This is a genomic window from Mesorhizobium sp. BR1-1-2 (assembly GCF_020165435.1).
Lineage (GTDB): Bacteria > Pseudomonadota > Alphaproteobacteria > Rhizobiales > Rhizobiaceae > Mesorhizobium.
Window position 1 is genome coordinate 284,403 of record NZ_JAIUID010000006.1, and the last position, 56,805, is coordinate 341,207.

The following is a 56,805-nucleotide window of genomic DNA, read 5'->3' on the forward strand; positions in this document are numbered from 1 at the left end:
AACAGGGGAGCCGCGACCCTGGCGTTGCTGGACGAACTCGACCGCATCGCCATCGGAGCCGGCGGAGCGGTCAACCCCTACAAGGATGCGCGCATGAGCGCCGCAACCTTCGCCGCGTCCTTTCCGGAGTGGTCACGGCTGGAGGCGCAGCGCGATCCCGCCTTCATGTCCGATTTCTGGGCGCGCACCGCGAAAAACATCGACCTGCGAAGACGGGGTGCCGAGGCCGCCGAATAGATAAAATTGAAATGGATCTTGGTTAGCGAGTGGTTAACGAGGAGATTTACTCAAAATATCCTTGTGAGTTCACGAAATCTTTTCGGGTTTGTAATAGAAGGCCTCACGGGTGGGTGAGCTGACATGAAATATATCGTCTTCATTCTCTTTACGGTCATGACCAATGCGGCCGCGCAGCTGATGCTGAAGCAAGGCATGATGTCGCTTGGGCCGATCTCGTTCGAAGGCGCCAACCCGCTTGTCAAGCTTTTGCAGATCGTCTTCAGCCCCTGGGTGTTCCTCGGCCTGTGCACCTTCGTCATTTCCATGGCCTCGCATCTCTACGTGCTGTCGAAGGTCGAGCTTTCCTTTGCCTATCCGTTCCTTAGCCTCGCCTATGTCGCCGTCGCGGTCTTCGCCTATTTCGTCTTCCGCGAGGACCTCAATGGCTGGCGCGTCGCGGGTATTGCCTGCATCTGCGTGGGCACAGTGCTGATCGCCCAAAGCGGGCGAGACTTGGGTGCCCGCGGACATGACGAGCAGACCGTTTCCATCACTCCCGACAAGATCGGCACCAGCGAGATCGTTCGATGAGACATGTGATTTTCGGCGGCGACGGCTTTGTCGGTCGCCACCTTGCCCCGAAGCTCGTGGCGGATGGCGAAGAGGTTGTCGTTGCCGACATCGTCAAGAGCGACCTGGCGCATTACCGCAACGTAGGCTTCATCCATTGCGACGTAACCGATCCAGCATCGGTGGTGGCGGTTGGGCTGAAGGCCGACGACATGGTCTATAATCTGTCGGCAAAGATGCTGTCGCCGATCCAGGTGCGCGCCAAGCGTCACGATTTCTTCTTTCCGGTCAACTTCCATGGCACCGAGCATATCATGCAGGCGATGGACAAGGCCGGCGCGCCCAGGCTCGTGCATTACACGACCGACATGATCTACGGCCACACGGTCACCCAGCCGATGACCGAAGAGCATCCGGTCGCGCCGCTCGGCGAATATGGCTGGTCGAAACAGAAGACCGAGGAACTGGCTGCCGAATGGCGCAAGCGTGGCATGTCGATCTCGCTGTTTCGTCCGCGCCTGATCATCGGTCCCGGCCGCCTCGGCATCCTTGAAAAGCTGTTCAAGCTGATCGACTGGAACCTTCCCGTGCCGATGATCGGCTCGGGCCGGAATCCATACCAGTTCATTTCTGTTTTCGATTGTGCGGAAGCTGCCCGCGCGGCCTGGAAGGCCGGCGTGCCGAATGAGGCCTATAATCTGGGTTCGCTCAACCCGCCGCCGGTCAGGAAATTGCTCGGCGACCTGATCAGGCATGCCGGTTCGAAATCGATCCTGATTCCGACGCCGGGCTGGGCGGTGAAGCGCACGCTCGACCTGCTCGACCTCATGAACCTGCCGATCATGGATCCGGAGCAATATCTGATCGCCGACGAGGAATGCGTGCTCGACGTCTCCAAAGCGGGACGCCAGCTCGGCTGGGTGCCGCAACATCGCGACGAGGACATGTTGATCGCCGCCTACAGCGAATACCGCGCCAGGAAGGCCGGCCACGCCGTCGCCACCAAACATGTGCCCGCCGAATAGCAGCCCGCCAACAGTTTCATCTGCGCACGATCCCCGATCCTGCGCGCGGACAGGAGATTGAAAATGACCGTCATGGCCAAGCCCGATCAGGCGAGCGCGCGCACCATGGTCAGCGCGCCGGCACTGTCGCCAGCCACCATCGCCAAGCCTGACCTGATCAGCGTCGAGCAGGCCAAGGCGATGGACGTCGCTGCGATGACCGACCTGTTCAAGGCACATCTCAACCCGGGCCAGCTGCATTTCATGAAGCTGCTCGGCTTCCACAAGATCAAGGTCGAGCGCGCCGAGGGCATGTTCTATATCGACCAGAACGGCCGCAAGATCCTGGATTTCTTCGGCGGCTTCGGTTCGCTGGCCTTCGGCCACAATCATCCGCGCATCCTCGAAGCGCGCAAGAAATTCCAGGAGGAGAAGCGCCAGGAGATCGCCATTGCCTTCATGTCGCAATATGCGGCCGCGTTGGCGCACAACATCGCCAAATGTTCGCCGGGCGATCTCGACATGGTGTTTCTGGGCTCGTCCGGCTCGGAAGCGATGGAAGCGGCGGTAAAACTCGCCGAGCGTGCCGCCGGTCCGAAGCGGCCCAAAATCGTCTATGCCGAGAATTCCTTCCACGGCAAGACCAAAGGCGTTCTGGCGATCACCGACGGCCAGCTCTACCGCGCCGATTTCAAGGTGGCCGACAATGCGGTCCGCATTCCGTTCGCCGACATCGAAGCGGTCGAGCGCGCATTCCGCGCCGATCCCGAGATCGGCGTCATCGTGCTGGAAACCATCCAGGGCGGCGGCGGCATCATCCAGGCGCCCGCGGAATATTGGCAGAAGCTGCGCGCATTGTGCGATCAGTACGGTGTGCTGTGGGTGGCTGATGAAGTGCAGTGCGGCTATGGCCGCTCCGGCCGCTTCTATGCTTTCGAACATTATGGCGTCGTTCCCGACGTGACGGCGCTCGCCAAGTCGCTCGGCGGCGGCAAGGCGGCGGTCGGCGCGATGGTCGCCCGGCGCGAGATCTATATGAAGGCCTACGGCACGCCGAAGACGGCGATGATCCATGCCATGGCGACTTTCGGCGGCATGGGCGAGGCTTGCGTCACCTCGATCGAAGCGCTCAACGTTCTCTATGACGAGGGCCTGATCGACAATGCCGCCGCCACCGGCGAGTACCTTTTGCAGCGCCTGCGGGCGCTGAAGGACAGATACCCCAAGATCATCAAGGACGTGCGCGGCAAGGGGCTCATGATCGGGCTCGAGTTCCATGATTTTTCGCAGACCTTGCCGACGGTGTTGCGGCCGGTGGTCAGCGTGCTTGATGACAAGCTGAAGGGCTCGCTTTCGGGCTTCATCGGAGCGCTGCTGCTGCGTGACCACGACGTGTTGGTCGCCTTCACCGAGTACAACCGCAACGTCATCCGGCTCGAGCCGCCGCTGATCTGCCGGCGCGAGCATGTCGACCGGTTCGTCGACGCTTTCGACAGCCTCTTGTCGCGCGGCATTGTGGGAATCGTGAAGGATTTCGTCAAAAGCCAGGTTCGTTGAGCACCACGACGATGCTGACCAAGTCGCCCGCTCAGCAAAACCCGCTCGACCGGCTCACCGCGGCCGGCCTGGCGTGGGGTGAGGGGACCTATGCGCGGCTGGCGGCACCCATCGGCGCGGCGGCTTTCGCGCTCTACATCCTTTTGACGGCGCTGACGGCCTGGGTGATGCCCGATGCCAATTGGGACATGCTGCCCTATCTCGCCATATCAGAGGAAGGCACGTATCCCGATGCGCAGGCACTGCATGACTATGCCTACAACACCGTCAAGGCCGGAGTATCGGCAGGTGACTACAAGACGCTGACCGATGATGGCGGCGGCTTCCGCAGCCACATGGCGCAGAATGCCGCCGACTTCCATTCGCTGCTCGGCATGTACCGGATCAAGTTCCTCTACGCCGAAATCCTGTCGACGCTGAGCGCGGTCATGTCGCCGGTCGAAGCGATGCGCCTGGTGCAGGTGGCCTCGGTGCTGCTGTTCGGCGCGACCACGCTGCTGTGGCTGCGCTCGGAAAAGGCATTGGCCTTGGCGCCGGTAATCGGCGCGGTGCTGATCATGGCCGATTTCGGCGATGCGGCGCGCGCCTCGACGCCGGATCTGCTGACTTCGGCCCTGCTACTCGCAGGACTCTATGCCTATGTCCGCGGCCGCGAGGCGGCGACGGCGATCCTGCTCTTCCTCGCCTTTATGGTGCGGCCGGACAATATTGTCTTTCTTGCCGTTTTCGCCGTTCTGCTCACCGCCTTCCGGCAGCAGGCATGGGGCGCGCTGGCCGGTTTTGCGGCGTCCTTCGTCGCCTATTTCGCCATCTCGCACTGGGCGCATCATCCTGGCTGGTGGCCGCATCTGTGGTTCTCCAGCGTCGCGCAGCACTACAATATGGAGGGGTTCGAGCCGCCCTTCTCGGTCCTTGCCTATCTCAAGGCGTTTGCCGCATCGCTGCTGCGCGCCGTCAGCCTGAACAGCTGGATCGGCGTCTCGGTGCTGGCGCTGGCCGGCTGGTACGCGGCCGGCCGGGCCGGCTTCCGGCTCGACCGACGCGCCGGCATTCTGTTTGCCGCGCTCGTGCTCGGCGCGCTGGCGAAATTCACCGTCTTCCCGATCCACGACACGCGCATCTATTTCCCGCATCTGGTCCCGTCATTCCTGCTGCTGGCCACCCCTTTCATGGCGCTGTGGGCGACGATCGCCCGCGGCCAGCACCGCGCCGGCTTGCATGCCATTCCCGGAGACACGCCATGAGTTCGCTATCAAGCCTGACGCGCATCGCGCTGTCGCTTGGCCTTCCGGCCGGTTTGCTCGACCGCGGTCCGTCGCTGCGCGGCACGAAATTCCTGGCCGGGGCGGCACTGAAGGCACGCCTTGGCGGGACAAGGCGGCCTTTCCAGATGGTCAATATCGGTGCCTGCGACGGCGCGCTGTTCGACGACGTCACGCCGTGGCTGCATCGCATACCCGGCGCCCGTGCCCTGCTGGTCGAGCCGATCCCCTATAACCAGAAGCGTCTGCGCGCCAATTATCCCGATACCAGCCGCTTTATCATCGAGCCGGTTGCCGTCACGAAAACAAGGGGGACGATCACCGTCCACACCTTCGATGCCGCAGCCCTCGAGGCCGGCACGCTGCCGATCGAGTTTATCGGCTGCTCCTCGGTCACCGACACCAACCTGATGTCGGGCAAGAATGCCTGGGGCGAGGATGACGTGAATTTCAATAAGTTCGCGCCCTATCTCAGGGACATCGAAGTGCCGTCCGAGACCTTGCAGACATTGCTCGACCGCAACGGCATCAACCATATCGACGCCTTCCTCGTCGATTGCGAGGGCGCAGACTGGATGGTCTTCGAGCAACTCGATCTGCAACGCTACCGTCCGGGCATGATCAAGGTCGAGGTCGGCGCACTGCCCGCCGCGGAAATCGGCCAAGTCGTGGTCAAGCTCAAGAGCGCCGGCTACCAGGTCGGTTTCCAGGCCGAGGACATCTGGGCCTTCGCCTGACGGCAGCGATTTTCCTGATCCAAATCGGGTCGCGGCGCATCCGCGGCGTGTCGCAAACAGGCGGTAGCGCGCTCACCGTCCTCTGCATATTGTGCGCCGATCAAACGGGCGCCGACGCCGCCCGCAACAGCACCTGGAGTCGCGGGCAATGGCAGAGTTTCCGAAAAAGGCGAAGGTCGTCATCATCGGCCTGGGTGGCATTGTCGGCGCGTCGATCGCCCATCACCTGATCGAACGCGGCTGGGACGACATTGTCGGTATCGACAAATCAGGCATCCCGACCGACATCGGCTCGACGGCGCACGCTTCCGACTTCTGCTACACCACCAGCCACGATTTCCTGTCCTGCTGGACGACGCTCTACTCCATCGATTTCTACGAGAAGATGGGCCATTACGCACGCATCGGCGGTCTCGAAGTCGCGCGCGTCGGCGATGACGGCCGCATGGACGAAATCAAGCGCAAGATCGCTTCCGCCAAGGCTTTTGGCACGCGCGCGCGCCTGATCGAACCGGCCGAGATCAAGGAGAAATTCCCGCTCGTCGAAGAAGGAATGGTGCAGGGCGGCCTGTGGGATCCCGACGCCGGCCTGGTCATCCCACGCTCGCAGACGGTCGCCGGCAAGCTCGTCGACCAGGCGGAAGCCTCCGGCAAGCTCAAATCCTTCGCCAACACGCCGGCCCGGTCGCTCGTCGTCAAGGACGGCCGCATCAGCGCCGTGGTGACCGACCGCGGCACCATCGAGGCCGACTACGTCATCGTCTGCGCCGGCATCTGGGGCCGGCTGATCGCCGAGATGGTGGGCGAGGACCTGCCCGTGATGCCGATCGACCATCCGCTCACCTTCTTCGGGCCCTACAACGAGTTCGCCGGCACCGGCAAGGAAATCGGCTGGCCACTGCTGCGCGACCAGGGCAATTCGGCCTATATGCGCGACACCGGCGACCCCAAGACCGCCGAGGGCGGGCAGATCGAGTGGGGTTATTACGAAGAGACCAATCCGCGCCTTTGCCATCCGCGCGACCTGCTCGAGAAGGACCAGGCTCGGCTTTCGCCGTCGCAACGCGACCTCGACATGGAGCAGATCCTGGCGCCGCTGGAGCGCGCCATGGAACTGACGCCGATCCTGGGCGAACTCGGCTATAACGAAAGCCATTCCTTCAACGGTTTGCTTCAGGTGACGGCGGATGGCGGCCCGTCGATGGGTGAGAGCCAGAAGGTGAGGGGTCTCTGGTATGCCGTCGCCATCTGGGTCAAGGACGGCCCGGGCATGGGCAAGCTCATCGCCGACTGGATGACCGACGGCCGCACTGCGATAGACCATCATGCCATCGACTATGCGCGCTTCTATCCGCACCAGACCAAGGAGCAGTTCATCTGGGATCGCTGCACCGAGACGGCGATGAAGGTCTACAATCCCGCCGTGCATCCGCGCGAGCCCTTCTCCAAGGGCCGCAACATAAGGCGCTCGCCATTCTGGGAGCGCGAGAAGGAACTCGGCGGCTATTTCATGGAGCTGGGCGGCTGGGAGCGCGCGCACGGCTATGCCGCCAACGAGCATCTTCTGGAGAAATACGCCAACCGGGTACCGGTGCGCGAGAACGAATGGGACAACCGCCATTTCTGGCGCGTCTCCAATGCCGAGCATCTGGCGATGAGCGAAGACTGCGGCATCGTCAACCTGTCGCACTTCTCGATGTATGACGTCGAGGGACCCGACCACGTCGCGCTGCTGGAGTGGCTGTGCGCGGCCAAGATCGGCGGCGACAACAATATCGGCAAGGGCATCTACACCCACTTCCTCGACGAGGAAGGCATGGTGCGCGCCGACTTCACCGTTATCCGCATGGCCGACCGCTGCCGTTTGATCGACGGCGCGGACGCCGGCCCGCGCGACTTCCAGTACATGCGCCGCACCGCGCAGGATAAAGGTTTCGATGTCACCATCACCGATGTGACGGAAAAATACGTCACCATCGGCATCTGGGGTCCGAACGCGCGAGCAACCCTGCAGAAGGTGGTCGAGAATCCCGAGGGCCTTGCGCTTGAGAATTTCCCGTTCGCCGCGATCAAGCCGATCCGGATCGGCGGCAAGGATGTCACCGCATTCCGCATCTCCTATGTCGGCGAACAGGGCTGGGAACTGCACATGCGCTACGAGGACGGGCTGGCCGTCTGGGACGCGCTGCGCTCGACCGGCGTGATGCCGTTCGGCGTCGAGACCTATGCCAACACACGGCGCATGGAAAAGAGCCTGCGTTTGCAGAATGCCGACCTGCTCACCGAGTACAACCTGCTCGAGGCCGATCTTGCCCGCCCGAAAGTCAAGGAGAACGACTTCTGCGGCAAGGCCAAGCACCTGGAATACCGCGCCCGCGAGCACCAGCCGGCGATGCTGTGCACGCTGGTGATGACCGAAAACACCGATTCCAAGGGCGTGGCGCGTTATCCGGTGGGCACGATGCCGGTACTGGACCCCGAGACCGGCGAGACGCTGGTCGATGAACTCGGCCGCCGTTCCTTCACCACGTCGGTCGCCTACGGCCCGACCATCGGCAAGAACATCGCGCTCGCCTATCTGCCCTGGGCCTATGCCCAAGAGGGCCGTAAGCTGAAGGTGGAGTATTTCGGCGAGACCTATCCGGTCGAGGTCGCCGGGGTCGGCTACAAGCCGCTCTACGACCCGGAGAATCTGAAGCCGAGAAGCTAGGCAACCGCCCAGCAGGGCTCCTGAGCAAATTTTGGATAAGCCCGGCGGCCGTGGTCGGGCTTTTCTCTTTTTCGGCTGGCGATTCTGGCTTACCCTGCGGCATGTCTGCTTTTGCTCGCGCAAGACATCTGCTTTCAGGCGCCGCCGCCCTGGCGCTGATGCTGTGGCTGGCGCCGATGTCGCTCGCGGACGAGCCGGTCGACGTCGAGCTGGTGCTGGCGGTCGACGTCTCGCTGTCGATGTCGGCTGACGAGCTCGAGATCCAGCGTCGCGGCTACGCGGCTGCATTGACGCACGATCATGTGCTGCAAGCCATCGCCGCCGGCGCTTATGGCAGGATCGCCGTCACTTATGTCGAATGGGCCGGCACCAACTCGCAGCACGTCATCGTGCCGTGGACGGTGATCGCCACTCGCGCCGACGCCGAGCGGGTGGTGGCGCGGCTGTCCGCCCAGCCGCCCAACAGCGCGCGGCGCACGTCGATCTCCGGCGCGCTGGAATTCGGCGCGGACCTTTTCGCCGAAAGTGGCTTTCAAGGGACGAAGCGGGTCATCGATATTTCCGGCGATGGCCCCAACAACCAGGGCGCGCCGGTCGACATCATCCGCGACGAGGTGGTCAAGCAAGGCATCGTCATCAACGGCTTGCCGCTGATGACTCGCGGCGGTTTCACCAGCGCCTATGACGTCAACGATCTCGACCGCTATTACAGCGACTGCGTCATCGGCGGTCCCGGAGCCTTCATGGTTCCGGTCAACGACTGGACGCAGTTCCCTGAAGCCATCCGCCGCAAGCTTGTGCTGGAGCTCGCCGGCTCGGCCTCGCCGCGCTCGGGTGAAGAGGCCGATCGTCCGCCGGTGGTGCTGGTGCAGGCCGAACGAGCCAGCGATTGCCTTGTCGGCGAAAAGATGTGGCGCAACCGCAACTGGATGCTCGATAGCCGCTGAGAAATTCCAGAAAAAGCGCATAGCGCTTTGCCGGTACGCGCGTAACGCTTTCCCTTTGGAATTGATTGAAAAAAATAGTTAAAGCGGTTCGGCGGTTCCGTGAAATGCCGAACCGCTCCAGGCTTGCCAGTCCGGCAGAAGCAGTGGCAAACTGAACTTGCCGCGCCATCCGGCGGGCGGGGTGACGCGGTCAAACCGAGGAAACACCAGATGAGACGTCTAGCTATCCTGACTGCGGTCGCGTCCATGCTTTACGCCGACGGCGCCAGCGCCCAATACGATGATCAGGCCGCCTGCATCATGTTCGAAAATGCGAATTTTCGCGGGCGGTCGATCGCGCTCGGGGCCGACGATTCAGTCAATTTTCGCGGCCGCGAGTTCTGGAACGACCGCGTGTCGTCGGTGATCGTTCGCCGGGGCTGCACTCTCGTTGCCTATGAGGATTCGCGCAGGGGAGGCCGTTCGATCGAGATCAGGCGCAGGGTCCGCGATTTCGGCGGCAGCGACTGGAACGACCGCATCTCGTCCGCGGAGTGCTACTGCGACCAGTATTGACGACAAAGCCCTCGGTCTGCCGTCTTATGGCGTCAAGGCGAACCTTCGTGGCCGATGATGCGAGCGAACACGGCCCTGTTCATTGACAGCCGGGCGGGGTCCGTGAACATTCCCCCGGAGAAAACAAAGGGGAACTGACATGAACAGGACCATTATCCTTACGCTGGCACTTGCCGCCGGCCTGTCCGCGCCGGCGATGGCCGCCACATCGGTCACTATCGGCATCAGCGGCTGGACCGGCTTCGCGCCGCTGACGCTCGCCAAACAGGCCGGTCTCTTCGAGAAGCACGGCCTCGACGTGACCTTGAAGAAAGTGCCGCAGGCCAGCCGGCCGCTCGCCATCGCCAGCGGCGATCTGCAATGCGCCGCCACCACGGTCGAGACGTGGCAGGTGTGGAACGCCAGCGGCGTCACCACCAAGCAGATCTTCCAGCTCGACAAGTCCTACGGTGCCGACGGCATCGTCGTGCGCAACGACATCAAGACCGTCGCCGACCTCAAGGGCAAGACTGTCGCGTCCTCGGCGCCGGGGACCTCGCCCTATTTCCTGCTGGCCTGGGTGCTGAACAAGAACGGCATGTCGACCAAGGATGTCACGGTCGTCAACCTGGAACCGGATGCGGCGGCGCAAGCCTTCCTTGCCGGCCAGAACGATGCCGCCGTCACCTATGAACCGTTCATCTCGGCGGTGCGCGACAAGGCCGACCAGGGCCACATTCTGGCGACCACGCTCGACTACCCGATGGTTCTCGACACGGTCGGCTGCACGCCCGAATTCCTCAAAGCCAATCCGGACGCCGCCAAGGCGCTTGCCGACAGCTATTTCGACGCGCTCGACCTGATCAAGAAGGACCCGCAGAAATCCTACGGCATCATGGGCGCGGACGTAAAACAGTCGGCCAAGGAGTTCGAGGATTCGGCGAAGTACCTGAAATGGGCCGACCGGGCGGAGAACAAGCAGTTCTTCACCAAGGAGTTCCAGGATTTCTCCAAGACCGCCGGCGAGCTTCTGCTGCAGATGGGGCTGATCAAGGAAGCGCCTGACGTCTCCACGCTGGCCGACACCAGCGCCGTGGCGAACTGACCGGCCGCTGTCTCGCGGCGGCGCCCCGCGCCGCCGTTTCGCTTCCACAAGGACCGTTGTGAATGCCGCGCCCCCTGCATCCGATCTCGCCGGGCACGCGAACCGTGCTCGGCATTTCCTTCTTCGTGCTGTTCGTCGTCTTCTGGGCGTGGATCACGCTTGGCGGTCACGTCAACCGCATCTTTCTCGCCGATCCGCTGTCGATGCTGCGGGATGGCTGGCGGCTGCTGGTCGAGGACCGGTTCTGGCTCGACATACTGATCACCATCTGGCGCGTCTTCGGCGGCTTCGTGCTGGCATCAGCCGTCGCCGTGCCGCTGGGCATTGCGATGGGCGCGTGGAAACCAGTCGAGGCGTTCCTGGAGCCGTTCGTCTCCTTCGCCCGCTACCTGCCGGCCTCGGCCTTCATTCCGCTGCTCATCCTTTGGGCCGGCATAGGCGAATTGGAGAAGCTGCTGGTCATCTTCGTCGGCTCCGTGTTCCAGATCATCCTGATCATCGCCGTAAAGGTCGGCTCCACGCGCCGCGATCTCGTCGAGGCGGCCTACACGCTCGGCTCTACGGACAACGGCATCGTCAAGCGTGTGATCATGCCCGCCAATGCGCCCGAGATCGCCGAGACGCTGCGGCTGGTGCTCGGCTGGGCTTGGACCTATGTCATCGTGGCCGAGCTGATCGGCTCGTCGTCTGGCATCGGCTACATGATCATCAACAGCCAATCGCGACTGGCAACCGGCCAGATCATCTTCGGCATCATCGTCATCGGGCTGATCGGCCTGTTGTCCGACCTTGCCTTCAAGGCGCTTAATCGCTGGCTCTTCCCATGGAGCCTGGCATGAGCAAGCTTCTCATCGAGGGCGTCTCGCGCACGTTCGCCGGCGTGCGCGGCGGCTCACCGGTCCAGGCGCTGATGCCTGTCGACCTGGCGGTCGCGGCCAATGATTTCATCACCATCCTGGGACCTTCGGGATGCGGAAAGTCGACCCTCTTGCGCATCGTCGCCGGGCTTGAGGCGCCGAGCGAAGGGCGCGTGCTGCTCGACGGCAAGGCGGTGACCCGGCCGGGGCCGGATCGCGGCATGGTCTTCCAGTCCTATACGCTGTTTCCGTGGCTGACGGTCGCCGAAAACATCGCTTTCGGCCTGCGCGAACGCGGCATGGCCGAGCGGGAGAGGGGCGAAATCGTCGCTTCCTATATCGACCTCGTCGGGCTGAAGGGCTTCGAGAACCACTGGCCGAAGCAACTCTCGGGCGGCATGCAGCAGCGCACGGCGATCGCCAGGGCGCTGGCCAACGACCCCGCGATCCTATTGCTGGACGAGCCGTTCGGCGCGCTCGACAACCAGACGCGCGGGCTGATGCAGGAACTGCTGCTTGGCATATGGGAACGGCGCAAGAAGACGGTGCTGTTCGTCACCCACGACATCGAAGAGGCGATCTTCATGGCGTCGCGCGTGGTGGTGATGACGGCCAGGCCCGGCCGGATCAAGTCAGACGTTGCCATCGACCTGCCGCACCCGCGCCACTACACGCTGAAGACCAGTCCGGAATTCTCCGTTTTGAAGGCGCGGCTGACCGAGGACATCCGCGTCGAGGCGATGCGAACGGCAGAAGTGCTCTGAGGCGCGCCTCTACGCCGCCAGCAGCTGCTTGCGGTCGACGCGTTCCTGCTGCGGCGAGCGGGCGTAGAGCTCGCGGTAGCATTTCGAGAAATGCGAGGCCGAGACGAAGCCGCAGGCGACCGCCACCTCGACCACCGGCATCGAGGACTGGATCAAGAGATGCCTTGCACGGTCGAGGCGGATTTCGAGATAGTAGCGGGCCGGCGAGCGTCCCATCTCGGTGCGGAACAGCCGCTCGATCTGGCGACGCGACAGGTCGACATGGTCGGCGATCTCGATCAGCGACAGCGGCTCCGACAGATTGCCTTCCATCAGTTCGATGATGGTCAGCACTTTCGAGTTCTGTACGCCGAGCCGGGCGCGCAGCGGCAGGCGCTGGCGGTCGGTCGGGCTGCGCACACGGTCGGTCAGCACCTGTTCGCAGACGCGGTTGACGAGATTCTCGTCGAAATCGTCGCCGATAAGCTTCAGCATCATGTCGAGCGCGGCGGTGCCGCCGGCGCAGGTGTAGATGTTCTGGTCGATCTCGAACAGGTCGGCAAAGACATTGGCTTTCGGGAATGCCTCGGAGAAGCCCGGCAGGTTCTCCCAATGGATGGCGCAGCGCTTGTTGGACAACAGGCCGGCAGCGGCCAGGACATGCGCTCCGGTGCACAGGCCGCCGACGGAGACGCCGCGATTGTATTCCTCGCGCAGCCAGGCAAAGGCGGACTTGTTCTGGTAGCGCTCGACATTGGTGCCGCTACAGACGATGGCCATGTTGGGGCGATCCGGCCCCCCCATCTTCCTGCGTTCCTCCTCCAGCGAGGTGTTGACCGCGCATTCGACACCGTTCGAAGCGCGCACCGGCTTGCCGTCGATGCTGGCGAGGCGCCATCGATAGGCCTCGTAGCCGAGCATGCGATTGGCCGAGCGCAGCGGGTCGAGGGCCGTCGCAAAGGCGATCATGGTGAAGTCGGGGATGAGGAAAAATACAAACGATCGCTTGATCGGATGCTTAACGGCGTTCACGGGAACCTCACGCAGCCATGGCGCGAACAGAATGTCGCGAATAGCATAGCGACAACAGGAAAAACCATCCTTGTCAATCGGCTAAGGAGCTTTAGCAAGATTTAATTTGCGACATGGGTCGCAAATGGGCAATCCGCCGCCGCGCCGCACCGCCGTCATGGCGCAAGCGCTGGCAAAGGAGTGTACAAACAAAACGCCGCCCCGGCGGAACCGGGCGGCGTCATCCATTCAGACAGTGCGAGGGAGCGCTGCCTGCGGGATCGGTTCAGGCGACGAAACCGAGGCGCGCGGCAGCCATGGCGCCGGTCTGGCCAGGCATGGTGTTGGCAAGGCGCTGGCGCTCGAGGGCCGTGGTCAGGTTCATTTCGCGGCGAGGGAAAAGGCGGGCAAAAAGCTTCATGTTCATCTCCAATCGGTTGCTCAGACGGGTCGCCTTCGCTTGATGGAGTGGGGCAGCTCGTTTGCTGGCGTGGATATAGGCTTGTGCAAGTAAAAACTAAATCGCAAAAGCGAAGCACTTGATATGAAAAGCGACACGCAAGGCGGGAGACTTTGCAAGCACTCCCGGATTTTTCGATAATTTACAGATGGTTAGCTCAAAACCAAGCCGCTATGCGGCTTGTTCATATGCGCCATGCAGCGGCAGCATGGCTCCGAAATTCATGTGAACGCAAATAAAACGGCAAAAACAGGTCGGTAAAACAAGAAGACCTGCCGGGCGGTTTGCGCGGCAGGCCTTCAATGCATGATACACACGGTTTACTTTGCTCCAGCCCAGGATCCGACGCCGGTACGCGTGCCGGCCTTCGTGTCGGCCGCTTCAGGCCAGCCAATATCCTTCTGCAGCTCGATCGGCAGGGAGCGGATGGCGCGTTCGGTCTGGTAGCGGGCGCGGGCCGCGCTGAATTCGGTCGCAAGCCGACCGATGGATGACAGGATAGACATTTCGATCTCCTCATGTCGGGGCGGAAGTGCCCGGCAATGCCTTACGTCAGGTCTGTTTCAGCTTCATTTCATGTCGAAGGCAGGTCTGTGTCGTGATCGTTCGTGGCTGCCTTGGCAGCTTCCTGCTTCGATGGAGTTGACTATGCGCCCGAATTGATGTTCAATCAAACGAAATGGAATGATAGTTTGCATCAGAAAAATTGAAGGTCGATCGTCATGAACGCCCCACTCAATCATCCGCTGCCGCTGCTGGACCTCGACGTGCTGCGCACGTTCGTGGCGATTGCCGAAACCGGCAGCTTCACCACCGCGGCCAATGCCGTCTTCCGCACGCCGTCGGCGGTCTCCATGCAGATCAAGAAGCTGGAGGATATTCTGGGCCGCTCGGTGTTCGCGCGCGATGCGCGCTCGGTGACGCTGACCACAGATGGGGAAATGCTGCTGGGCTATGCCCGCCGTCTGCTGTCTATCAATCGCGAGGTGGTGTCCAAGTTCATCGTTCCCGACATTGTCGGCGTTGTGCGGCTGGGCTCCCCGGATGATTATGGCGAGCGCGTGCTGCCACATGTGCTGAAGCGTTTTGCGCAGTCGCATCCGTCGATCGCCGTCGACGTCACCATCGACCAGAGCAGCAATCTGCGCCGGCGCATGGATGACCGGGCGCTCGACATCACGCTGCTCACCAATTCCTACAAGACCAGCGCGCTCGGCGCCGAAGTGCTGTTGACGGAGCCGATCGTCTGGGCCGGCGCCAAGGGCGGCTGCGCGCATCTGCGCGAACCCTTGCCGGTGTCGCTGTGGGAAGAGGGCTGCGCCTGGCGGGCAGGGGCGCTCGAAGCGCTGAGCCGCGAGGGCCGCAACTACCGCATCGCCTATATGAGCGCGCATACGGCCGGCCAGCGCGCCGCCATCATGTCCGATCTGGCAGTGGCGCCGCTGCCGAAGTCTTTCCTCGGCAACGACATGGTCGAGCTCTGCCCCAAGGACGGCATGCCCGATATCGGCACCTATAACCTCGCCATGGTGGTAGCGCCGGATGCCAGCGCGCCGGTCAAGGCGGTGGCCGACCACATTCGCGCGACGTTCGAAGTCTTCCGGGAAACCGGCAAGTTCTGATCAGCTAGGGTGCTCCGACTGGAGGCTCAGCCCCGAAGCCTCGGCGGACGGCGCTTCGAAGCTTGCGCCGGCGCCTTCAACAAGGGGCGAGGGGTTCTCGGTCAGAAACGCCACGATCCGTTCGCGCGCGCGGCGTGATTCCGGCATGTCGATCAGCGGCCAGACGTGGAACATGCCTTCCTCGTGGACGAGCTCTACCTCGACGCCGGCGGCCCGCGCCTTTTGTGCGAAGATCAGATTGTCGGGCGTGAGAAGATCGCGAGAGCCCGTCAGGAGCAATGTCCTGGGCAGCACCGAGAGGTCGCCATAGACGGGGCTGATATGCCAGTCCGTCGGATGTATTCCGGCACTGTAGAGCCGGATTGCCTCCCGTCCGCCCGCGATGCCGAGCCAGGGATCGTTCCGCTCCGCCTCGAACACCTCGGGGTTTGCAAGCGAGACGTCGAGCCCGGGTGAGATCAGCACATGGCGCGACGGCAAGGGCAGGCCTTCTTCGGCAGCCATCATGGTCAGCACCACGGCCATGTTGCCGCCGGCGGAATCGCCCATGAAGATGATGTCTTCCGCCTCCGTCTCGCCGAGCATCCGGCGATAGACGTCGCCGACCATGCCGAACATGGCGTGGAAGTCATGCTCGGGCGCGATGGGATAGATGGGCACCGTAAAGGCATAGCCCAGCCGGTCGGCCATGTCGGCGATCAGGTGCCAATGATAGGGTGTGATTTCAAAGACATAGGCGCCGCCGTGCAGATAGAGAATCCGCTTCCGCTCGCCGGCCTTTGGGGCGATCTCGTAGACGGGAAAGCCGTCGACGGTGCGTGTCTCGATGTTGAAGCGCTGCTGCACTGACGCCGGAGGGTGATGGTCCTCCGTCCGGCGCGCCGCAGCGATCCAGCGCTGCAGGTTTTCCGGGCTGGAAAACGCCTTCTTGCGACTGTGCCTGAGCACGAAGGACACGACGTGGCTTTTCAAACTTGGCATGCGGATACACGGGTTTCGGCGGCAGCCGACTAAGAGAAGTCCCCTTCATATTTGAAGATCGTGCCCTGGTCGAAGATGTCAAGATTTGCGCTGTGTGCACACGTCGCTGTGATCGGCCCCGCATTTCTCGCGGGAGGGATCAGCGCTGCGGCAGAAGGGCTGCGCGCAGGCGGTTGCTGGTGACAGCCGGAGCCCCGCGCGGGCTCCGGCGCGTGCCGAGCAGTTTGCACTTTTCGGCGAAGGTCATCAGCGCGCAAAGCCCAAAAGCAGGGCGGAAAGCGCCGCCTGCGGGTCGCTGGGCGGCGAGGCCGGCCAGCCGATGTCCTTCTGGACGTGCGCCGGCAGGCTGTTCAGGGCGCGGACGGCCTTGTTCCTGGCATGGGCCTGCCTGATGGTCGCACCGTAGCGGCCGAGATTTTCAAACATCGACATTTTCATCTCCCTTGAAGAACGGCGGCGGCCGAGGATTATCTTCGGCCGCCGTTCGATGCCGGGTAAATGCGCCTGCCATGTATCGGTCGGATTTCGCGAAAACGGTGATTTGGTTTCCAGATCAGTCAATCCGGAAACATTTGCATACAAATGAAATAGGCGTTCGATGCCGGTGGAAGATGGGCGTCAGATAGTGCCTGTCATTCTGCTCGCATGCCCATGCTATTCCCGGCCACGTCGCGCAGCGTGGCCTTCGCGCGAGCGCCGGCGCGGGGTGGCGTCGCCGGCGATGCCGTCTTCGCTCACTGTCTTGCGCGGCGGCAGTTTCACCGCCGCCGACAGTTTCGGGAACGGATCGACCTTGTTCGGCAGCGCCATCGCATAGACGAAGTGCTCCTGGAATTTGGGCTCCAGTGCGGTCTCGATCTTCTCGATCTGGCTGACCGTCTCCTCGATCTCGCGACGATAGCCGCGATTGAGCAGCGCCATGCGCGCACCCGCGCCGGCGGCGTTGCCGACGGCCGAGACCTTGTCGAGGTCGCAATCGGGGATCAGGCCCAGCACCATGGCGTATTTCGGATCGATGAAGGAGCCGAAGGCGCCGGCGAAGTGGATGCGGTCGACATGCTCGGTGTTCTGCTTTTCCATCAACAGCTTGGTGCCGGCATAAAGCGCTGCCTTGGCGAGCTGGATGGCGCGCACGTCGGTCTGGGTGATGGTGATCTTCGGCTCGCCTTCCTTCAGCACGTAGGAGAAGGTGCGGCCGTTGGCGACGATACGCGGCGAGCGCATGCTGAGCGATCCGTCGACGACGCCGTCTTCGGAAATGATGCCGGCCAGATACATCTCCGCTACGATCTCGATGATGCCGGAGCCGCAAATGCCGGTGACGCCGGTCGCCTGCACGCTGTCGAGGAAGCCCTGCTCGTCGGACCACAGTTCAGAGCCGATGACGCGGTATTTCGGCTCCAGCGTGTCGGGATCGATGCGCACGCGCTCAATGGCGCCGGGCGCGGCGCGCTGGCCGCCGGAAATTTCCGCGCCTTCGAAGGCCGGACCGGTGGGCGAGGAAGCGGCCACGACCCGCGCACGATTGCCGAGCACGATCTCGGCATTGGTGCCGACGTCGACGATCAGCATCATCTCGTCCTGGCGATGCGGGCCCTCCGACAGCGTCACCGCCGCGGCGTCGGCGCCGACATGGCCGGCGATGCAGGGCAGCATGTAGAGGCGTGCGCCCGGGTTGAGCTTGAGGCCGATATCCGAGGCCTTGATGCGCACCGCGCCGGAGACGGCGAGCGCGAAGGGGGCGCCGCCGAGTTCGGTCGGATCGATGCCGAGGAACAGATGGTGCATGATCGGATTGCCGACGAAGACGGAATCCAGGATGTCGTTGCGCTGGACATTGCCTTCGGCGCAGACCTTGTCGACAAGGCCGGAGATCGCCTCGCGCACGGCGACCGTCATGCCCTCACGGCCATCCGGGTTCATCATCACATAGGAGACGCGGCTCATCAGATCCTCGCCGAAGCGGATCTGCGGGTTCGATGTGCCGGAGGAAGCGGCGACGCGGCCTGAAAGCAGCGACACCAGATGCATGGCGATGGTGGTCGAACCGATATCGCAGGCCAGCCCATAGGCCTCGTTCTTGAGGCCAGGCCACAAAGCGATGACGCGCGCGATGTCGCTGTCGGCATCCTTGTGGATGGCGGCGGTCGCGGTCCAGTTGCCCTTGCGCAAGATGCCCTGCACCTGCGGCAGCAAATAGAAATCGAATTCGAGGTTCTTGACGTTCCAGTCCTTCATCAGCGCGATCTTGAGCCGGTCGAGGTCGCCTGACGGATTGTGCATGTCGGGTTCTTCGATCTCGACATAGCACATGCGGATCGCCGTATCGCGCGCGATCACCCTGGTGTCGGCATCCTTGCGGATGGTCTGTGCGTTGATGACCGTGTCCTGCGGCACATCGATGACGAGGTCGCCGAGGATCTGCGCCGAGCAGGAGAGGCGGCGCCGTTCCGGCAGGCCGCGCACGCGCTCATAGCGCTCTTCCTTCGGGCCCTTGGGCGAGATGTGGTCGTTGGAGGAGACGATCTTGTGCTTGGCGAAATTGCCTTCCTGCACCTCGATCTGGCAGCGCCCGCAAGTGGCGCGCCCGCCGCACACGCTTTCGACATAGACGCCGAGCTGGCGCGCGGCGTCGAGCACCGGCGTGCCGACCGGAAACCGCCCGCGCTTGCCCGACGGCATGAACAGCACGAGCGGATCGGTGATGTTGGTATGCGAATTCACGATTGCGCGCTTATCCCCTTGCCATGCGGGCTTCACGGCCGCCACGACGGCGACCGCCATTGCCGCCGCCTTGGCCCGGTGCATTGACCGCCGTCGGTGCGGCGACCGCCTGGCCGCCTTCGGCCGGCTTGTAATCCTTATAGGTGCGAATCCAGTTGGTGCAATTCTCGTCGGTGCCGTTCAGAACGTTGGCGCCGCGCACGGCCTCCATTTCCTGCGGGCGCACCGGGTTCATGATGGCCGATGTCATGCCGGCGCCGATCACCATCGGGATGAAGGCGGCGTTGATGCCGTGGCGGTGCGGCAGGCCGAAGGAGATGTTGGACAGGCCGCATGTGGTGTTGACCTTCAGTTCCTCGCGCAGGCGCCGCAGCAGGGCGAACACCTGGCGGCCGGCATCTCCCAGCGCGCCGATCGGCATGACCAGCGGATCGACGACGACGTCATGGGCGGGAATGCCGAAATCGGCGCAGCGCTGCACGATTTTCTTGGCGACGGCGAAACGAACGTCCGGATCCATCGAAATGCCGGTCTCGTCATTGGAGATGGCCACGACCGGGACGTTGTATTTCTTGATCAGCGGCAGGATGGCTTCGAGTTTTTCCTCCTCGCCGGTGACGGAGTTGACCAGCGGGCGGCCCTTGGCGACCTTGAGTGCCGCCTCGATAGCGGCGGTGACCGAGGAGTCGATCGACAGCGGCAGGTCGACCAGGCCCTGGACGATCTCCAGCGTCTGCACCAGCAATGCCGGCTCGGTCGCGTTGGGGTCGACGGCGGTGACGCCGGCATTGACGTCGAGCATGGTGGCGCCGCAAGCGGCCTGTTCCAGCGCGTCCTTGATGACGGTTTCGAAATTACCGGCGACCATCTCGGCGGCGAGTTTCTTGCGGCCGGTCGGGTTGATGCGCTCGCCAATCACGCAGAAGGGCTGGTCGAAGCCGATGATGATTTCTCGTGTCGCCGAGGCAACGATGGTCCGGGTCATGAAATCTCTCCGTCGTGATATAAAGAGTTCTTTATATCGTTATCTCTTGTGGATCAAGCGAATGGTGGTTCTCCGCGCAAGTCAATGCGCGGTCTTCACCATGTCCACCTGGGTTTCGGTAACATCGTCGTGCAGGATATGGTCGAGCCGGTCGGCGACCATCTGGTCGTCGCGGCGGATCTCGCGTTTCCAGGGCTGGCGGCCCTTCAGCACGCCCGATTCATCGACGATCTCGGCGACATACTCCTCCTGGCGGTAGGCCATCACATGGATGCCCGAAACGCCCGGGATTTCCTTCACCTCATTGATGATGTCGATGCAGAGCTGCTTGCCTTCCTTCTTCTGGTCCTGGGCGCCTTCCAGCCGCTTGATGACGGTATCCGGAATATGGATTCCCGGCACGTTGGAGCGGATCCATTTGGCGGTCTTGGCCGAGGCGAGCGGTCCGACACCGCACAGGACGAACACTTTCTCCGTGTGGCCGAGATCGCGTGCCTTTTGCATGAAGGTCCTGAACATCGGCACGTCGAAACAATACTGCGTTTGAACGAACTGAGCACCGGCGGCGATCTTCTTGCCGAGATGGATCGGGCGGAAGTCGAAAGGCGGTGCGAACGGATTGACGGCCGCGCCGAGGAACAACTGCGGCGGCGTGGTGAGCTTGCGGCCGGACAGGAACTTGCCGTTGTCGCGCATGATGCGGATGGTTTCGAGCAGCGACATGGAATCGAGGTCGAACACCGGCTTGGCGCCGGGCTGGTCGCCGGCTTGCACGCCATCGCCTGTCAGGCACAGCATGTTGGCGACGCCCATGGCAGCCCCGCCCAGCACGTCGCCCTGGATGGCGATGCGGTTCTTGTCCCGGCAGGCGATCTGCATGATCGGGGCATAGCCCATGCGGGTCAGGAGCGCGCAGATGCCGACCGACGACATGTGGCAATTGGCGCCGGACGCATCGACGGCGTTGATGGCGTCGACCCAGCCGTCGAATATCTTCGCCCTGTTGTAGACGTCTTCGGGATCGGCGCTGTCGGGCGGGTTGAGCTCGGTGGTGACCGCGAATTCACCGCGTCGCAGGACGCGTTCGAGCCGGCCGCGCGAGGTGTGGCCGGGCAAGGGGTCGAGCGGCAGATGGATGCCGGCCGGGTTCTCGTCACGCTGGCGGGCGATCATGCGGTCGCTCCGGTCTTCGCATCGGCCGCGGCTTCACGGGCCGCTGCCGCCTGCGCGGTGACGCGCAGCCAGGCGGACGTTTCGCGCAGCGACTGGTCGACCGGCTTCTGCACGGTAAGAATCCTGTCGCCGTGCTCCATGTTGCGCGAGCCTTCCCAGGCCTTGACCCAGACGCAAGGCATGTCAGGCTCGACCTCGCAATTGCCGTTGGCGCGCACGCCGCCGCAGGGGCCGTTGCGCAGCTGTTTTGGGCAGTTCATGGGGCACGACATGCCGGTCGAGGACAGGATGCACTGGCCGCACATGCGGCAGTCGAACATGAAGCCCTTGACGCGCTTTTCGACAAATTTCACCGGGGCCTCGACACGGCTGTAGCCGATGCCTTTCCACAAGGGATGCAGCAGAAGGAACGTGTCGGCGAAGCGGGCATAGAACCATTCGAGCAGGCGCGAGTGCCGGACCGACCATAATCTCACCGCGAAGGAGCGCTGCACGCGGCGCTGCGGCGACACGTCGGCCGGCTTGTAGTCGGATTTCGGTGCTGCCTTCTTGACCAGTGTGGCCTGGGTGACCGGCTGGAGGGCCGCCGGGCTCTCCTTGGCGGGAATGGTTTCAGACATTTTCTTTGCCGCCCGCCTTCACCAGAGCGACCAGCCGCTCGCGGTCATATTTCGCGTCGATGTCCTGGAATGCCTTCTCGACCTCGGCTTCGAGGTCGTCGCCGACCGGAACCGGGTCGGCCTTGCGCCATTCGGCCAGATAGTCGTCCGTGCCGCCGGCGCCGGTCCGCATGGCGCACATGTCGATCGCCTCGGTGAAGCGCAACGGGAGTTCGCGCTTGGCGTTCTGGCGGCCTTTCCTGACGATGACCTGGGCAGGGATATCGCGCCAGTAGACGACGATCAGATCGGCCATGAATTCTCACTCCTCGGACTGCGAGCATTGCCGCATGCGCAATTGGGCCGCTTGTTATGGGACGACGCGCGCGCATTCAAAAGCGACGCATTTGGATGTCGTAAAATGAAAGGCGCGTTTATTCGTTCCGGCTTTGCACGTCGGCAGGCTCGAGACGTTGGGATAGCCCTGCCTTCGGCACGCGGCGCCGGACGAGGAATGCGCTACCAGATGCCGGTTCTGAACCCCGTCCAGAGGTAATACCAGATCGTCGGATGGTACCATTGCTTCGACGGCAGACCTGGATCGAACGTCGTGAGTTTTCCGGCAAGCGCATCGCTGACCGCCTCGACGCAGATGTCGCGCGAAAACGCCGTCTGGCGCAGCGCATAGCTTGAGATCGTGTCGCCTGGTTTCGGCTGACCGTAAGCCTGTTTCAGCACGCCGCCCGTGTCCACGCCGGCATCGACCAGATGCACAGTGGTGCCGAAATTCGCGGCATCTCCCGATGCCCGCGCCCAATAGCCGCCATTCATGCCGCGATATTTCGGCGTGATGCCGGCGTGGTAGTTGAGCACCGGGCATGGCATCCTGGCCAACATGTCCTTTGACAACAGCCGGCAGCCGTTAAGCAGGACAACACCGGGCTGGATCTTCCGGATCGCCGCGAGGCACTCCGGGCCGTTGGCCGAGGCAACATGGATGATCTCCTGGCCCGGCCGCGGCTCGGTCTCGAGCTTCTCCTGCGCAATCAACCGGGCGGCATGGCTGGCGTAGAGCCGCTTGCCCAGCCTGCTCAGCACCATCGTGCCGAGCTGGCCGATGGCCTGCAACCAGCCCTGGCGGCGGGCACGGCCAAGCAGCAATCGCTTTTTCGATTCAGGGACTTCCAGGATGACGCTGACAGGGCCGACACGGTCGGCGATGGCGTTGACCATTGCCCATACATGCGCGCCACCCCCGGTGACGACCACGATCGGTCTCGGATTGGTTTCCGGTATTGCCATTGATCTTGCCACCCCTGGGACCAACTGCCACGGCCGGACCTTAGGCGAGGCGGGTTAATCCTTGGTATGCCGGAGCCGGCAGGAAGGCTCCGCTCAGCGCTTGAACTCCATGATGTCGAGCTTCGACTCGTAATAGGGAGCGGGGAACTCGATGCGCCATTCCTCGGCGCTATTGCGGAAGGCGTAGCCGACCTGGTCTGTCCGAGGACCGCTGCCATAGGGTTTTGCCTGGTCGTTGTTGACGGAACCGGAACCGAGATAGATCGCGCGCTTTTCGCCGTCGTCGAAGAAGCGGCCCTTGGTGCGCTGCGAGCCGGTGAGCTTTTCCAGCCGCCAGCCGGAGCCGTCGTCGCTCACCCTGCATTTGAACCAGCCATAGATAACGAGCGGGCTCAGCCCGCCCACCTTGATGGTGCGGCATTGCCATTTGCCGGTGAGGTCCTTGTCGGAGAAAGCAACCAGCGGCTTGGCCAGCAAGGCATCGAGCTGCCTGACCTCGCCAGGATTGCCCGCCTTAGCCTCGGCAAGAGCCGCCTTGCGCGTCTCGCCATATTTGTCCAGCCGCGCCTTGTCGGCGGCGGTGATCAGCTTCTGCACCTCCCCGTCGGCAAGCGCGGGCAAGGTGCAGCAGAGAAAGCCGGCAACGGCAAGCATCGGGCGAAGGGTCATCGGCATTCCTCGTCGGTGTCCGGCAGCCGACCGCTGGACGGCGCCTTTAGATGGCTGGCGCGCAATTTACCCATTCGCGGCAGGCTGTCATCAGTGCTTAGCAATGTCCGAGGTCAAAAACCATGGTGCGGCGAAATGCGGATCTTGCTTGCAGGATCGTCGGGCTGGCTGGGTCGAAAGTGAGCCTGCCATGGCGATAGACGGCGACAGCCTTCCACGGGGACTGTCCGGAAAGATGTTTCGGACCGCAGCTGAGAGCACCACGGGGGTCGTGGTGCTCGGCGGTTCCAGCGGTCGCGTGGACGTGTCGCGAGCCAGACTTTTTGCTAACGAGGGAACGACGGCGGTTGCGCTCCGCTGGTTCGGGGGCGAGGGCCAAGCCGCCGGCATCTGCGAGGTGCCGCTGGAGACCTTCTTTGCCGCGGTGGACTGCTTGGTGGAACTCGGCTGCAAGCGGATCGTCTTTGTCGGCACGTCGAAAGGCGTCGAAGCCGCGTTGCTCGCGGCAGTGCACGATTCGCGCATCAGCGCGGTCGTCGCGTTCAGTCCTTCGTCAGTCGTATGGGGAAATATCGGAGCTGGCCTCGATGACATCAGCTGGCCGGAGCGCTCGTCCTGGACACTGCGGGGCAGGCCACTTCCCTTTGTGCCCACGGACCCTGAATGGAGGCCAGAATATAGGGACGGGCTTGTCGCCTACAGGAGCTTGTTCGACCATTGCCTGAAGAGGCACGAGACCAAGATCGAGGCGGCGACCATCCCCTTGGAGAAGTCCAACGCCCGGATCCTGCTCGTCGCTGGACGCGATGATGCCCTTTGGCCCTCGGACAAATTTGCGACCTCAATTGTGGAACGGCGAGCGCATGCCGGTTTGCCGACCCAACTTGTCCTGGCGGAGGACGCGGGTCATCGCGTACTGCTGCCGGGCGAAACGACGCCGCGATCATCCTTGCATGCGCATGGTGGAAATGATGAGGCTGACGCCAGATTGGGGCAATTGGCCTGGGAACAGATCAAGGCCATTCTCCAGTAGGAGGCGGCGATCCGTCCTGTCTTCGCCTTCGGAAAGGGCGATAATCGCCAATCGCCGCGCAGGAGGGCCGCAGCCCAGCCAGCGTCAGATGTCAGCCGCGGCCTTGGCCAGCCCGGCCGTCAGGTCTCCATAGCCTGTTGCGCGCCGCTCATAGACGAGGCCAAGCAGTTTCGCGGCCTTTTCCGCGACCTTGTCGAGCTCTGGATCGTCGGTCTGGGCCAGGTAGATCAGCTTCTCGTAATTGCCGAAATAGTCCTTGATCAGCTCCGGATGCCTGTCGAGGCCGAGCGGCTTCATGAAGAAGGCGTCGAACTGGCGGCAGAGGAAATCGGTCATGTAGAAGGACATCATGTCGTCGTCGGCGACCTTCGCATAGGCATCCATGCCCTGGTAGAAGGCGAAGCAATGCGGACCGGCCATGCGTTCGACGCCATGCTTCTCGCAGACCCGATCGAGCAGGCCGCCGGTGCCGCAATCGGCGTAACCGACGAAGATGTTGCTGTAGCCTTCCGCCTTGGCCTTTTCGATGGCCTTGTCCATCGCCGGCGCGATGCGGTCCGGATAGAAATGAAACTCGGCCGGAAGGCACGTCAATTCGAGGTGATGAAGCCCGAGCTGTTCCTTGACGGCCAACACCTCGCGCGCAATCATCCCGCAGGCGATGATGAGCAGCTTGTCCGCTTGATTCTGCTGGGGCCTGGGCATCTTCATGAAACCAGCCGAGCCGGCTTTCGTTGCTGTGGGGCGATCTACCGAGAGAGGGATAAACCGTCGATGAAACTGTTACGCATTGCGCCAATCGCAATCCTGGCTTGTGCCCTGGCCCTTTCGGCCTGTGCCAACACCGTTCGCGGCGTCGGCAGGGATATCAAGTCTACCGCCAAGGCCGTTGACGATACCGTCAAGAAACCCTGACCGCCGCTGCTCCCAACATCTGGGAACAAAAAAGCCGCGCTGCAAGGCGCGGCTCTTCCTTTGTCGAGCGTCTGCCTTGCCTTGGTATCAGGCGGAAGCGCGCACATTGTGTTTGCGCTTCATGTAGTCCTTGGCCGTTTCGACCGCCACAGCGGCATCGCGGCAATAGGCGTCGGCGCCGACCGCCTTGCCGAATTCCTCGTTCAGCGGCGCGCCTCCGACCAGGACGACGTAGTCGTCGCGGATGCCCTTTTCCTTCATCGTGTCGATGACGACCTTCATGTAGGGCATGGTCGTGGTCAGCAGCGCCGACATGCCGATAATGTCCGGCTGGTGCTGCTCGATGGCATCGAGATATTTCTCGACCGCATTGTTGATGCCAAGGTCGATGACGTCGAAGCCGGCGCCTTCCATCATCATGCCGACGAGGTTCTTGCCGATGTCGTGGATGTCGCCCTTGACGGTGCCGATCACCATTTTGCCCTGCTTGGGCGCGCCCGTGGCGGCGAGCAGCGGGCGCAGGATGGCCATGCCGGCCTTCATCGCATTGGCCGACAACAACACTTCGGGAACGAACAGGATGCCGTCGCGAAAATCCTCGCCGACGATGCGCATGCCCTCCACCAGCGCCTCGGTCAGCACCTTGTAAGGCGCCCAGCCGCGCTCGAGAAGGATGTTGGTGCCTTCCTCGATCTCTTCTTTCAGACCGTCATAGAGATCGTCGTGCATCTGCTGCACCAACTCGTCGTCGGAAAGCTCGGAGAGGATGATCTCGTCGTCGGACATTGTTTCTCAGGCTCCTTGCTGCCGGGAACGACCATGGCAGCTTAAAATCAACGCGCCAATACCTAACCCGCGAGGGGTGCGTATCCATAGCTGATTTGCGACTTCCCGCAAAAGGAAAGCGACTGAAAAATCTATCGGTTTTCTTGTCGATTTTGCGACAGGCGTTGGCGCGGACGGGCCGTTTCGAATAGGGTGCATGGCTACGATCCGCCGGAAGCCGCGATAGGCGGCCACAACGGTTCCGGGCCGGACGCTAATCAAGCCGGTCCAAATTCAGGGAAGAACGATCATGAGCGAACACGCGGCAGTGGACCAGGAAGCGTCAAACGCGCGACGTGGACGCGGCGCCAGCGGCGGGGCGGCGGCAAGGCGGGCGGCGCGTTCGGGCGGCGGTCCCGGCACCCAGCTCACCTACATCAAGCGCAAGATCAACGTCTATGAAGTGCTCGACGAGGAAGGCCTGGCGCTGATCGAGAAGAACACCGACACGGTGCTCGAAGAAATCGGCATCATCTTCCGCGACGATGCGGAGGCGTTGCAGCTGTGGAAAGAGGCGGGCGCCGACGTCAAGGGCGAGCGCGTGCATTTTCCGAAGGGGCTCTGCCGGTCGCTCTTGAAGACCGCGCCCTCCATCTACACCCAGCATGCCCGCAATTCCGAACGCTCGGTGCAGATCGGCGGCAATGCTACCGTCTTCGCCCCGGTCTACGGACCGCCCTTCGTGCGCGACCTCGACGGCGTCAGGCGTTACGCGACGATCGAGGATTTCCAGAATTTCGTGAAGCTCGCCTATATGGCGCCTTCGATCCACCATTCGGGCGGCACCGTGTGCGAGCCGGTCGACGTGCCGGTCAACAAGCGCCATCTCGACATGATCTACGCGCACATCAAATATTCCGACAAGCCGTTCATGGGTTCGGTCACCGCGCCGGAACGTGCTGAGGACACGGTCGCCATGGCCAAGCTGGTGTTCGGCGACGACTTCGTCGAAAACAACACGGTCCTGACCAGCCTGATCAACGCCAACTCGCCGATGGTGTTCGACGAGACCATGCTTGGCGCGCTGAAGGTCTATGCGCGCCACAACCAGGCATGCATCGTCACGCCGTTCATCCTCGCCGGCGCGATGAGCCCGGTGACGGTCGCCGGCACGCTGACCCAGGTGCTGGCCGAGGTGCTTGCCGGCGCTTCGTTCACGCAGCTGATCCGGCCGGGCGCGCCGGTGCTGTTCGGCACGTTCGCCTCGTCGATCTCGATGCAGTCGGGCGCGCCGACCTTCGGCACGCCGGAGCCGTCGCTGGTATCCTACGGCGCCGCACAGCTCGCACGGCGCCTCGGCCTGCCATTCCGCACCGGCGGTTCGCTCTGCGCCTCGAAAATCCCCGACGCACAGGCAGCCTATGAAAGTGCCAACACGCTGAACTCGACCATTCTTGCCGGTACCAATTTCGTCCTCCACTCGGCCGGCTGGCTCGAGGGCGGACTGGCGTCCTGCTACGAAAAATTCATGATGGATATCGACCAGCTCGGCATGACGCAGAAGTTCTCCGAAGGCGTCGACCTGTCGGAAAACGGCCAGGCGATGGACGCCATCCGCCAGGTTGGGCCGGGCAGCCATTATCTCGGCTGCGACCACACGCAGGCGAATTTCCAGACCGCCTTCTACCGTTCCAACATCGCCGACAATAATTCCTACGAGCAGTGGCTGGCCGAAGGCGAGAAGACCGCGCCGCAACGTGCCAACGAACTCGCCCGCCGCTGGCTGGAATCTTATGAGGCGCCGCATCTCGATCCGGCGATCGATGAAGCGCTGAAGGACTTCATCGCCAAGAAGAAGGGGTCGATGCCCGACGCCTTCACGTGAAAGGAGCCCGAGTCAGGCGGGGCTAAAGTCGCCAACATCATCCACAAGGAAGTCTGGCGGAGCGCCTTCTCCGATCCGGTCAAGAAGGGATGATTCTTTCGCGCGGCAGGATGGAGGAGATTGCGGCCGCGCTTGGCGCCAACGGCCTCATCCTGCGTGGCGGCTTCACCTTTGCGGATGGCGAGGCGGCGCCTTGTGGCCGCTCCGGTGCACCGGCCAGGTCGGCGCTCCTGATAGGGCAGGCGGGGGCGGCACCCTGGCCGCATTTCCTGCGCTGGCGCGACAGTCAATCACAGGCCATCGCCGATCCCCTCGATACCTGGTCCCGGCAGGTCATTGGCGCGGTCGCGGAAGAATTCGGCGCACGCGCCGTATCGCCTTCCGACAAGCCCTATCTGCCGTTCCAGCAATGGGCGATGCGGGCCGAGGGCCTGAAGCCGTCGCCGCTCGGTATCCTCATGCATCCGCAATACGGGCTTTGGCATGCCTATCGCGGCGCGCTGCTGTTCGCGGACGAGATCGCGCTTCCGGAGACTCGCGAGGCGATCCATCTCTGCGACGCCTGCGTCGATAAACCCTGCCTGAAAGCCTGCCCGGTCGACGCCTATTCCGCAGAGGGGTTCGCCCATCAAGCCTGCCTGGCGCATGTGCGCGGGCCGAGTGGCGACCCCTGCCGTGACGGCGGCTGCCTCGACCGCAACGCCTGTCCCTATGGCGTGGCCTATCGCTACCCCCCGAACGTGCAGGCCTTTCACATGGCGGCGTTCGCAGGCCTGTAAGCTCGTCGCGCTGCCGCACGAAATGTTGACTGCCAAAATCAGGCAACAGCTTGCCCTGCCGGCCTGCCCGGATATGTATCGCCCAGCAACCGAACGGAGCTGGCGATGGCGAAACAGGACCTTCAGATCAAGACCAGGGACGGTAAAGCGAGGGCGAGGCTGTTCCGCCCGGTCAACGCTTCCCCGGCCAAGGCCGGCGTCATCCTCTACATGGATGCTTTCGGCCCGCGCCCCGCGCTCGACGGCATGGCCGAGCGGCTGGCGGAGGAGGGCTACGCGGTTCTGGTGCCCGATCTCTTCTATCGCAACGCGCCCTACGGTCCGTTCGATGCCAAGACCGCCTTCGTCGAGGAAAAAACCAAAGTGCCGCTGATGGCGCTGATCAGCGGCACGACGCAGGAAATGACGATTGCCGACAGCGGCGCCTTCCTCGACGCACTCGCTGCCGAAGGCGTCACCGGGCCGATCGGCGTTGTCGGCTATTGCATGGGCGGCGCGCGGGCGCTGAACGCAGCCGCCTTCTATCCGGATCGTATCAGGGCGGCGGCCAGTTTCCATGGCGGCAATCTCGCCAGCGACGCGGCCGACAGTCCGCACCGCAAGGCGGGGTCGGTCAAGGCACGCGTCCATGTCGGCATGGCCGGCGTCGACAGGAGTTTTCCGCCCGAACAGTCGGCGCGGCTGGCCGAGGCCTTCAGGGTGGCGGAAGTCGATTACGTGCTGGAGAATTATGTCGGCATGGCGCATGGCTGGTGCGTGCCGGACCACAGCGTCTACAATGAAGTTGGCGCCGAGCGGCATTGGAACCGGTTGATCACCCTGTTTTCCGAGACACTCGGGTAGGTCCTTCGGCCCCAACGCAAACCCAGCCCAATTTGCTGGACGCAGTGGGCCCAAACTTTCATGAGCTCGCGCCGCCCGTCCTTGGGCACCTTCATCCCGTAAACGGGGTGAAGGAGAACTGCTTTCCAAAAAAATCTTTCCCTCACCCCAAGGATTAGCCATTAGCCTTCGTCCAACAGGCAAATGATGGCGATGATGCTGGATGAGAGCGAAGCCTCCGACGCCGAGCTGATCGGGCGGGCGAAGGGCGGAGACAAGGGGGCTTTCGGCGCGTTGCTCGAAAGGCACTACGACTTCGTCTATCGCGCCGCCTACCGCTGGTGCGGCCGGAAGGCGGATGCCGAAGACATCGCCCAGGAAGTCTGCGTCCGGCTCGGCAAGGCGATCCGCGACTATCGCGGCGGCAGCGCCTTCACCACCTGGCTTTATGCCATGACGCTGAACGCCGCGCGCGACATGATGCGCAAGAGCGCCCGCGAGACGGTCAAGACCGAAGCCTATGGCGTCCATGCGCTGATTTCGGGCGAGAATTGCGAAGAGCCGGAAGATCCTGCCGAGGCGCTGTGGGCCGCGGTGCGGCGACTGCCGGACAAGCAGCGCGACGCCGTGCTGCTGGTCTATGGCGAGGGCTTGAGCCACGCCGCCGCCGCCGAGGCGATGGCGATCTCGGAGGCGACGGTTTCCTGGCACATCCATGAAGCGAAGAAACGGCTGAAGACGTTGATGCGCTCGGCCGGGGAAGTGTGACCATGGTCGACGACAAGGACCTTAGAAGGCTGCGCGACATCGCAGCACCAGCACCCGGCGAGAGCGCGAAGGCGCGCGCCTTCGAGGCCGCCATGCGCGCCTATGATGAGGAAAATATTTCCGCCGTCACCCAAGGATCGGTCGGCGGTCTTCGTCTCACAGAGCGAGCACGAAAGCTCTGGAGCGAAATCATGCAAAAGAAACTCATTGCCACGCCGGCCATTGCCGGGCTCGTCGCCCTGCCGATCGCCGCATACGCCACTTTCCATATGCTGAGGGAGCAGCCGTCGACTTTCGGTGGTGGCGAGAAGATCACCGAGACGCTAGCCGACAAGCCCGCCACGGTGAAGCCGCTGGCCAAACAGGCGACGGGCGATCAGGCGATCAACGAACCGCTCGCAACGAGCGCGCCTGAGAAAGACAAGAAGGCCGACGCGGAAAGCCGCGACGCAAAAGACGCCTTGGCGGCGCCGAGCAAATCCGAATCGGCCGTTGCCGGAGGCTTGGCACCGCAGAATGCGCAGGAACAGGTTGCGCCGGCGGAACCTGCACCACCTGCGCCAACGGGCGAGTTCGCCCTGGATAGCACTGCCGCGCCCAGCACGTCGCGAGCCGCACGCATGTCCAAAACGATGGTACCGCAGCAGCCCGCCATGGCGCCGGCGGACCAGATCGCACCACCGGAGGAAAACCGCGATCGCGTCCAGGATTTCAAGACCAATCCGGTGCATTCGGCACTCGAGGACCCGGTTTCGACCTTTTCGATCGATGTCGACACCGCTTCCTATTCCTTCGTGCGCCGTTCGCTGAAGGAGGGCTTCCTGCCGCAGGCCGACACGGTGCGGGTCGAGGAGATGATCAACTACTTCCCCTATGACTGGAAGGGGCCGGATGCGGCGTCGACGCCGTTCAATTCGACCGTCAGCGTCATGCCGACGCCGTGGAACGCACACAGCAAGCTGATGCATGTCGCCATCAAGGGTTTCGACGTCAAGCCGGCCGAGCAGCCCAAGGCCAATCTGGTGTTTTTGATCGACGTCTCGGGCTCGATGGACGAACCGGATAAGTTGCCGCTGCTCAAGTCGGCATTCCGGCTTCTGGTCAGCAAGCTGAAGACCGACGATACCATCTCGATCGTTACCTATGCGGGCGATGCCGGCACCGTGCTGATGCCGACGAAGGTTGCAGAGAAGGACAAGATCCTCAACGCCATCGACAAGTTGCAGCCCGGCGGCTCGACCGCCGGGCAGGCGGGCATCAAGGAGGCCTACAAATTGGCCGAGCAGTCCTTCATCAAGGACGGCGTCAACCGCGTGATGCTCGCCACCGACGGCGACTTCAATGTCGGCCAGAGCGACGACGACGATCTCAAGCGCCTGATCGAACAGGAGCGCAAGAGCGGCGTCTTCCTTTCGGTGTTCGGTTTCGGCCGCGGCAATCTGAACGACCAGATGATGCAGACCATCGCGCAGAACGGCAATGGCACCGCCGCCTATATCGACACCCTGGCCGAGGCCGAGAAGGTGCTGGTCGAGGATTCCTCCTCGACGCTGTTCCCCATTGCCAAGGACGTGAAGATCCAGGTCGAGTTCAATCCCGCCAAGGTCTCGGAATATAGGCTGATCGGCTATGAGACCCGCGCCTTGAACCGCGAGGATTTCAACAATGACCGCGTCGATGCCGGCGAGATCGGCTCGGGCCACTCGGTCACCGCGATCTTCGAGATCACGCCCAAGGGCAGCGGGGGGGAGCAGGTCGATCCGCTGCGCTATGGCCAGGCCGCGGTGAACAATGGCGGCGTCGCCAATGCGGACGAATACGCCTTCGTCAAGATCCGCTACAAGCTGCCCAAGGAGGACGTGTCGAAGCTGATCACCACGCCGGTGACGTCGGCCAACGAGGTGGCGTCCTTCGACCAGGCCAGCGCCGACCAGCGTTTCTCCATCGCCGTCGCGGCGTTCGGCCAGAAGCTGCGCGACGAGGATGCGACGGCGAAGTTCGGCTATGACAAGATCATGGAGATCGCCACAGCCGCCCGGGGAGCCGACCCGTTTGGGTACAGGTCCGAGTTCCTGTCGCTTGTGCGCCTTGCCTCGGCGCTGGGCGGCAATCGGTAGTGATGACGGCCGGTTTCTTCAGATGAGATCGTTCCGACGGAGAAACCGACCCACGGGCGGGTGAGGCAGGCCGGCGAGGGATTTCACCCTTGCCGGCCTTTTTTCGGAATCTGCGATCGTTAAATTGCGCGGCATTTCCGGTACCGGATCGCAATTTCCTGTTGCTACGCCGGATAGGTATAGGGGCTTGAGGGAGCCGGGATTGCAGATCAGGACTACCGCTAACTCGACACCGCCGGCACGGGACGCTTCGGCAGCCGCCCAATCAGCCGAATCCAGGCGCATCGGCGACGATGTCGCGCAGGCGCGCCACACCGCCATGTCGGCTCTGACCAACGATCGTTTCCGCATCATGCTGGAGCAGATCACCGATCCGGTTTCATCCGGAGCGCTGATGACGATGCGCGGCGACAATGTCGTCGATCTCAAATCGGCGCAGTCGAGCTACGCCGACAACAGCGAGTGATCTAACCCGACCAAGTCAGGCCCGGCTGCGGCGACGCTCGCGGCGGGCCTCGCCGGTCTCGGCGGTGTTCGCCGTGGCCACCTTGTTGCGCATCGGACCGATGCGCTCGACGATCGTCTCGACGGTCGGACGATCCGCCTTGGTGTGGGCGTCGAGCGCCTTGCGCATGGCGGCCAGATGCTGGAACGAGGTGCCGCAGCAGCCGCCGATGATTTTCGCGCCGCCGTCGACGGCAAGGCGCACATAGTCGGCCATCAATTCGGGCGTGCCGGAGTAGTGGATTTCGGTGCCGCGGAATTCGGGAATGCCGCAATTGCCCTTGACGATCACAGTCGCCTCCGGCTTCGCCTGCGTCATGTCGAGCAGCGAGGCGAGGATGTCGGAAGCGCCGACGCCGCAATTGGCGCCGACGCCGAGCGGTGCTTGCGACAAGCCGTCGGCGACGCCGTGTATGTCCTTCGGCAGCAGGCCCATCATGGTGCGGCCGGCGGTGTCGAAGGAACCGGTATAGGTGTAGGGCAGGCCGACGCGGATCGCCGCCTGGGCGGCGGCACGGATCTCGTCGGGCGCCGACATGGTCTCGATCCAGGCGACCTCGGCGCCGCCTTCCTTGAGGCCTTCGATCTGCTCGGCGAAGGCGTCTACCGCCTCGTCATAGGTCATGGCGCCAAGCGGCACCAGCAACTCACCAGTGGGGCCAACGGAGCCGGCGACGATCACCTTGCGGCCGGCCTTGTCGGCAACCGCGCGGGCGATCTCGGCGGCGCGCTTGTTCAGCGCGTGCACGCGATCCTGCGCATGATGCAGCTTCAGCCGGTGACGGGTGCCGCCGAACGAATTGGTCAGGATGATGTCGGCGCCGGCGTCGACGAAATTCTGGTGCAGGCTGGTGATGGTGTCCGGGGCGGTCTCATTCAGCAGCTCAGGCGCCTCGCCGGCCTCCAGACCCATTGCGAACAAATTGGTGCCGGTGGCGCCGTCAGCCAAAAGCACGCCTTTTTGCGCCAGCAGCGCGTCGATCGGGTTGGTCGTCGTCATCGGATTGGCTTTCATATTCTGAATTCGGATAAGGATATAAAGAAGTCTTTATGTCTAGTCAATGAAATAGCGACGGCAGCGTCGCAGCCAAAGGCGCCGTAACGGTCGCCAGTGGTCATGCGGAACCAGCGGAAAACGACATGTCGGCCAGATTGCGCGCGAACGCGGCCGCCTCGTGCGGATTGACGTCGGCGGCACGGATCAGATTGTCGAAATGCCGGGTCAATGCCTGGACCGGCTGGGTGGCGTTCAGCACGACATACATGTCGCCGACATAGATGGCGGCGCGGTAGGGCCCGAAGATGGTGAGCGGGATCGAATAGCGCATACGGCCGTCGTAGAGAAACAGGCGGAAAGTCGGGTAGAGATCGTCAAGCAACGTCGCCATATGGGCGAGTTGCTGCCGACGGTCGGCCTCCGGGAAGCGGTCCCAGACGCCGAGGCCGCGCGCAAAAATCTCCAGCGTGTGTCGCGGCATGCAGACTTCCATGTCGGTTTCCGGGCGCCGGTTGTATTCGATGCGGTATTGCGTCTCATTTGCCTGCGCGAGCCGGCTCCTGTTGGTGATGTTTGCCTCATAGTCGACCAGCGCGTGCGTCCGCAGAAGATCGGGAATGCCGGCCGGCACATAGCGGATCTTGGTGCCGGCGGCCTCGGCGAACCATCTGGCCAGAAGCGTGCGGTCAAAACCGTCGGGGGCTTCCTCGATCTCCAGGCTTTCGCGGATTTCACCGGTGACGCCCTCGTCCTGGCTGAGGCCGAGCAGCCAGTCCAGCGACACTTTGAACTCGGCCGCGATGTTGAGCAGCGTCTCGGCCCGCGGCAGGCGCGTCGACGCGCCCGACATCAGCTGCGACAGCGCCGACCGATCGATGCCGACGGCGGTGGCGAAGGCGGACTGGTTGAGGTCGGACCTTGTCAGGAGCAGCTTGAGACGCTCCCGAAAGATTGCTGACAGATCTCGTTTGTCCATCTCCCAACTCCCGGATCATGAGGAAAAATTTTCGCCGGAACCTCCCCACGAGGCGCTTCTGGCGCAAATGAATCTCTAGGTATGTTTACAATCTGTAACAGGTGCGGTTGAAAATGCGCAATCGCAACATTTTGTACACTTTGTCTCGTTGAGTCGAATCGTTTCTCCTGACACTATCCTGTCAGGAGCCACTGGGGTTCCGGCGACTGAGGGGCGGTGGTCGATAGCATGACTGGCAAGAGCATAAGGCGACGCAACACACCGGCCATCGAGTGGCCGACCGTAGCCCTCGCTTTCTTCTGTTACGGAGCATGGCTCGCCACCGGTCTGCTGCTCTGGCCGTCCTACCCGATCCCCGCACTCGCTCTCCTCGGTTTCATCCTGGCACTCCAGTCGTCGATCATGCACGAAGTGCTGCACGGCCATCCGACGCGCAATGCGCTGATCAACGAGGCTTTCGTCTTCCTGCCGATCGGTCTGGTCTGGCCGTTCCGCCGTTTCAAGACGCTTCACCTGCGCCACCATGCCGACGAGCGCCTGACCGATCCGCTCGACGATCCGGAGAGCTACTACCAGGCGCTGTGGCAGCATGACGACCTGCCGCGGGCAATGAAATTCCTGCTCAAGATCAACAACACCATGGCCGGCCGGTTCTTCCTCGGCCCCTGGCTGTCCTGCATCGGCTTCTTCATCGACGACGCCAAGCATATGATGGCTGGCGACAAGGCCATCCGCAAAGCCTGGCTGGTGCATGCGATCGGCCTCGCCGTCGTGGCGCCGATCGTGCAGTTCGGCTTCGGCATTCCGCTTTGGCTCTATATTCTGCCTGTGTGGCTCGGCCAGTCGCTGATCGCGATCCGCACCTTTGCCGAGCATCAATGGTCCGAGCATCCGGAAGGCCGCACGGTGATCATCGAGCGCTCGCCGCTGTCGTTCCTGTTCCTCAACAACAATTTGCACTTCGTCCACCACAAGACCCCGACGGTGGCCTGGTACCGGCTGCCTCAGCTGTTTCGCGAGCGTCGCGAGGAATGGCTGCGGATGAACAATGGCTATGCCTATCCCAACTATTTCGCGCTGATCAGGTCCTATGCTTTCAAGGCCAAGGAGCCGATCGTGCATCCGGTGTTGCGGCGTCAGCCGGAACCGGGCAGGGCATTCAAGCCGCGCATCAGGGCGCGCAGCATCAGTGGGCTCGGCACGGCGCCGGTCCCGGCCGAGCCGCCCAAGGAATGAATCCCGCGACACGACCGACGGTGTCGGCTATCTCAAATCCGGCGCCGCGTTTTTGCGAACCTCTCTCCAGATTTGATGGTCAAATCCCGGCATGAGCGAATTCGTTGCAGCGCTGCCGATGTATGACTGGCCTGAGGCGCGCCGCGAGGTCGACGCCCAATGGGCACTGCTGCGCGATGCCTTCCGGCAAGGGGGGATAATCGATGCACCGGAGTCCGTCGTTCGCCGCAACGGCGATCTGCCGCCGGTGCCGGGCGGCATCCTTGACGACGCCGGCGTCCTGATCGCGCCCGATCCAGCGACACTGCCGCCGGACGCGCTCGATTTTCACCAGCTCTGGCTGCATCCCGCACTACTGTTCGCGCAGACTTGCTGGGGGCCGATGGAGCTTGGCCTGGCCAGCCATGTGCAGCTTGTCGGCCAGCCGAGCTATGACCTCTACGAAGGCGGCCAGGGCGAGCTTTATTCGAGCGCGCTGGTGATGCGGGCGGACGGCAAGGCGTCCGTGCCTGCGCCTGCCAATGGCAGGCCCGTCATCCCGCTCGATCTGATCCGCGGCAAACGCTTCACCTTCAACAGCCTCGATTCCATGTCCGGTATCATCGCGCCGACGCGCGATCTCGAGGCGCTGGGCGAAAGTCTCGACGTGTTTTCCTCGCGCAGCGAAAGCGGCGGACATCGCGCTTCGATCGTCGCCGTGGCCGAGGGCAGGGCCGATGTCGCGGCGATCGACTGCGAGAGCTGGGCGCTGGCGCAGCGCTTCGAGCCGGCGGCCCGGCAAGTGAAGGTCGTCGGCTGGACGGGCCTTCGCAAGGGCCTGCCCATCATCACCGCGAAAGCGACGCCGGAAAAAGCGGTTGCCGCGATGCGCGAGGCCCTTGCCGGCTTAGCCGAGCAGCCTCGCATCCAGCGGATAGGTTGAAAGCTTTTCGTTGCCGGTGCCGGTGATCAGGATCTGTTCCTCGATCTTGACGCCCTCGCGCCCGCCGAGCCTGCCGATATAGCTTTCCACGCACAGCACCATGCCTGGCTCGATCACACCGTCCGGCGTGTCCGATGTCCAGTCGTCGGCATGCGGCAAGGTCGGGTATTCGTCGGCCAGCCCGACGCCATGGTAGAGCACGCCATAGCGGGCCGGGAAACAGTCGCCGGGCGGCACCGCCGAGCGCTCGGCAAGATCGCGGAAAGAGATGCCCGGCCGCATCAGTTGCGTGTTGTGGGCGATCTGGTCGGCGGCGATGCGGAAAAGATCGCGTTGTTCGTCGGTTGGCTTCACATCCCCGCACAGCCAGGTACGCGAGAGATCGGCACAGAAGCCATAGGGGCCGATCAAATCGGTATCGAAGGCGACGAGGTCGCCTGCCTCGACGACGCGCGAGGAGCATTCCTGGAACCACGGATTGGTGCGCGGGCCGGATGCCAGCAGCCGCGTTTCGATCCATTCGCCGCCGCGCGCAATGTTGCCGCGATGCAGTTCGGCCCATAATTCATTCTCGGAGATGCCGGGCTTCAGCGCCTGTTCCATCTCGCCCATTGCCGCCTCGCAGGCGACGATGGCGCGGCGCATGGCGAGGATCTCGTCCGGGGATTTGACCAGCCGCGCATTCTCCATCACCGCTTCGCCATTGCCGATGGAGATGCCAAGCCGGGCAAGTTCCTCGACGCCTTCCGGGTTGATGTGGTCGACCGCAATGCGGCCGTTGCCGCCGCCATGTTCCCGCACCAGATCGGCGATCCCGGCCGCCCAGCGGCGGACTTTCTGCTTAGTGAGCTCGCCACTGTAGAGATACATCCACGAGACGGCGGGGCGAACCTCGTCGACGACGCCGGAATGGTCCGACAGATGCTCGCAGGAGAAATAGTCGAACAGCACCACCGGCCCCTCGGTGGCAACGAAACAATGCCGTGTCGGGTTGTGCGCCACCCAAAGCTGCATGTTCGTGGAATCGGTGGCATAGCGGATGTTGACGGGATCGTAGAGCAGCGCGCCGGCGTAGCCGCGGCGCCTCAGCTCGGCGCGGATGCGCCCCAGCCGGTATTGGCGCATTTCGGCCAAGTCGGGGGCGGCAATGCCCGCCGCCGCCCATTCCGCTTCGGCTATCGCGCCGTAGCCCAGAACATGCTGGTTGAGATCGGCCGCCTTCCGGCGGGAGGCGTCGCGCAGCGCCTCGATCGAGCCTGATACAAACGGCATGATCTTGCGATGGCGGCCGAAGCTCCCCTTTGGCGCCGCGCTGTCCATGGCGAAACCTCAGCTCCGCATCTTCTCGCCGCTCGGGTCGAATGGCGGCTCGACATTGATGCGGGCCGGACGGCGATGGCCGAGAATCTCGATCTCGAACAGGCCGGCGCTTTCATCCTCGGCCAGCGCCGCCGGCACATAGCCCTGCGCCATCGATTTCTGGACGTAGTGTGCATAGCCGCCGGAGGTCACCCAACCGACCACGCGCCAGTCGCCGTCGACGATGCCGCGCACGGCGGACGCGCCTTGCGCCGCCTTGGAACCACGCAGTTCCTTGCCCGCTGCATCGAAGCGCGGCGCGCCAAAGCCATGCGGCTTTTCCACCGTACCGTAGTCCTTGCCGACCTTGGCCCAGATCGGCTCGTCACCCATCACATCGGCGTCGGCCGCCTCGACGATGAAGGACACGCGGCGCAGCTTCGGTCCTTCGGCCCGCTCCCTGGCGGCCGCGTCGCGGCCGATGAAGTCGTTCTTCTCCAGCTTGATGAAGCGGTCCATCGAGCCTTCGAACGGTCCATAGATCGGCCTGAGTTCGCGGAACCAGGTCGGGAAGTTCTTTTCCAGGCGCATCGACAGCAGGGCGCGCATGCCGAAATCGACCAGGCCGAATTCTTCGCCTGCGTCCTTGATCGCCTTGTAAACCAAGCGCTGATAGGCCGGCGCCATCCAGATCTCGTAGCCGAGGTCGCCGGTATAGGTGATGCGGTTGACCATGCAGGGTGCGCCACCGACCGCCATTTCGCGGAAATCCATGAAGCGGAAGGCTTTGGTCGAGATGTCGACATCGACCAGCTTCTGCAGGAGGTCCCGCGACTTCGGTCCGGCAATCGACAGGCCGACCAGCGTCTGGTCGAAGCGGTGAATCCGCACCGAACCATCCTTCGGCAGATGCTTTTCGAACCAGCGCATGTGATATTTCTGCGCGGCCGAAGAGCCCCAGATCATGAAGCGTTCTTCCGCGGCCTTGGCGATGGTGAAGTCGCCGATCAGCTTGCCGAATTCGTTGATCATCGGGGTCAGCACGATGCGGCCCGCCTTCGGCATGCGGTTGGTCATCAGCCGGTTGAGGAAATCCTCCGCCCCCGGTCCGGAGACCTCGTATTTGGCGAAGTTGGCGATTTCGGTGACGCCGACGCGCTCGCGCGTGGCGCGCACTTCCTCGCCGATCGGCCCAAAATCGTTGGAACGGTGGAAGGAGACGATATCCTTGGGCTCCTTGCCCTTCGGCGCGAACCATAGCGGGGTCTCAAGGCCCCAGGAGTCGCCCATGACGGCGTTGTTGGCGAGCATGGTGTCGTAGAGCGGCGTCGTCTGCGCCGGGCGCGCTGCCGGCAGTTCCTCATTGGGGAATCGGATCGAGAACCGGCGGGAATAATTCTCGCGCACCTTGGCATTGGTGTAGCGCAGGCTGGCCCATTCGCCGAAGCGGGCGACGTCCATGCCCCAGACGTCGAAGCCGGGATCGTCATGCACCATCCAGTTGGACAGCGCCAGGCCGACACCGCCGCCTTGGCTGAAGCCGGCCATGACGGCACAGGCGCACCAGAAGTTGGTCAGGCCCTGTACCGGGCCGACCAGCGGATTGCCGTCCAATGCGAAAGTGAAGGGACCGTTGATGATCTGCTTGATGCCGGCTTTCTCGATGCCGGGGAAATGCTTGAAGCCGACCTCCAGCGACGGCGCGATGCGGTCGAGGTCGGGCTGCAACAGCTCGTGGCCGAAATCCCAGGGCGTGTTGACCGGCGACCACGGCTTGCACGCCTTTTCGTAAGTGCCGAGCAGGATGCCGTTGCGCTCCTGGCGGGTGTAAATCTCGCCCTTGAAATCCATCACGCCGATCATCTCGCGGCCGGTCGATTTGTTGAATTCCTCGACCTCCGGCATGGGTTCTGTCAGGAGATACATATGCTCCATGGCGAGCACCGGCAGTTCGAGGCCGACCATGCGGCCAATCTCGCGCGCCCACAGGCCGCCGCAGTTGACGACATGCTCGGCGTGAACCGTGCCTTGTTCGGTGATGACGTTCCAGGTGCCGTCGACCTGCTGCGTCAGTTCGACGACGCGGTTTCGCAGCACGATCTCGGCGCCGAGCTTTTTCGCCGCTTTTGAGTACGCAATCGTGGTGCCGGATGGATCGAGATGACCTTCGACCGGATCCCACATGGCGCCGACGAAATTCGTCTCGTCCATCAGCGGGAACATCGCCTTGGCCTCGGATGGCGTGATCAGCTCGGTATCCATGCCGAGATAGCGGCCCTTGGCATGGGCAAGCCGCAGGAAGTCCATGCGCTCGGGGGAGTCGGCCATCATCACGCCGCCGGTCAGGTGCAGCGAACAGGACTGGCCGGAAAGCTCCTCGATCTCCTTGTAGAGCTGCACGGTGTAGGCCTGCAGCTTGGCGACGTTGGGATCGCCGTTGAGCGTATGAAAGCCGCCCGCCGCGTGCCAGGACGAGCCGGAGGTGAGCTCCGAGCGCTCGATCAGCATGATGTCGGTCCAGCCGGCCTTGGCCAGGTGATAGAGCACCGAGCAGCCGACGACGCCGCCGCCGATGACAACCGCTTTTACATGGGATTTCATGAAGGTAGGTCCGTTTTTAGAGAAATTGAATCGGGTGAGCGGGGCGCGAAGACAAAGCGGAGGTCGGAGGCAGCGATGTCTTCGGCCAGCCTGCCATCAAGCGCGGCATGGATGGTTTCGCAGACGGGATATCACAAGCCTGCGTCATCCTCGGGCTTGTCCCGAGGATCTGCCGTCCCTCGCCAGTGTAGTGCGATCGGAATTGACCAGTGTAGTGCGATCGGAATTGAGAAGTGGTTAGATCCTCGGGACAAGCCCGAGGATGACGGCGCGGATGAGTTCGCTCCAAAGCCGCCCAATCCTGGCCACTGCGCGTTTCGCCAGCGCCATCCCCCACTCCGTCGCTGGCTCGCAGCGCCACCTCTCTCCCCTCCGGAGGGCAAGGAAGGAAGCCTCCCGGCATAAGCTCGCGCCCTTCCTCTCCCCCGTCGATCGGGGGAGAGGTGTCGAGCGCAGCTCGACGGAGTGAGAGTCGACTGTTCATGAAGCCAATACAGATCAAAAATCGGTCGGCGCGCCGCCTTCGGCGCGACGCTTCTGGACGAAGGCGTTGAGCTCTTCGCGGATCGCCGGGTCCATATAGGGCTCGTCATAGGAGGCCAGCCGCTCCTTCCACACCTTGTTGGCCTTTTCGAGCGCGGTCGGCGAGCCTGCTTCCGCCCAGGTCTCGAAATTGCGCCAGTCAGACAGGATCGGCGAGTAGAAGGCGGTCTTGTAGCGATCCTGCGTGTGTTGGGTGCCGAAGAAGTGGCCACCGGGGCCGACCGACTGGATGGCGTCGAAGCCAAGCGCCTGTTCGGACAGGTCGAGCGGGGTCAAGAATTCCGCCACCATCTGCAACAGGTCGATGTCGAGGATGGTCTTCTCGTAGGAGCAGCGCAGGCCGCCTTCGAGCCAGCCTGCGGCGTGCATCATCAGATTGCCGCCGCCCTGGATGGCGCCCCACAGCGAGAACACGCTTTCATAGGCGGCCTGTGCGTCGACCGTGTTGGCCGCGCAAGTGTTCGAGGTGCGGTAGGGGATGTTGTAGCGGCGGGCGAGCTGGCCGCCGACGAGCTGCGCCTTCATGTATTCGGGCGTGCCGAAGGCGGGCGCGCCGGACTTCATGTCCACGTTTGAGGTGAAGCCGCCATAACCGACCGGCGCGCCCTTCCGGACCATCTGGGCAAACGCGATGCCGGACAAGGCCTCGGCGTTCTGCTGCACCAGCGCACCGGCAATGGTCACCGGCGCCATGGCCCCTGACAGGGTGAACGGCGTGACGATGACGACCTGGCCCTTGCTCGACATCTGGATGATGCCTTCCATCATCGGCACGTCGAGTTTGAGCGGCGAATTGGTGTTGATGATGGTGAAGACGGACGGTTCTTCGAGCAGCTGCTCGTGGCTGATGCCGCGCGCGATGCGGGTGATTTCGATGCCGTCGACGTTTCGTTCCTTGCCGAGCGAATAGATGTGGAACACCTTGTCGGTCAGCGTGGCGAGATCGCGGATGCATTCGAGGTGGCGGACGGAGGGATGGATGTCGATCGGCTCGACCGGATAGCCGCCCGTGCAGTTCAGTATGTTGTGCATCTGCGCCAGGCGCAGGAAATTGCGATAGTCCTGCTGGTTGCCGGGCCGGCGGCCACGATCGATGTCCGAGCAATTGGGCGCCGAGGCCATCATCGAGATGATCAGATTATCGCCGCCGAAGCGCACATTATGCGCGGGGTTGCGGGCATGGATGGTGAATTCAGACGGGCAATGCGACACCAGATCGAGGATCATGTCGCTGTCGAAGCGCACGCGCTCGCTGCCTTCGCGCACGTCGGCGCCATGTTCCTTCATGATGCGGCGGGCTTCGTCATGCAGGACGTCGACACCGATCTCCTTCAGCACCCGCAGCGAGGCCAGATGGATCGATTCCAGCTCGTCGTCGGAAACCAGCTTGGTCGGCTGGAGCGGGATTTTCAGCTGGCGGAACGGCGGCTGCTCGAACGCGGCCGAGCCGCCTGCGCGTTTTCCGGCGCGGCCGCCGCGGCGGGCACGATCGGTTGCCAATGCCGGTTCGGCGGGTTGAAGGGCGGCGGTCATGAGGGGCCTCGTACGATGCGAAAGTGGGCGGCATAATGGACCGGCGGCTGCCCGGCCATTGCGGAGGCGGCGACCACTAGAGCGAGGGAAGCGACATGCCGGGACGGGAGCTGCGTGGTCCCTAAGCAGGCCGGCGGATGGGGGCCATGCGTTGCAGCATCGTCTTTTGCTTCTGATAAGCTTGTGCGTCCAATATCTCTGGAGGGAGAGCCATGCCTGACGTCGTCAAAGTGCGTGCCGCCACCAACAACGAAGTCGCGTTCCTCTCCTGGGATCTCGACGGGATGATCCCGGGCTGCCTGGGCTTCGAGATCGTCCGCCTCTATCCCGACACCGGCGAGGAGCGTTGCCTGGCGTCCTGGGTGCCGTTCAAGGGGCAGCGCAACAAGGATTGGATTCCTCAGGACACCGGCGTCTGGCCGGTGCAGAAGACATTCTGGCGCGATCTTACTGTCCGGCGACGCCGCGACAGCCTCGATGTCAGGCCGGACGGCGAAATGATCGCCTACCGGGTGCGTCCGGTCGGCGACATGAAGGCGGGGCTCGAGCCCGTGCCGGTGCGTCCCGAAAAGACCTATACGGGGCCGGCGCGCCCTCTCGGCTATCTCGGCCGGGGCGCGGTCAGTCCGCCGATCTTCCTCGGCCAGATGTTCGGCAAGGCGCGCGTCGCCTTCACCAATGGCGTGCTGTCGACGCAATGGATGTCGCGCGCGCTGGCCGAGGCCGGCATCAAGGTCGGGCAACGCGACAAGATCAGGGCTGTGCTGCAGGACCCGACCAGCAAGATACGCGCCTACCTGCATGGCGACGTGCCCGACGTGCTGACCAGCCTCTTGAAACGGGCCAAGGCCGAAGGCGGCACGGTCAGGCTTGCGCTCTACGAGCTTGGCGACGACGAACTGTGCGACGCAATCATCGCCGCCAAGGATGTCGTCGAGGTCATTCTTTCCAATTCGGGCAGGGACGACCAGACGAAGGCCTGGGACGCGGCCAACGCACCTTACCGGAAGCGGCTGCACGACGCGGGCGTCGCGGTGACGGATCGCCTGTTCAACAACAACCATATCGGCCACAACAAGTTCGCCGTCTATCGCGATGCGCAGGGCAAGCCGCAATCGGTGATGACGGGCAGCACCAACTGGACCTCGACCGGCATTTGCGGGCAATCCAACAACGCCTTCATCCGCGACGACCCGGCGATGGCGGAGATCTTCGACGCCTACTGGCAGCGCATGAAGGCCGACGTGTTCCCACCGCCGGCCACGGAAAGTGCTGCCGGTCACGTCGCGCAGACGCAAGGCGTGCCGTTCCGCAGGGAGAACCACAGGCCAAATCCGCTCAATGGCGCCACGGCGGCGCTGGACGGCATGACGGTGTGGTTCTCGCCCAATGATCCCGAGCGTAACAAGAAGGACATCTCGGTGCGGCCGGTCGATCTCGAAGATCTCTTCGCCCGCATCAAGGCGGCCAAGCGCGCCGTGCTGTTCCTGGTGTTCAATCCTTCGCGGCTCGGCGACAATTCGATCGTCGACCAGGCGGTGGCGGCGGCAAAAGCCGATCCGAAGCTGATCGTGCAAGGGGCGATCAGCGATGAGACCGCTATGCCCAACTATGTCGCGTCGACCAAGGATCCGGTCACCCATAAGTCGAACAGGGACGGCAAGTCGCCCTTCGTCTATCCGGAGAGGGTCTGGGAGGCACCGAACGTTTCCATCGTGCGGGCGGCGAACCTGACCGGCGCCACGATCGCCCGGGATTTCCAGGCGGAGGTGCTGACCGTCGGCCATGCGATCGTGCACGACAAGATCGTCATCATCGATCCGATGGAGGACAACGCGACGGTCGTCACCGGCAGCCACAATCTCGGTTACAAGGCTTCGTACGAGAACGACGAGAACATGGTGATCGTCGAAGGCGACAAGACCTTCGCCGCAGCCTATGCCGTGCATATGCTCGACGTGTTCGACCACTACAAGTTCCGCGCCTGGCGCAGGACCATCGGCAAGGGACCTTCGGATGACGATGGGCTGTCCACCGATGACAAGTGGCTGAAGCCTTACGCGCAAGGCAGGAAAGGTGCGATCGCACGGTATTTTCCGTAGCGCTGCCGGCAGGTGCCAACGGCTTTTGACGCGAGCCTTCCGCTGCACGGCGCCAGCCCTTGGCGCAAGCGGATTTCGCTGTCCGCCCCTTCCTTTCCCGGGATCGAACCGGTAGCTGATGGCTTGCCGATCCGCAGGTCGGCGATTCACTCACGGAACGGCAGCATGGTCGCGACCGGCTCGAGCCAAGGCGAAGCGGCAACGCAGTGGGCAGCGCTCGCCGGCGTCACCGCGGCGCTGGCGATGTTCGGCGCCGCGCAAGGGCTGAGCTCCCCGCTGTTCACGCTGCTGATGCAGAAGCAAGGCATGTCGCCGGGCCTGATCGGGCTGTCGGCGGCGATGATGCCGGTCGGCTTGATCTTGTCTGCCTCGTTCGTGCCGGCCGCCGTGCGGCTGGTCGGCGCCCGCACGCTCGCCGTCGGCTGCTCGCTGATCGGTGCGCTGTGCTTCCTGGGCATCGGCTATCTGCAGGACTGGGTGGCGTGGTTCGTCCTCCGTTTCATCATCGGCGTGGTCATCAACCCGCTCTATATCCTCGGCGAGGTGTGGGCGCTGTCGCTGGCCCCGCCGGCGCGACGCGGCCGGGTGATGGGCGTGTTCAACACGCTGATGGGGGCCGGCTACGCGGCCGGCCCTTTCACCTTGACCCTGGTCGGCACGTCGGGCTGGGCCCCCTTCAGCGTCGGCATTGGCGGTTTCGTGCTCTGCGCTGTCATTCTGCGCCTTGTCTCCTCAAAGCTCACCGGTTTCGAGGACGACGGCCAGCCAGCCGGCAGCTTTGTCGGTTTTGCCCGGCTGGCGCCGGCGCTGCTGCTTGCCGTGCTGGTCTCGGCGGCGGTCCAGCAAAGCACCTACGCGCTGGTTCCGGTCTTCGGCGCCGGCTATGGCCTGCCGGAAGCCGTGCTCGCCGCGCTGGTGATGGCGTTATCCCTGGGCAATATCCTGCTGCAGATCCCGCTCGGCCTGCTCGCCGAACGCTTCGGCGGCCGCTCCATGATCCTCGTTTGCGCGGTGGCGACCACCGTTTGTGCGCTTCTGCTGCCGCTGCTGATCACGACGCCGCTGATCTGGGCGGTGCTGCTGGTGATGGGAGCGGTCGGCTATGGCGTCTACACGATGGCGCTGGTGGAACTCGGCAGCCGGTTCAAGGGCTCGCTGCTGGTCACCGGCAACGCCGCTTTCGCCTTGTTGTGGGGCGTTGGCGGCATTGTCGGTCCGCCCAGCGCCGGCCTGCTGATGCAGGCGATCGGGCCTTTGGGATTGCCTGCGGTGATCGTCGGCCTGGATGCGCTGCTGGTCGCCTTCGCGCTCTACAGATCGGCCAGCCGCAGAGGCTCCTGACAGAGTTTGGCCGGAACAAGCGTGGGTTCGGGCTTTGGGGCTTACGGCTGTCCGGTCGAAACGCTAAGCCTGCAGCCGAGAGGCGATGTGGATCATGGACCGGGTGGAACCGAAGCGCGACGAGACGATGCAGTGGGCAGCGATCACCGGTGTGATCGCGACCGTGTCGGTGTTCGCGATCGCGCAGGGATTGTCCTATCCGCTCTTGAGCTTCATCCTGCAGCGGCAGGGCGTTTCGCCTGTCATGATCGGCCTGTCGGCGGCGATGACGCCGATCGGCTTCATCGTCTCGTCGCCGCTCATTCCGTCACTGGCGCGGCGGTTCGGGGCAGGGCGCACGGCGCTGACCTGCGCGGCGCTCTCGGCGGTCGTGCTGGCGCTGATCGGCTGGACGCAGAATCTCCATCTCTGGTTTCCGCTGCGGTTCCTGATCGGCGCGGTGACCAATCCGCTCTATGTCTTAAGCGAAATCTGGGTGATCGCACTGGCGCCGCCGGCCCGGCGCGGCCGCATCATGGGCGTCTATTCCACGATCATCTCGGCCGGATTCGCCGCCGGGCCGCTTTGCCTGCTGGCCGTCGGTACGGAGGGCTGGCCACCATTCCTGGTCGGCATTTGCGCCTTCATCTTCTGCGGCGGCTGCCTGGCCCTGGTGATCAGGCGCCTTCCCAAGGTCGACGAGGCCGGGCATCGACTTTCGGTGATGGGCTTCATGCCGCTGGCATGGCTGCTTTTGTCGGCAGTGGTCGTGGCTGCCGGATTCGAGCAGGCGGTGTTGGCGCTGTTGCCCGTCTACGGCACGCATTATGGCATCGCCGAGACCCGCATGTCGGCGCTGCTGTCGACGATGATCGCCGGCAACATCGCCATGCAGGTGCCGCTCGGCCTGCTGGCCGAGCGGCTGACGGCGCGCCTGGTGCGGTTCATCTGCCTGGTGCTGACGCTGCTTGGCTGTCTGCTGCTGCCGCTATTGATCGAAACGCAGCTGGTCTGGCCGATGATCTTCGTCTGGGGCGCGGTGTCCTACGGCATTTATACGATGGCGATCATCGAACTCGGCGAGCGTTTCAGCGGCTCGGCGCTGGTTGCCGGCAATGCCGCTTTCTCCCTGATGTGGGGCATCGGCGGCATCCTCGTCCCACCGCTTGCGGGCGGTGTGATGGACGGGATCGGCGCGAGCGGCCTGCCGGTGACGCTCGGCGCGATCTGCCTGGCGCTGGCGGCTGCGACCGTCATCCGGCGGCGGATCGTGTGACGGCCTGAAGCGATCTGCCGCGATGACGCGGCTTCGACACCTTGAATCCGGCGCCCTTTGACGCGATGTAGGCAGGGCCGCCCCCCGATTTCCCGGAGACCCGCATGACCATTTCGACGACAAAGCCTGGCTTGGCGACCGATGATCCCTTTCTTTGGCTGGAGGAAAGGACGAGCAAGGAGGCGCTCGACTGGGTACATCGCCAGAACGAGGTCACGGTGGCGCAATTGCAGGGCGATCCATCCTACCAGGCATCGTTCGAAACCGCGCTCGATCTGATGACCGCCGAGGACAACATCGCCGTCGGCTCCGCGCTCAACGGCCACGTCTATAATTTCTGGCAGGACAAGACCAATGTGCTGGGCCTGTGGCGCCGCACGACGGTGGCTTCTTACAAGACCGACAGACCGGACTGGGAAACAATCATCGACTTCGACCAGCTCGCGGCGAAGGAGGGAGTGAAGTGGGTGTTCGGCGGCGCCAGCCGGCTCTACCCCGATTTCAACCGCTGCCTGGTTTCGATGTCGCCTGATGGCGGCGACGCCAGCGAGATGCGCGAATTCGACATCGCGGCCAGATCCTTCGTCGAGGACGGGTTTCGCGCGCCCGCTTCCAAATCCGGCTTCGGCTGGCTCGACAAGGACACGGTGATCGTCTCGGCAGCGTTTGAAGAGGCCGACAAGACCGAATCCGGCTATCCACGCGTGGTCAAGCTCTGGAAGCGCGGGACCAGGCTGGAAGACGCGACGCCGATCTTCGAGGCGCAGAAGGAAGACCTCGCCGTTGGCGCGGCGCTCGAGTTCGATGGCGACCGGCGTTATCTCGTGCTGGCACGAACGCTCAATTTCTTCGCTTCGCATATTTTCCTGCGGCTGCCTTCGGGCGAGAACAGGCGCCTGCCGCTGCCTGACGACATGACCGATACGGCGATCTTCAGAGATCAACTCGTCTTCAGTGTGCGCAGCCCGTGGACGGCGCCGGACGGCACGCTGTGCAAGCCCGACGGTCTCTATTCGCTGGACCTGGCGCGCTGGGTAGAAACCGGCGCACTCGGACCCGTCCAGACTTTGCTGGAACCGACGCATCGGGTGTCCATCGCAGGCATGGCCCGCACGCAGGACCGGCTGTTCATCAACCTGATGGACAATGTGCGCGGCAAGGTCGTCGTCTGCGCGCGCGAAAAGGGCGGCTGGTCGCTGAAGCCTGTCGCGCTGCCCGAAAACGGCAATGTCGGCATCAGCCACGCGGAGCATTTCGGCTCCAGCGTGTCCTTCTCCTTTACCGATTTCCTGACGCCGAGCTCGATCATCTGGTCCGACGACAATGGCGAGACGCTCGCCACCGTGAAGTCGCAGCCGTCGCGATTCGATGCTTCGCCGCTCGTCTCGGAACAGTTCGAGGCGCGCTCGAAGGACGGCACGATGATCCCCTATTTCGTCGTCAGGCGGCGTGACCAGAAGGGCCCGGTGCCGACATTGCTCTACGGCTATGGCGGCTTCGAAGTGCCTTTGCTGCCCGGCTATGCCGGTGTGCGCGGCAGGCTGTGGCTGGAGAAGGGCAATGCCTATGTGCAGGCCTGCATCCGCGGCGGCGGCGAGTTCGGTCCGGCCTGGCACCAGGCAGCGCTGAAGGGAAACCGGCAGAACGCCTTTGACGATTTCGCCGCGGTGGCCGAGGACGTCGTCAGGCGCGGCATTGCGACAGCCGCCTCGCTCGGCATCCAGGGCGGCTCGAATGGCGGCCTGCTGACGGGCGTCTCGCTGACGCAGCATCCTGAGCTGTTCGGCGCCGTCATCATCGAGGTGCCGCTGCTCGACATGCTGCGCTACACCGAATTGCCGCCCGGCGCGTCGTGGATGGCCGAATATGGCGATCCGTCTAAGCCGGAAGATGCGACCTGGCTGGCCGCCTACTCGCCTTACCAGCATGTCGGGGCCGGTGACTATCCGCCGGTGCTGCTTACTACCTCGACCGCCGACGACCGGGTGCATCCGGGCCATGCGCGCAAGATGGCCGCCCGCCTGCAGGAGGCCGGCCATGCCGGGACCCTCTTCTTCGAGGAGACCGAAGGCGGCCATGGCGGCCGCGGCGACCGCCGGCCGCAGGCGGCGCAGGCCGCGATGAAGTACGTTTTCCTGCAAAGGGCGCTGGGCGGGAAGGGCTGAACCGAAAGCCATCGGACCAGAGCAAAGGGTGGTTCACCTTGAACCTTCTTTGCTCTAAGGTGCCCTCATGGCTCCCGGGGTGACATTGGCCGGCCTTTTCGGGGTTCGGGTATTTGGGGGCGCGGTGACGCCGTCGCCGCGCACGTTGCGCGCCGAGCTTTTGCGGCTTTGCGCCCGCATCGGCTATTCGCCACCCGCCATCCTCTGAAGAATCCGCCCCGGCGCAGCCGGATTGGTTCCAGAGGAAAGATCAAATCCATGACCTATCAGAATTATTCGCTGAAGCAGCTTCAGCAGCTCGACGCCGCGCATCATTTGCATCCGTTCACCGACCATAGGGAATTGCGCGAGGCCGGATCGCGCATCATCACCCACGCCAATGGTGCCTTCATCTATGATTCCGAAGGGAACGAATTGCTCGACGGCATGGCCGGGCTGTGGTGCGTCAATATCGGCTATGGCCGCGACGAGCTCGCCGAGGCCGCCTATGCGCAGATGAAGGAACTGCCTTACTACAACTCCTTCTTCAAATGCTCGACGCCGACGCCCGTGCTGCTGTCGAAGAAGCTGGCGGAGATCGCGCCGAAGACCATCAACCAGGTGTTCTATGGCTCCTCCGGTTCGGAAGCCAACGACACCGCGCTCAGGCTTGTGCGCCACTATTGGGCGCTCGAAGGCAAGCCGCAGAAGAACCGCATCATCTCGCGCAAGATGGCCTATCACGGCTCGACCATCGCCGGCACGTCGCTCGGCGGCATGGACGCCATGCACAAGCAGCTCAACGGAGAGGTGCCCAACATCGTCCATGTGATGACGCCGTACGCCTACGAGCTGTCGCTGCCGGGCGAGAGCGATCATGATTTCGGCCTGCGCGCGGCAAAGGCGGTCGAGGACGCCATCCTCGAGGCCGGCGCCGACAAGGTCGCCGCCTTCATAGGCGAGCCGGTGATGGGAGCCGGCGGCGTGAAGATACCGCCGGCAAGCTATTGGCCCGAGGTACAGCGCATCTGCCGCAAATACGATGTGCTGCTGATGCTCGACGAGGTCATCACCGGTTACGGCCGCACCGGCGAATGGTTTGCCGCGCAGACGCTTGGCATCGAGGCCGACACCATCACCACTGCCAAGGCGCTGACGTCGGGCTACCAGCCGCTGTCGGCGCTGCTGGTCGGCGATCGCATTGCATCGACGCTGATCGAGAAGGGCGGCGAGTTCAATCACGGCTATACCTATTCCGGCCATCCCGTGGCTTGCGCCGTGGCGCTGAAGAACCTGGAGATCATGGAGCAGGAGGGTCTGGTCGATCGCGTCAGGACCGACACCGGGCCCTATTTCGCCAAGGCGCTGCAAGAGCGCATCGCCGGGCACGAGCTGGTCGGCGAGGTGCGTTCGATCGGGCTGATGGGCGCGATCGAGATCGTCAAGGACAAGGCGACGAAGGAACGGTTCCTGCCGGCGGGAAGTGCCGCGGTGACGGTGCGCGACCATGCGATCGCCAACGGAATGATGCTGCGGGCTACCGGTGACACGATGATCCTGTCGCCGCCGCTGATCTGGACCCGGGATACGATCGACATGGCCTGCGAGCGTATCGGCAAGGCGCTCGACCTGGCGCAAGCGGATCTGCGCAAGCGGTAAGAGAAATGGCCCGGCGTTCGTGACCGAGACGCCCGGCCGTCGATGACCCAATTGCCGGTCCCAGGCGCATCGGAGGGTTCCGGTCGCCGGCGCCATCGGCTACAACCGCCAAGGCAGTTTTTGCCGACGGGGGATGCCATGGCCGGACAACCGCTCAACCAGCCCGCCGAAATCCCGGCCGAGCTCGATCGCTGGAATTGGGGCGCCTTCTTCCTCAACTGGATCTGGGGCATCGGCAACTCCACCTTCATCGCGCTGCTGGCGCTGATCCCGATCGTCAACATCGTCATGATCCTCGTGCTTGGTGCGCGCGGCAGCCGCTGGGCATGGCGCAACCGTGCATGGCGCGATGCCGAGCAGTTCCGCAGAACGCAGCGCAACTGGGCGATTGCCGGTCTTGCCGTCTGGGTGCTCAGTATCGGGGGCTGCGCGACGATGGTCGGCAGCATCCCTTTCATGATCAAGAACAGTGACGCCTATCACATGACCATGGATGCCATTCGCGCCGACACCCGGGTGAAAGCCGCTATCGGCGACGACTTGACCGCCAATTTCTGGGTCGGCGGCCATCTCAACGTCGACGCGAATGGGACGGGTGACGCGCGGTTCAGCATTCCCATCCACGGCGCCAAGGGAAAGGGCACGGTGTTTTCGCACCTGGTTCGCAATGCAGGCACGTGGAGCACGCGCCTGCTCGTGGTCCGGGTCGATGGCGCCGATGCGCCGATCGTGCTGACCAATGAAGATCACGTGCCGATCCCGAACGCTGCAATCGGAATATGAGGGATGTCGGATCCTGGAACGCAAAAACCGCGCCCCACCGGGAACGCGGCTTTGCCAGGTACGCTTGGCGTTTCGCTACGCAAACACTTGGCGAAACTTACGGGCTCCGGTACGCGAGACCTGATCCGGAGCGCCGGGCGGACGCGACATCCGCCTCGCAATCCGTTTTACAGGGACATCGTTACCGCGGAGTTATCGAGAGCTTAAGCAAACCTAAATTTTGCGGTTCTTCGGCGAAGCGCACGAAAGAAAACGAGCTTTATCAACCACTTATTGATTGGCGCCGCGCAGAAAATTTATGATCCCGGAAAAATCGGCGCCGGCATTCCCTTGCGCGTTGAACAGGCCGTAGAGCTGTGTCGCTTCGGCACCAAGCGGTGTCACCGCGCCCGCGGCTTGAGCGGCTTCCTGCGACAGCTTCAAATCCTTCAGCATGAGTGCGGCGGCGAAGCCGGGCTTGTAATCGCGGTTGGCGGGCGAGGTCGGCACCGGGCCGGGCACCGGGCAATAGGTGGTCAGCGACCAGCACTGGCCTGAAGAGGTCGAGGCAACGTCGAACAGCGCCTGGTGCGCCAGGCCGAGCTTTTCGGCCAACACGAAGGCCTCGGCGACGCCGATCATCGAAATGCCGAGAATCATGTTGTTGCAGATCTTGGCCGCCTGTCCGGCGCCGTCGCCGCCGCAATGGACGATGCGGCCGGCCATGGGCTTCAGGATCGGCTCGGCGGCGGCGAAGGCATCGTCGGAGCCGCCGGCCATGAAGGTCAGCGTGCCGGCCGTGGCACCGCCCGTACCGCCCGAGACCGGCGCATCGACCGACAGCAAGCCGTGCTTTGCGGCAATGGCATGCGCCTTGCGCGCCGAATCGACGTCGATGGTCGAGGAATCAATGAACAGCGCGCCCTTCTTTGCCTTGGACGCGATCTCTTCGTAGACCGACAGGACATGCTTGCCGGCGGGCAGCATGGTGATGACGACGTCGGCATCCTTCACCGCGGCCGGCGCATTGGCCATGACGACGACGCCATGCTCGCGCGCGACGGTAAGGTTCTCCGGCACCAGATCGAAGCCGTGCACGGCATGCCCGGCCTTGACCAGATTGGCGGCCATCGGATTGCCCATATTGCCGAGGCCGATGAAGGCGATGGTGGTCATGGCGGTGCTCCGTGATCGAGTAGGGACTAGGCAGTAGGCAGTAGGCAGTAGGCAGTAGGCAGTAGGGCTGGCTACTCTGGCGTAAGTCTGAAAATGAGTTGGCGAAGCATTTTGCCGATGCCTTCGGTCGATGTCAGCAAGTGATCAGCTTGACCCGGCGTGGTAAGGCCAATTCGTTCGGCAATCTGAAGATGTGTCTCGAACTCCTTCAGCGAGCCTTGGGCAATCCGGAGAAATTGCTGGTAAGAGCCTCTGTTGTCTCGGCCATAACCTTCCGCGATGTTTGCAGGAATAGAGGTTGCTGAGCGGCGGATTTGGCTGGTCAACCCGTACAATTCTTCTTTTGGCCATGCCTTTGTCAAAGAATAGGTGGCGACAGCCAAATCCATCGCTTGCTGCCATACAATAAGATCCTTGTACGAATCGATTTTGCCGGTCATTTACTGCCTACTGCCTACTTTATCGCCCCATCAACGCGCGGGCGATGATGACACGCATGATCTCGTTGGTGCCTTCGAGGATCTGGTGCACACGCAGGTCGCGCACCAGTTTCTCGATGCCGTAATCGTGCAGGTAGCCGTAGCCGCCGAGCAGCTGCAGCGCATCGTTGGCGACTTTGAAACCGGTGTCGGTGACCAAGCGCTTGGCCATTGCCGACCATTTGCCCGCATCCGGCGCCTTGCGGTCGAGCCTGGAGGCGGCGGCGTAGAGGAAGATGCGTGCCGCCTGCAACTCGGTTTCCATATCGGCCAGCCGGAACTGCAAAGCCTGGAACTGGTTGATCCTGGAGCCGAACGCCTTGCGCTCTGATGTGTAGGACAGTGCCTTGTCGAGCGCCGACTGGGCCCCGCCCAGCGAACACGCGGCGATGTTCAGCCGACCGCCATCGAGCCCGGCCATGGCGATGCCGAAACCGGCGCCTTCACCCGATAAGAGATTTTCCGCCGGCACTTTGCAATCCTCGAAGATGACCTGGCGGGTCGACTGCATGTGCCAGCCCATCTTGTGTTCATTGGCGCCGAAGGAAAGGCCCGGCGCATCTTTCGGCACGACGATGGTGGAAATGCCTTTTGGTCCCTCGGAGCCGGTGCGCACCATAACGGCATAGACATCGCTGTCGCCGGCGCCGGAGATGAACTGCTTGGCGCCGTTCAGCACGTAGTCGCCGCCGCTCTTCACCGCCCGCGTCTTCAGGGCAGCGGCGTCGGAGCCGGAACCCGGCTCGGTCAGGCAATAGCTCGCCAGCCATTCCATGGAGGTCAGCTTCGGCAGGAAGCGCCGGCGCTGGTCGTCGTCGCCGAAACGGTCGATCATCGAAGCCACCATATTGTGGATCGAGATGAAGGAGGAAAAGGCTGGGTCGGCATGGGACAGCGCTTCGAAGATCAGCACGGCGTCGAGCCGGCCGAGCGCGGAGCCGCCGACATCGTCCCCGACATAGATACCGCCGAGGCCCAGCGGGCCAGTCTCGCGGATAACGTCGGCGGGGAAATGCTTGTTGCGGTCCCAGTCTAGCGCGTTCGGCGCGACCCGGTCGGCGGCGAAGGCCTGAGCCATCTCCTGGATGGCGCGCTGGTCCTCGTTGAGTTCGAACTGGCTGGTGCTCGCATCGACCGCGGCGTCCATAGCGTGCTCCCTATATGCTGGCCAGCGGGCTCGCTGGCCTGTCGTTTTTGGCTTTGCGCGCGCACCAATCTAGACCAATGATGCCGCCGCGCAACCCGAGCCGCCGCGGAGCGGTTGTGCGTCAATGCATGTTCGGAGCAAGATGTGACGACAAAATTCGATGAGCTGCTAGATCGGTTCCACGCCTATCTCGCTTCCGTGGATGAAGTCCGGGTGCAGGATGCGGTGGCGCGCATAGAGTGGGATATGCCCGCCCGCGAGCTTGAGCCGCATCCGCTCGGCTGCCTGCGCCATCTCGATCGCGCCGCCGAATTGACACCGGCGCGGGCCAAGCAACTGGTGCGATTTCTGGCGCAGGAGCGCGGCGAATTGCGCTGGGGCCAGACTTACGGCGAGGCGGATTTCGGCAAGGCCTTCATCGACAATTATGGCTGGCTCGAAATATTCGGCACCCGCGGCCACTTCGCCAATGACGAGGTCGCCGCCGGCGTGCTGATCCTTGGGCCCGGTATCGTCTACCCCGACCACCACCATGTCGCCGAGGAGATCTATATCCCGCTCACAGGCGGCACGGAATGGCGCATGGGCGAGGGCAGCTTTCACAAGCGAGAGGCCGGCGAGGTCGTGTACCACGCTTCCGAGGTCAATCACGCCATGCGCACCGGCAGGGAGCCGTTGCTGGCGCTCTACATCTGGCGCGGCGGGCCGCTGGCGCAGAAATCCACGATCACCGGGACCGCGACGCAGGGCAGGGGCTGAGCCATGGCTAAAGCCATCATGCTGCAAGGCACGGGTTCGGATGTCGGCAAGACCGTGCTGGTCGCCGGGCTGTGCCGCGCCGCTAAAAAGCGTGGGCTGAAGGTGCGTCCGTTCAAGCCGCAGAACATGTCGAACAATGCCGCCGTCGCCGACATTCCCGGCGACAACAGGGCTGGCGGCGGCGAGATCGGCCGCGCGCAATGGCTGCAGGCGATCGCCTGCGGCGTGTCGCCATCGGTTCACATGAACCCGGTGCTGCTCAAGCCGCAGACGGATGTCGGTGCGCAGGTCATCGTGCAAGGCAAGGTGTTCGGCGAGGCGCGGGCGCGCGACTACCAGGCGTTGAAGGGCCGGCTGATGGACGCCGTGCTGGACTCCTGGGCAAAGGTTGGCGAGGGCGCCGATCTCGTCATCGTCGAGGGCGCCGGCTCGCCGGCGGAGATCAACCTCAGAAGCCGCGACATCGCCAATATGGGCTTTGCGACGCGGGCCGATGTGCCTGTCGTACTGGTCGG

The 56,805-nt window shown here is 63.4% G+C and carries 52 protein-coding genes (2 of these 52 running past the window's edge); 30 read left to right on the plus strand and 22 right to left on the minus strand.

What is annotated here, in order from left to right:
• The 12 genes from LB551_RS16670 to LB551_RS16725 form a co-directional block, all read left to right on the plus strand.
• Positions 1 to 237, plus strand: the end of a protein-coding gene (locus LB551_RS16670; RefSeq protein WP_224659888.1) for an FAD-dependent oxidoreductase. It extends 1,116 nt beyond the left edge of the window; the window shows 237 of its 1,353 coding nt (coding positions 1,117–1,353); its start codon lies off the left edge, out of view; its stop codon occupies positions 235 to 237.
• Between the two features lie 123 nt (positions 238 to 360).
• A complete protein-coding gene (locus LB551_RS16675; RefSeq protein WP_224659889.1) occupies positions 361 to 810 on the plus strand; it encodes an EamA family transporter in 450 nt (149 codons plus the stop codon).
• The gene (locus tag LB551_RS16680; RefSeq protein WP_224659890.1) at positions 807 to 1,814 is read left to right on the plus strand and encodes an NAD-dependent epimerase/dehydratase family protein; all 1,008 of its coding nucleotides are present in this window, start codon (positions 807 to 809) and stop codon (positions 1,812 to 1,814) included. The genes LB551_RS16675 and LB551_RS16680 overlap by 4 nt, the downstream gene beginning before the upstream one ends.
• A gap of 105 nt (positions 1,815 to 1,919) precedes the next feature.
• Positions 1,920 to 3,350 (plus strand): aspartate aminotransferase family protein, encoded by a 1,431-nt coding sequence (locus LB551_RS16685; RefSeq protein ID WP_224660001.1) that lies wholly within the window; start codon positions 1,920 to 1,922, stop codon positions 3,348 to 3,350.
• A gap of 11 nt (positions 3,351 to 3,361) precedes the next feature.
• On the plus strand, positions 3,362 to 4,594 hold the full coding sequence (locus tag LB551_RS16690; RefSeq protein WP_224660002.1) for a hypothetical protein: 1,233 nt from the start codon (positions 3,362 to 3,364) through the stop codon (positions 4,592 to 4,594).
• A complete protein-coding gene (locus LB551_RS16695; RefSeq protein ID WP_224659891.1) occupies positions 4,591 to 5,349 on the plus strand; it encodes an FkbM family methyltransferase in 759 nt (252 codons plus the stop codon). Before LB551_RS16690 ends, LB551_RS16695 begins: the two co-directional genes overlap by 4 nt.
• 148 nt (positions 5,350 to 5,497) lie before the next feature.
• Positions 5,498 to 8,059: an FAD-dependent oxidoreductase gene (locus LB551_RS16700; RefSeq protein WP_224659892.1), complete on the plus strand. Its 2,562-nt coding sequence runs from the start codon at positions 5,498 to 5,500 to the stop codon at positions 8,057 to 8,059.
• Positions 8,060 to 8,160: 101 nt separating this feature from the next.
• Positions 8,161 to 9,006, plus strand: a complete 846-nt coding sequence (locus LB551_RS16705) for a DUF1194 domain-containing protein (RefSeq protein WP_224659893.1) — start codon at positions 8,161 to 8,163, stop codon at positions 9,004 to 9,006.
• Positions 9,007 to 9,216: 210 nt separating this feature from the next.
• The gene (locus LB551_RS16710; RefSeq protein ID WP_140551346.1) at positions 9,217 to 9,561 is read left to right on the plus strand and encodes a peptidase inhibitor family I36 protein; all 345 of its coding nucleotides are present in this window, start codon (positions 9,217 to 9,219) and stop codon (positions 9,559 to 9,561) included.
• A gap of 139 nt (positions 9,562 to 9,700) precedes the next feature.
• The gene (locus LB551_RS16715) at positions 9,701 to 10,645 is read left to right on the plus strand and encodes an ABC transporter substrate-binding protein (RefSeq protein WP_140516347.1); all 945 of its coding nucleotides are present in this window, start codon (positions 9,701 to 9,703) and stop codon (positions 10,643 to 10,645) included.
• Between the two features lie 62 nt (positions 10,646 to 10,707).
• Positions 10,708 to 11,484, plus strand: a complete 777-nt coding sequence (locus LB551_RS16720; RefSeq protein WP_140495640.1) for an ABC transporter permease — start codon at positions 10,708 to 10,710, stop codon at positions 11,482 to 11,484.
• On the plus strand, positions 11,481 to 12,266 hold the full coding sequence (locus tag LB551_RS16725; protein ID WP_140551347.1) for an ABC transporter ATP-binding protein: 786 nt from the start codon (positions 11,481 to 11,483) through the stop codon (positions 12,264 to 12,266). Before LB551_RS16720 ends, LB551_RS16725 begins: the two co-directional genes overlap by 4 nt.
• A gap of 9 nt (positions 12,267 to 12,275) precedes the next feature.
• Here LB551_RS16725 and LB551_RS16730 read toward each other — a convergent pair whose 3' ends face one another.
• The 3 genes from LB551_RS16730 to LB551_RS16735 form a co-directional block, all read right to left on the minus strand.
• Complete coding sequence (locus LB551_RS16730) at positions 12,276 to 13,214, minus strand: GlxA family transcriptional regulator (RefSeq protein WP_263482988.1); 939 nt, start codon at positions 13,212 to 13,214, stop codon at positions 12,276 to 12,278.
• Positions 13,215 to 13,542: 328 nt separating this feature from the next.
• Positions 13,543 to 13,677, minus strand: coding sequence for a hypothetical protein (locus LB551_RS29935; RefSeq protein ID WP_127853696.1), 135 nt, complete (start codon positions 13,675 to 13,677; stop codon positions 13,543 to 13,545).
• Between the two features lie 359 nt (positions 13,678 to 14,036).
• The gene (locus LB551_RS16735) at positions 14,037 to 14,222 is read right to left on the minus strand and encodes a hypothetical protein (RefSeq protein ID WP_224659894.1); all 186 of its coding nucleotides are present in this window, start codon (positions 14,220 to 14,222) and stop codon (positions 14,037 to 14,039) included.
• A 216-nt stretch (positions 14,223 to 14,438) separates the two neighbouring features.
• Here LB551_RS16735 and LB551_RS16740 point away from each other — a divergent pair, with 216 nt between their 5' ends.
• Positions 14,439 to 15,338 carry a LysR substrate-binding domain-containing protein gene (locus tag LB551_RS16740; protein ID WP_140551349.1) on the plus strand — a complete coding sequence of 300 codons (900 nt, stop codon included), beginning with the start codon at positions 14,439 to 14,441 and terminating at the stop codon, positions 15,336 to 15,338.
• On the opposite strand, the gene LB551_RS16745 is transcribed toward LB551_RS16740, so the two are convergent.
• The 9 genes from LB551_RS16745 to LB551_RS16785 form a co-directional block, all read right to left on the minus strand.
• Entirely contained in the window at positions 15,339 to 16,319 is a 981-nt protein-coding gene (locus LB551_RS16745; RefSeq protein WP_140551350.1) for an alpha/beta hydrolase, read from the minus strand.
• Between the two features lie 246 nt (positions 16,320 to 16,565).
• Positions 16,566 to 16,751 (minus strand): hypothetical protein, encoded by a 186-nt coding sequence (locus tag LB551_RS16750; RefSeq protein ID WP_224627859.1) that lies wholly within the window; start codon positions 16,749 to 16,751, stop codon positions 16,566 to 16,568.
• Between the two features lie 222 nt (positions 16,752 to 16,973).
• Positions 16,974 to 19,103 carry an ASKHA domain-containing protein gene (locus LB551_RS16755; RefSeq protein ID WP_224659895.1) on the minus strand — a complete coding sequence of 710 codons (2,130 nt, stop codon included), beginning with the start codon at positions 19,101 to 19,103 and terminating at the stop codon, positions 16,974 to 16,976.
• Positions 19,054 to 20,028, minus strand: a complete 975-nt coding sequence (locus LB551_RS16760; protein ID WP_224659896.1) for a methyltetrahydrofolate cobalamin methyltransferase — start codon at positions 20,026 to 20,028, stop codon at positions 19,054 to 19,056. Before LB551_RS16760 ends, LB551_RS16755 begins: the two co-directional genes overlap by 50 nt.
• A gap of 81 nt (positions 20,029 to 20,109) precedes the next feature.
• Positions 20,110 to 21,201 (minus strand): methylenetetrahydrofolate reductase, encoded by a 1,092-nt coding sequence (locus LB551_RS16765; protein ID WP_140551353.1) that lies wholly within the window; start codon positions 21,199 to 21,201, stop codon positions 20,110 to 20,112.
• Positions 21,198 to 21,821: a methylenetetrahydrofolate reductase C-terminal domain-containing protein gene (locus LB551_RS16770; RefSeq protein WP_224659897.1), complete on the minus strand. Its 624-nt coding sequence runs from the start codon at positions 21,819 to 21,821 to the stop codon at positions 21,198 to 21,200. Before LB551_RS16770 ends, LB551_RS16765 begins: the two co-directional genes overlap by 4 nt.
• Positions 21,814 to 22,116, minus strand: coding sequence for a virulence factor (locus tag LB551_RS16775; protein ID WP_140516337.1), 303 nt, complete (start codon positions 22,114 to 22,116; stop codon positions 21,814 to 21,816). The genes LB551_RS16770 and LB551_RS16775 overlap by 8 nt, the downstream gene beginning before the upstream one ends.
• A 203-nt stretch (positions 22,117 to 22,319) precedes the next feature.
• Complete coding sequence (locus LB551_RS16780) at positions 22,320 to 23,102, minus strand: formyl transferase (RefSeq protein ID WP_224627863.1); 783 nt, start codon at positions 23,100 to 23,102, stop codon at positions 22,320 to 22,322.
• Positions 23,103 to 23,195: 93 nt separating this feature from the next.
• Entirely contained in the window at positions 23,196 to 23,771 is a 576-nt protein-coding gene (locus LB551_RS16785) for a DUF4893 domain-containing protein (RefSeq protein WP_224659898.1), read from the minus strand.
• A gap of 190 nt (positions 23,772 to 23,961) precedes the next feature.
• Here LB551_RS16785 and LB551_RS16790 point away from each other — a divergent pair, with 190 nt between their 5' ends.
• Entirely contained in the window at positions 23,962 to 24,804 is an 843-nt protein-coding gene (locus LB551_RS16790; RefSeq protein ID WP_224659899.1) for an acyl-CoA thioester hydrolase/BAAT C-terminal domain-containing protein, read from the plus strand.
• A gap of 84 nt (positions 24,805 to 24,888) precedes the next feature.
• Here LB551_RS16790 and LB551_RS16795 read toward each other — a convergent pair whose 3' ends face one another.
• Together LB551_RS16795 and LB551_RS16800 are read right to left on the minus strand one after the other, a co-directional pair.
• Entirely contained in the window at positions 24,889 to 25,515 is a 627-nt protein-coding gene (locus LB551_RS16795) for a DUF1638 domain-containing protein (protein WP_140551358.1), read from the minus strand.
• A gap of 291 nt (positions 25,516 to 25,806) precedes the next feature.
• On the minus strand, positions 25,807 to 26,505 hold the full coding sequence (locus LB551_RS16800) for a corrinoid protein (protein WP_140551359.1): 699 nt from the start codon (positions 26,503 to 26,505) through the stop codon (positions 25,807 to 25,809).
• A gap of 289 nt (positions 26,506 to 26,794) precedes the next feature.
• Between LB551_RS16800 and LB551_RS16805 the strand changes: the two genes are divergently transcribed.
• The 6 genes from LB551_RS16805 to LB551_RS16830 all read left to right on the plus strand — a co-directional run bounded on the left by LB551_RS16805 (position 26,795) and on the right by LB551_RS16830 (position 33,321).
• Positions 26,795 to 28,369, plus strand: a complete 1,575-nt coding sequence (locus LB551_RS16805) for a trimethylamine methyltransferase family protein (protein ID WP_140559618.1) — start codon at positions 26,795 to 26,797, stop codon at positions 28,367 to 28,369.
• Positions 28,370 to 28,458: 89 nt separating this feature from the next.
• Complete coding sequence (locus LB551_RS16810) at positions 28,459 to 29,148, plus strand: 4Fe-4S dicluster domain-containing protein (RefSeq protein ID WP_224659900.1); 690 nt, start codon at positions 28,459 to 28,461, stop codon at positions 29,146 to 29,148.
• Between the two features lie 105 nt (positions 29,149 to 29,253).
• Positions 29,254 to 29,991, plus strand: a complete 738-nt coding sequence (locus LB551_RS16815) for a dienelactone hydrolase family protein (protein WP_224659901.1) — start codon at positions 29,254 to 29,256, stop codon at positions 29,989 to 29,991.
• A 186-nt stretch (positions 29,992 to 30,177) separates the two neighbouring features.
• The gene (locus LB551_RS16820) at positions 30,178 to 30,738 is read left to right on the plus strand and encodes an RNA polymerase sigma factor (protein WP_224627872.1); all 561 of its coding nucleotides are present in this window, start codon (positions 30,178 to 30,180) and stop codon (positions 30,736 to 30,738) included.
• 2 nt (positions 30,739 to 30,740) lie between these two features.
• Positions 30,741 to 32,855 (plus strand): vWA domain-containing protein, encoded by a 2,115-nt coding sequence (locus tag LB551_RS16825; RefSeq protein ID WP_224659902.1) that lies wholly within the window; start codon positions 30,741 to 30,743, stop codon positions 32,853 to 32,855.
• 202 nt (positions 32,856 to 33,057) lie between these two features.
• Positions 33,058 to 33,321 (plus strand): hypothetical protein, encoded by a 264-nt coding sequence (locus tag LB551_RS16830; protein ID WP_181169919.1) that lies wholly within the window; start codon positions 33,058 to 33,060, stop codon positions 33,319 to 33,321.
• 15 nt (positions 33,322 to 33,336) lie between these two features.
• Here LB551_RS16830 and bmt read toward each other — a convergent pair whose 3' ends face one another.
• Both bmt and LB551_RS16840 read right to left on the minus strand, forming a co-directional pair.
• Positions 33,337 to 34,359, minus strand: a complete 1,023-nt coding sequence (bmt, locus tag LB551_RS16835) for a betaine--homocysteine S-methyltransferase (RefSeq protein ID WP_224659903.1) — start codon at positions 34,357 to 34,359, stop codon at positions 33,337 to 33,339.
• 115 nt (positions 34,360 to 34,474) lie between these two features.
• The gene (locus LB551_RS16840) at positions 34,475 to 35,332 is read right to left on the minus strand and encodes a helix-turn-helix domain-containing protein (protein ID WP_140551366.1); all 858 of its coding nucleotides are present in this window, start codon (positions 35,330 to 35,332) and stop codon (positions 34,475 to 34,477) included.
• Between the two features lie 228 nt (positions 35,333 to 35,560).
• Here LB551_RS16840 and LB551_RS16845 point away from each other — a divergent pair, with 228 nt between their 5' ends.
• Together LB551_RS16845 and LB551_RS16850 are read left to right on the plus strand one after the other, a co-directional pair.
• Positions 35,561 to 36,568, plus strand: a complete 1,008-nt coding sequence (locus tag LB551_RS16845) for a fatty acid desaturase (RefSeq protein ID WP_224659904.1) — start codon at positions 35,561 to 35,563, stop codon at positions 36,566 to 36,568.
• Positions 36,569 to 36,659: 91 nt separating this feature from the next.
• A complete protein-coding gene (locus LB551_RS16850; protein WP_224659905.1) occupies positions 36,660 to 37,490 on the plus strand; it encodes a phosphate/phosphite/phosphonate ABC transporter substrate-binding protein in 831 nt (276 codons plus the stop codon).
• Here the strand turns inward: LB551_RS16850 and LB551_RS16855 are convergent.
• From LB551_RS16855 to LB551_RS16865, 3 genes are all read right to left on the minus strand, one after another.
• Positions 37,455 to 38,810, minus strand: a complete 1,356-nt coding sequence (locus tag LB551_RS16855) for a M24 family metallopeptidase (RefSeq protein WP_224659906.1) — start codon at positions 38,808 to 38,810, stop codon at positions 37,455 to 37,457. The two genes, LB551_RS16850 and LB551_RS16855, sit on opposite strands and share 36 nt — an antisense overlap.
• A 9-nt stretch (positions 38,811 to 38,819) precedes the next feature.
• Positions 38,820 to 41,390 (minus strand): FAD-dependent oxidoreductase, encoded by a 2,571-nt coding sequence (locus tag LB551_RS16860; protein WP_224659907.1) that lies wholly within the window; start codon positions 41,388 to 41,390, stop codon positions 38,820 to 38,822.
• 498 nt (positions 41,391 to 41,888) lie between these two features.
• Entirely contained in the window at positions 41,889 to 43,466 is a 1,578-nt protein-coding gene (locus LB551_RS16865) for a trimethylamine methyltransferase family protein (RefSeq protein ID WP_140551371.1), read from the minus strand.
• A gap of 212 nt (positions 43,467 to 43,678) precedes the next feature.
• On the opposite strand from LB551_RS16865, the gene LB551_RS16870 reads away from it, so the two are divergent.
• From LB551_RS16870 to LB551_RS16895, 6 genes are all read left to right on the plus strand, one after another.
• Positions 43,679 to 45,568, plus strand: coding sequence for a phospholipase D-like domain-containing protein (locus tag LB551_RS16870; RefSeq protein WP_224659908.1), 1,890 nt, complete (start codon positions 43,679 to 43,681; stop codon positions 45,566 to 45,568).
• A 165-nt stretch (positions 45,569 to 45,733) separates the two neighbouring features.
• Positions 45,734 to 46,909: an MFS transporter gene (locus LB551_RS16875; protein WP_140551373.1), complete on the plus strand. Its 1,176-nt coding sequence runs from the start codon at positions 45,734 to 45,736 to the stop codon at positions 46,907 to 46,909.
• A 94-nt stretch (positions 46,910 to 47,003) separates the two neighbouring features.
• Entirely contained in the window at positions 47,004 to 48,164 is a 1,161-nt protein-coding gene (locus tag LB551_RS16880) for an MFS transporter (RefSeq protein ID WP_224659909.1), read from the plus strand.
• Positions 48,165 to 48,268: 104 nt separating this feature from the next.
• Positions 48,269 to 50,329, plus strand: a complete 2,061-nt coding sequence (locus LB551_RS16885; RefSeq protein WP_224659910.1) for a prolyl oligopeptidase family serine peptidase — start codon at positions 48,269 to 48,271, stop codon at positions 50,327 to 50,329.
• A 258-nt stretch (positions 50,330 to 50,587) separates the two neighbouring features.
• Entirely contained in the window at positions 50,588 to 51,967 is a 1,380-nt protein-coding gene (locus LB551_RS16890) for an aspartate aminotransferase family protein (protein WP_224659911.1), read from the plus strand.
• Positions 51,968 to 52,105: 138 nt separating this feature from the next.
• Positions 52,106 to 52,750, plus strand: a complete 645-nt coding sequence (locus tag LB551_RS16895) for a cytochrome c oxidase assembly factor Coa1 family protein (RefSeq protein ID WP_224659912.1) — start codon at positions 52,106 to 52,108, stop codon at positions 52,748 to 52,750.
• 270 nt (positions 52,751 to 53,020) lie between these two features.
• Here LB551_RS16895 and mmsB read toward each other — a convergent pair whose 3' ends face one another.
• From mmsB to LB551_RS16910, 3 genes are all read right to left on the minus strand, one after another.
• Positions 53,021 to 53,905, minus strand: a complete 885-nt coding sequence (gene mmsB / locus LB551_RS16900) for a 3-hydroxyisobutyrate dehydrogenase (RefSeq protein ID WP_224659913.1) — start codon at positions 53,903 to 53,905, stop codon at positions 53,021 to 53,023.
• Between the two features lie 71 nt (positions 53,906 to 53,976).
• On the minus strand, positions 53,977 to 54,345 hold the full coding sequence (locus LB551_RS16905; protein WP_224659914.1) for a four helix bundle protein: 369 nt from the start codon (positions 54,343 to 54,345) through the stop codon (positions 53,977 to 53,979).
• A gap of 19 nt (positions 54,346 to 54,364) precedes the next feature.
• Positions 54,365 to 55,531, minus strand: coding sequence for an isobutyryl-CoA dehydrogenase (locus LB551_RS16910; protein WP_224659915.1), 1,167 nt, complete (start codon positions 55,529 to 55,531; stop codon positions 54,365 to 54,367).
• Between the two features lie 144 nt (positions 55,532 to 55,675).
• On the opposite strand from LB551_RS16910, the gene LB551_RS16915 reads away from it, so the two are divergent.
• Positions 55,676 to 56,290, plus strand: a complete 615-nt coding sequence (locus LB551_RS16915; protein WP_224659916.1) for a dimethylsulfonioproprionate lyase family protein — start codon at positions 55,676 to 55,678, stop codon at positions 56,288 to 56,290.
• Positions 56,291 to 56,293: 3 nt separating this feature from the next.
• Positions 56,294 to 56,805, plus strand: partial view of a cobyric acid synthase gene (locus LB551_RS16920; protein ID WP_140551383.1) — the 5' end (the start) only. 964 nt of this gene lie beyond the right edge of the window; the window shows 512 of its 1,476 coding nt (coding positions 1–512); its start codon is at positions 56,294 to 56,296; its stop codon lies off the right edge, out of view.

Excerpts from the sequence above, each read along its gene's own strand:
- bmt (WP_224659903.1), bottom strand. The coding sequence starts at position 34,359 with ATGACGACGACCAACCCGATCGACGCGCTGCTGGCGCAAAAAGGCGTG.
- LB551_RS16875 (WP_140551373.1), top strand. The coding sequence starts at position 45,734 with ATGGTCGCGACCGGCTCGAGCCAAGGCGAAGCGGCAACGCAGTGGGCA.
- LB551_RS16695 (WP_224659891.1), top strand. The coding sequence starts at position 4,591 with ATGAGTTCGCTATCAAGCCTGACGCGCATCGCGCTGTCGCTTGGCCTT.
- LB551_RS16845 (WP_224659904.1), top strand. The coding sequence starts at position 35,561 with ATGACTGGCAAGAGCATAAGGCGACGCAACACACCGGCCATCGAGTGG.
- LB551_RS29935 (WP_127853696.1), bottom strand. The coding sequence starts at position 13,677 with ATGAAGCTTTTTGCCCGCCTTTTCCCTCGCCGCGAAATGAACCTGACC.
- LB551_RS16745 (WP_140551350.1), bottom strand. The coding sequence starts at position 16,319 with ATGCCAAGTTTGAAAAGCCACGTCGTGTCCTTCGTGCTCAGGCACAGT.
- LB551_RS16675 (WP_224659889.1), top strand. The coding sequence starts at position 361 with ATGAAATATATCGTCTTCATTCTCTTTACGGTCATGACCAATGCGGCC.
- LB551_RS16820 (WP_224627872.1), top strand. The coding sequence starts at position 30,178 with ATGGCGATGATGCTGGATGAGAGCGAAGCCTCCGACGCCGAGCTGATC.
- LB551_RS16690 (WP_224660002.1), top strand. The coding sequence starts at position 3,362 with ATGCTGACCAAGTCGCCCGCTCAGCAAAACCCGCTCGACCGGCTCACC.
- mmsB (WP_224659913.1), bottom strand. The coding sequence starts at position 53,905 with ATGACCACCATCGCCTTCATCGGCCTCGGCAATATGGGCAATCCGATG.
- LB551_RS16750 (WP_224627859.1), bottom strand. The coding sequence starts at position 16,751 with ATGTCGATGTTTGAAAATCTCGGCCGCTACGGTGCGACCATCAGGCAG.
- LB551_RS16685 (WP_224660001.1), top strand. The coding sequence starts at position 1,920 with ATGGTCAGCGCGCCGGCACTGTCGCCAGCCACCATCGCCAAGCCTGAC.
- LB551_RS16705 (WP_224659893.1), top strand. The coding sequence starts at position 8,161 with ATGTCTGCTTTTGCTCGCGCAAGACATCTGCTTTCAGGCGCCGCCGCC.
- LB551_RS16725 (WP_140551347.1), top strand. The coding sequence starts at position 11,481 with ATGAGCAAGCTTCTCATCGAGGGCGTCTCGCGCACGTTCGCCGGCGTG.
- LB551_RS16810 (WP_224659900.1), top strand. The coding sequence starts at position 28,459 with ATGATTCTTTCGCGCGGCAGGATGGAGGAGATTGCGGCCGCGCTTGGC.
- LB551_RS16825 (WP_224659902.1), top strand. The coding sequence starts at position 30,741 with ATGGTCGACGACAAGGACCTTAGAAGGCTGCGCGACATCGCAGCACCA.
- LB551_RS16715 (WP_140516347.1), top strand. The coding sequence starts at position 9,701 with ATGAACAGGACCATTATCCTTACGCTGGCACTTGCCGCCGGCCTGTCC.
- LB551_RS16680 (WP_224659890.1), top strand. The coding sequence starts at position 807 with ATGAGACATGTGATTTTCGGCGGCGACGGCTTTGTCGGTCGCCACCTT.
- LB551_RS16775 (WP_140516337.1), bottom strand. The coding sequence starts at position 22,116 with ATGGCCGATCTGATCGTCGTCTACTGGCGCGATATCCCTGCCCAGGTC.
- LB551_RS16855 (WP_224659906.1), bottom strand. The coding sequence starts at position 38,810 with ATGGACAGCGCGGCGCCAAAGGGGAGCTTCGGCCGCCATCGCAAGATC.
- LB551_RS16815 (WP_224659901.1), top strand. The coding sequence starts at position 29,254 with ATGGCGAAACAGGACCTTCAGATCAAGACCAGGGACGGTAAAGCGAGG.
- LB551_RS16780 (WP_224627863.1), bottom strand. The coding sequence starts at position 23,102 with ATGGCAATACCGGAAACCAATCCGAGACCGATCGTGGTCGTCACCGGG.
- LB551_RS16870 (WP_224659908.1), top strand. The coding sequence starts at position 43,679 with ATGCCTGACGTCGTCAAAGTGCGTGCCGCCACCAACAACGAAGTCGCG.
- LB551_RS16840 (WP_140551366.1), bottom strand. The coding sequence starts at position 35,332 with ATGGACAAACGAGATCTGTCAGCAATCTTTCGGGAGCGTCTCAAGCTG.
- LB551_RS16895 (WP_224659912.1), top strand. The coding sequence starts at position 52,106 with ATGGCCGGACAACCGCTCAACCAGCCCGCCGAAATCCCGGCCGAGCTC.
- LB551_RS16805 (WP_140559618.1), top strand. The coding sequence starts at position 26,795 with ATGAGCGAACACGCGGCAGTGGACCAGGAAGCGTCAAACGCGCGACGT.
- LB551_RS16755 (WP_224659895.1), bottom strand. The coding sequence starts at position 19,103 with ATGGCGGTCGCCGTCGTGGCGGCCGTGAAGCCCGCATGGCAAGGGGAT.
- LB551_RS16865 (WP_140551371.1), bottom strand. The coding sequence starts at position 43,466 with ATGACCGCCGCCCTTCAACCCGCCGAACCGGCATTGGCAACCGATCGT.
- LB551_RS16760 (WP_224659896.1), bottom strand. The coding sequence starts at position 20,028 with ATGACCCGGACCATCGTTGCCTCGGCGACACGAGAAATCATCATCGGC.
- LB551_RS16880 (WP_224659909.1), top strand. The coding sequence starts at position 47,004 with ATGGACCGGGTGGAACCGAAGCGCGACGAGACGATGCAGTGGGCAGCG.
- LB551_RS16710 (WP_140551346.1), top strand. The coding sequence starts at position 9,217 with ATGAGACGTCTAGCTATCCTGACTGCGGTCGCGTCCATGCTTTACGCC.
- LB551_RS16770 (WP_224659897.1), bottom strand. The coding sequence starts at position 21,821 with ATGTCTGAAACCATTCCCGCCAAGGAGAGCCCGGCGGCCCTCCAGCCG.
- LB551_RS16730 (WP_263482988.1), bottom strand. The coding sequence starts at position 13,214 with ATGATCGCCTTTGCGACGGCCCTCGACCCGCTGCGCTCGGCCAATCGC.
- LB551_RS16735 (WP_224659894.1), bottom strand. The coding sequence starts at position 14,222 with ATGTCTATCCTGTCATCCATCGGTCGGCTTGCGACCGAATTCAGCGCG.
- LB551_RS16785 (WP_224659898.1), bottom strand. The coding sequence starts at position 23,771 with ATGACCCTTCGCCCGATGCTTGCCGTTGCCGGCTTTCTCTGCTGCACC.
- LB551_RS16740 (WP_140551349.1), top strand. The coding sequence starts at position 14,439 with ATGAACGCCCCACTCAATCATCCGCTGCCGCTGCTGGACCTCGACGTG.
- LB551_RS16910 (WP_224659915.1), bottom strand. The coding sequence starts at position 55,531 with ATGGACGCCGCGGTCGATGCGAGCACCAGCCAGTTCGAACTCAACGAG.
- LB551_RS16860 (WP_224659907.1), bottom strand. The coding sequence starts at position 41,390 with ATGAAATCCCATGTAAAAGCGGTTGTCATCGGCGGCGGCGTCGTCGGC.
- LB551_RS16890 (WP_224659911.1), top strand. The coding sequence starts at position 50,588 with ATGACCTATCAGAATTATTCGCTGAAGCAGCTTCAGCAGCTCGACGCC.
- LB551_RS16700 (WP_224659892.1), top strand. The coding sequence starts at position 5,498 with ATGGCAGAGTTTCCGAAAAAGGCGAAGGTCGTCATCATCGGCCTGGGT.
- LB551_RS16765 (WP_140551353.1), bottom strand. The coding sequence starts at position 21,201 with ATGATCGCCCGCCAGCGTGACGAGAACCCGGCCGGCATCCATCTGCCG.
- LB551_RS16790 (WP_224659899.1), top strand. The coding sequence starts at position 23,962 with ATGGCGATAGACGGCGACAGCCTTCCACGGGGACTGTCCGGAAAGATG.
- LB551_RS16795 (WP_140551358.1), bottom strand. The coding sequence starts at position 25,515 with ATGAAGATGCCCAGGCCCCAGCAGAATCAAGCGGACAAGCTGCTCATC.
- LB551_RS16720 (WP_140495640.1), top strand. The coding sequence starts at position 10,708 with ATGCCGCGCCCCCTGCATCCGATCTCGCCGGGCACGCGAACCGTGCTC.
- LB551_RS16905 (WP_224659914.1), bottom strand. The coding sequence starts at position 54,345 with ATGACCGGCAAAATCGATTCGTACAAGGATCTTATTGTATGGCAGCAA.
- LB551_RS16800 (WP_140551359.1), bottom strand. The coding sequence starts at position 26,505 with ATGTCCGACGACGAGATCATCCTCTCCGAGCTTTCCGACGACGAGTTG.
- LB551_RS16885 (WP_224659910.1), top strand. The coding sequence starts at position 48,269 with ATGACCATTTCGACGACAAAGCCTGGCTTGGCGACCGATGATCCCTTT.
- LB551_RS16850 (WP_224659905.1), top strand. The coding sequence starts at position 36,660 with ATGAGCGAATTCGTTGCAGCGCTGCCGATGTATGACTGGCCTGAGGCG.